Origin of the sequence: Nonomuraea fuscirosea (genome assembly GCF_003001935.1) — a bacterium.
Taxonomy (GTDB): domain Bacteria; phylum Actinomycetota; class Actinomycetes; order Streptosporangiales; family Streptosporangiaceae; genus Nonomuraea; species Nonomuraea fuscirosea.
The window spans coordinates 56,262-110,841 of sequence record NZ_PVNG01000023.1; the positions used below are offsets into that span (position 1 = coordinate 56,262).

The 54,580-nt window shown below is 70.8% G+C and carries 56 protein-coding genes, 3 tRNA genes and 1 riboswitch; of the genes, 25 read left to right on the plus strand and 34 right to left on the minus strand.

Features of this window, described 5'->3' with window-relative positions; genetic code table 11:
• Positions 1-13: 13 nt before the first annotated feature.
• From B0I32_RS42150 to leuC, 4 genes are all read right to left on the minus strand, one after another.
• Positions 14-313 (minus strand): HU family DNA-binding protein, encoded by a 300-nt coding sequence (locus B0I32_RS42150; protein ID WP_106249273.1) that lies wholly within the window; start codon positions 311-313, stop codon positions 14-16.
• Between the two features lie 99 nt (positions 314-412).
• A complete protein-coding gene (locus B0I32_RS56870) occupies positions 413-652 on the minus strand; it encodes an SCO5555 family protein (protein ID WP_146178510.1) in 240 nt (79 codons plus the stop codon).
• The gene (leuD, locus tag B0I32_RS42155) at positions 631-1,218 is read right to left on the minus strand and encodes a 3-isopropylmalate dehydratase small subunit (protein ID WP_106249275.1); all 588 of its coding nucleotides are present in this window, start codon (positions 1,216-1,218) and stop codon (positions 631-633) included. The genes B0I32_RS56870 and leuD overlap by 22 nt, the downstream gene beginning before the upstream one ends.
• Before the next feature lie 12 nt (positions 1,219-1,230).
• The gene (leuC, locus tag B0I32_RS42160) at positions 1,231-2,616 is read right to left on the minus strand and encodes a 3-isopropylmalate dehydratase large subunit (RefSeq protein WP_106249489.1); all 1,386 of its coding nucleotides are present in this window, start codon (positions 2,614-2,616) and stop codon (positions 1,231-1,233) included.
• 62 nt (positions 2,617-2,678) lie between these two features.
• Here leuC and B0I32_RS42165 point away from each other — a divergent pair, with 62 nt between their 5' ends.
• Entirely contained in the window at positions 2,679-3,395 is a 717-nt protein-coding gene (locus B0I32_RS42165) for an IclR family transcriptional regulator (protein ID WP_106249277.1), read from the plus strand.
• Positions 3,396-3,453: 58 nt separating this feature from the next.
• Positions 3,454-5,169, plus strand: coding sequence for a hypothetical protein (locus tag B0I32_RS42170; RefSeq protein ID WP_106249278.1), 1,716 nt, complete (start codon positions 3,454-3,456; stop codon positions 5,167-5,169).
• 155 nt (positions 5,170-5,324) lie between these two features.
• Here the strand turns inward: B0I32_RS42170 and B0I32_RS42175 are convergent.
• The 5 genes from B0I32_RS42175 to B0I32_RS42195 form a co-directional block, all read right to left on the minus strand.
• Positions 5,325-5,397: transfer RNA gene (locus B0I32_RS42175), tRNA-Glu, on the minus strand.
• An 18-nt stretch (positions 5,398-5,415) separates the two neighbouring features.
• Positions 5,416-5,491: transfer RNA gene (locus tag B0I32_RS42180), tRNA-Glu, on the minus strand.
• 78 nt (positions 5,492-5,569) lie between these two features.
• Positions 5,570-6,151: a hypothetical protein gene (locus B0I32_RS42185; RefSeq protein ID WP_106249280.1), complete on the minus strand. Its 582-nt coding sequence runs from the start codon at positions 6,149-6,151 to the stop codon at positions 5,570-5,572.
• 124 nt (positions 6,152-6,275) lie between these two features.
• A complete protein-coding gene (locus B0I32_RS42190; protein ID WP_106249281.1) occupies positions 6,276-6,890 on the minus strand; it encodes a response regulator in 615 nt (204 codons plus the stop codon).
• Between the two features lie 109 nt (positions 6,891-6,999).
• The gene (locus B0I32_RS42195; protein WP_106249283.1) at positions 7,000-8,202 is read right to left on the minus strand and encodes a sensor histidine kinase; all 1,203 of its coding nucleotides are present in this window, start codon (positions 8,200-8,202) and stop codon (positions 7,000-7,002) included.
• Between the two features lie 109 nt (positions 8,203-8,311).
• Between B0I32_RS42195 and B0I32_RS42200 the strand changes: the two genes are divergently transcribed.
• A complete protein-coding gene (locus B0I32_RS42200) occupies positions 8,312-9,268 on the plus strand; it encodes an alpha/beta fold hydrolase (RefSeq protein ID WP_245956369.1) in 957 nt (318 codons plus the stop codon).
• A gap of 40 nt (positions 9,269-9,308) precedes the next feature.
• Here B0I32_RS42200 and B0I32_RS42205 read toward each other — a convergent pair.
• Positions 9,309-9,380, minus strand: a tRNA-Gln gene (locus B0I32_RS42205).
• Between the two features lie 166 nt (positions 9,381-9,546).
• Here B0I32_RS42205 and B0I32_RS42210 point away from each other — a divergent pair.
• A complete protein-coding gene (locus B0I32_RS42210; protein ID WP_106249285.1) occupies positions 9,547-11,517 on the plus strand; it encodes a M3 family metallopeptidase in 1,971 nt (656 codons plus the stop codon).
• An 88-nt stretch (positions 11,518-11,605) separates the two neighbouring features.
• Here the strand turns inward: B0I32_RS42210 and B0I32_RS42215 are convergent, their stop codons facing one another.
• On the minus strand, positions 11,606-12,154 hold the full coding sequence (locus tag B0I32_RS42215) for a PadR family transcriptional regulator (RefSeq protein WP_106249287.1): 549 nt from the start codon (positions 12,152-12,154) through the stop codon (positions 11,606-11,608).
• 52 nt (positions 12,155-12,206) lie between these two features.
• Here B0I32_RS42215 and B0I32_RS42220 point away from each other — a divergent pair, with 52 nt between their 5' ends.
• Positions 12,207-13,460 carry an MATE family efflux transporter gene (locus B0I32_RS42220; RefSeq protein WP_106249288.1) on the plus strand — a complete coding sequence of 418 codons (1,254 nt, stop codon included), beginning with the start codon at positions 12,207-12,209 and terminating at the stop codon, positions 13,458-13,460.
• Here the strand turns inward: B0I32_RS42220 and gltX are convergent.
• Together gltX and B0I32_RS42230 are read right to left on the minus strand one after the other, a co-directional pair.
• On the minus strand, positions 13,354-14,727 hold the full coding sequence (gltX, locus tag B0I32_RS42225) for a glutamate--tRNA ligase (protein WP_106249290.1): 1,374 nt from the start codon (positions 14,725-14,727) through the stop codon (positions 13,354-13,356). The two genes, B0I32_RS42220 and gltX, sit on opposite strands and share 107 nt — an antisense overlap.
• Complete coding sequence (locus tag B0I32_RS42230; protein ID WP_106249291.1) at positions 14,720-15,496, minus strand: fumarylacetoacetate hydrolase family protein; 777 nt, start codon at positions 15,494-15,496, stop codon at positions 14,720-14,722. Before B0I32_RS42230 ends, gltX begins: the two co-directional genes overlap by 8 nt.
• 182 nt (positions 15,497-15,678) lie before the next feature.
• Between B0I32_RS42230 and B0I32_RS42235 the strand changes: the two genes are divergently transcribed.
• From B0I32_RS42235 to B0I32_RS42265, 7 genes are all read left to right on the plus strand, one after another.
• Complete coding sequence (locus B0I32_RS42235; protein WP_106249493.1) at positions 15,679-16,215, plus strand: Asp23/Gls24 family envelope stress response protein; 537 nt, start codon at positions 15,679-15,681, stop codon at positions 16,213-16,215.
• 245 nt (positions 16,216-16,460) lie between these two features.
• The gene (locus B0I32_RS42240) at positions 16,461-16,721 is read left to right on the plus strand and encodes an Asp23/Gls24 family envelope stress response protein (protein ID WP_106249293.1); all 261 of its coding nucleotides are present in this window, start codon (positions 16,461-16,463) and stop codon (positions 16,719-16,721) included.
• On the plus strand, positions 16,718-16,906 hold the full coding sequence (locus tag B0I32_RS42245; protein WP_106249295.1) for a hypothetical protein: 189 nt from the start codon (positions 16,718-16,720) through the stop codon (positions 16,904-16,906). Before B0I32_RS42240 ends, B0I32_RS42245 begins: the two co-directional genes overlap by 4 nt.
• Positions 16,903-17,415, plus strand: coding sequence for an Asp23/Gls24 family envelope stress response protein (locus tag B0I32_RS61175; protein WP_106249297.1), 513 nt, complete (start codon positions 16,903-16,905; stop codon positions 17,413-17,415). The genes B0I32_RS42245 and B0I32_RS61175 overlap by 4 nt, the downstream gene beginning before the upstream one ends.
• A complete protein-coding gene (locus B0I32_RS42255; protein WP_106249299.1) occupies positions 17,412-18,263 on the plus strand; it encodes a DUF6286 domain-containing protein in 852 nt (283 codons plus the stop codon). Before B0I32_RS61175 ends, B0I32_RS42255 begins: the two co-directional genes overlap by 4 nt.
• A gap of 22 nt (positions 18,264-18,285) precedes the next feature.
• Positions 18,286-18,873 (plus strand): hypothetical protein, encoded by a 588-nt coding sequence (locus B0I32_RS42260; RefSeq protein WP_106249301.1) that lies wholly within the window; start codon positions 18,286-18,288, stop codon positions 18,871-18,873.
• Between the two features lie 16 nt (positions 18,874-18,889).
• Positions 18,890-19,267 carry an antibiotic biosynthesis monooxygenase family protein gene (locus tag B0I32_RS42265; RefSeq protein WP_106249302.1) on the plus strand — a complete coding sequence of 126 codons (378 nt, stop codon included), beginning with the start codon at positions 18,890-18,892 and terminating at the stop codon, positions 19,265-19,267.
• 60 nt (positions 19,268-19,327) lie between these two features.
• Here the strand turns inward: B0I32_RS42265 and B0I32_RS42270 are convergent, their stop codons facing one another.
• Positions 19,328-19,924 carry an HD domain-containing protein gene (locus B0I32_RS42270; protein WP_106249304.1) on the minus strand — a complete coding sequence of 199 codons (597 nt, stop codon included), beginning with the start codon at positions 19,922-19,924 and terminating at the stop codon, positions 19,328-19,330.
• 111 nt (positions 19,925-20,035) lie between these two features.
• Here B0I32_RS42270 and B0I32_RS42275 point away from each other — a divergent pair, with 111 nt between their 5' ends.
• Positions 20,036-21,670, plus strand: coding sequence for a heparinase II/III domain-containing protein (locus tag B0I32_RS42275; RefSeq protein WP_245956371.1), 1,635 nt, complete (start codon positions 20,036-20,038; stop codon positions 21,668-21,670).
• A gap of 14 nt (positions 21,671-21,684) precedes the next feature.
• Here the strand turns inward: B0I32_RS42275 and cimA are convergent, their stop codons facing one another.
• Both cimA and B0I32_RS42285 read right to left on the minus strand, forming a co-directional pair.
• Positions 21,685-23,262, minus strand: coding sequence for a citramalate synthase (gene cimA, locus B0I32_RS42280; protein ID WP_106249305.1), 1,578 nt, complete (start codon positions 23,260-23,262; stop codon positions 21,685-21,687).
• Between the two features lie 258 nt (positions 23,263-23,520).
• Positions 23,521-24,165 (minus strand): DsbA family protein, encoded by a 645-nt coding sequence (locus tag B0I32_RS42285; protein ID WP_106249307.1) that lies wholly within the window; start codon positions 24,163-24,165, stop codon positions 23,521-23,523.
• 216 nt (positions 24,166-24,381) lie between these two features.
• On the opposite strand from B0I32_RS42285, the gene B0I32_RS42290 reads away from it, so the two are divergent.
• Positions 24,382-24,921, plus strand: a complete 540-nt coding sequence (locus tag B0I32_RS42290) for a Uma2 family endonuclease (RefSeq protein WP_106249309.1) — start codon at positions 24,382-24,384, stop codon at positions 24,919-24,921.
• A 51-nt stretch (positions 24,922-24,972) separates the two neighbouring features.
• On the opposite strand, the gene B0I32_RS42295 is transcribed toward B0I32_RS42290, so the two are convergent.
• Together B0I32_RS42295 and B0I32_RS42300 are read right to left on the minus strand one after the other, a co-directional pair.
• Positions 24,973-26,070 carry a branched-chain amino acid aminotransferase gene (locus tag B0I32_RS42295; protein WP_106249311.1) on the minus strand — a complete coding sequence of 366 codons (1,098 nt, stop codon included), beginning with the start codon at positions 26,068-26,070 and terminating at the stop codon, positions 24,973-24,975.
• A 286-nt stretch (positions 26,071-26,356) separates the two neighbouring features.
• Positions 26,357-27,403 (minus strand): 3-isopropylmalate dehydrogenase, encoded by a 1,047-nt coding sequence (locus tag B0I32_RS42300; protein ID WP_106249313.1) that lies wholly within the window; start codon positions 27,401-27,403, stop codon positions 26,357-26,359.
• A 99-nt stretch (positions 27,404-27,502) separates the two neighbouring features.
• Positions 27,503-27,650: riboswitch (cyclic di-AMP (ydaO/yuaA leader) on the plus strand.
• 180 nt (positions 27,651-27,830) lie between these two features.
• On the opposite strand from B0I32_RS42300, the gene B0I32_RS42305 reads away from it, so the two are divergent.
• Complete coding sequence (locus tag B0I32_RS42305; protein ID WP_106249315.1) at positions 27,831-28,238, plus strand: C40 family peptidase; 408 nt, start codon at positions 27,831-27,833, stop codon at positions 28,236-28,238.
• Positions 28,239-28,312: 74 nt separating this feature from the next.
• On the opposite strand, the gene B0I32_RS42310 is transcribed toward B0I32_RS42305, so the two are convergent.
• The gene (locus tag B0I32_RS42310) at positions 28,313-29,284 is read right to left on the minus strand and encodes an ArsR/SmtB family transcription factor (protein ID WP_106249317.1); all 972 of its coding nucleotides are present in this window, start codon (positions 29,282-29,284) and stop codon (positions 28,313-28,315) included.
• Positions 29,285-29,431: 147 nt separating this feature from the next.
• On the opposite strand from B0I32_RS42310, the gene B0I32_RS42315 reads away from it, so the two are divergent.
• Positions 29,432-29,962, plus strand: a complete 531-nt coding sequence (locus B0I32_RS42315; RefSeq protein ID WP_106249318.1) for a dihydrofolate reductase family protein — start codon at positions 29,432-29,434, stop codon at positions 29,960-29,962.
• A gap of 67 nt (positions 29,963-30,029) precedes the next feature.
• The gene (locus B0I32_RS42320) at positions 30,030-30,845 is read left to right on the plus strand and encodes a class I SAM-dependent methyltransferase (RefSeq protein WP_106249320.1); all 816 of its coding nucleotides are present in this window, start codon (positions 30,030-30,032) and stop codon (positions 30,843-30,845) included.
• A 489-nt stretch (positions 30,846-31,334) separates the two neighbouring features.
• On the opposite strand, the gene serA is transcribed toward B0I32_RS42320, so the two are convergent.
• Positions 31,335-32,924 carry a phosphoglycerate dehydrogenase gene (gene serA, locus B0I32_RS42325; protein WP_106249322.1) on the minus strand — a complete coding sequence of 530 codons (1,590 nt, stop codon included), beginning with the start codon at positions 32,922-32,924 and terminating at the stop codon, positions 31,335-31,337.
• A gap of 335 nt (positions 32,925-33,259) precedes the next feature.
• Here serA and B0I32_RS42330 point away from each other — a divergent pair, with 335 nt between their 5' ends.
• Together B0I32_RS42330 and B0I32_RS42335 are read left to right on the plus strand one after the other, a co-directional pair.
• The gene (locus B0I32_RS42330) at positions 33,260-34,021 is read left to right on the plus strand and encodes a hypothetical protein (protein WP_245956372.1); all 762 of its coding nucleotides are present in this window, start codon (positions 33,260-33,262) and stop codon (positions 34,019-34,021) included.
• A gap of 91 nt (positions 34,022-34,112) precedes the next feature.
• Positions 34,113-35,474 (plus strand): MFS transporter, encoded by a 1,362-nt coding sequence (locus B0I32_RS42335; protein ID WP_106249325.1) that lies wholly within the window; start codon positions 34,113-34,115, stop codon positions 35,472-35,474.
• Here B0I32_RS42335 and B0I32_RS42340 read toward each other — a convergent pair.
• Genes B0I32_RS42340 through B0I32_RS42350 form a run of 3 tightly spaced genes read right to left on the minus strand, consistent with a single transcriptional unit; the run spans position 35,434 to position 39,145 of the window.
• Positions 35,434-37,965 (minus strand): FtsX-like permease family protein, encoded by a 2,532-nt coding sequence (locus tag B0I32_RS42340; protein ID WP_106249327.1) that lies wholly within the window; start codon positions 37,963-37,965, stop codon positions 35,434-35,436. The two genes, B0I32_RS42335 and B0I32_RS42340, sit on opposite strands and share 41 nt — an antisense overlap.
• Positions 37,962-38,642: an ABC transporter ATP-binding protein gene (locus tag B0I32_RS42345; RefSeq protein WP_106249329.1), complete on the minus strand. Its 681-nt coding sequence runs from the start codon at positions 38,640-38,642 to the stop codon at positions 37,962-37,964. Before B0I32_RS42345 ends, B0I32_RS42340 begins: the two co-directional genes overlap by 4 nt.
• Positions 38,639-39,145, minus strand: a complete 507-nt coding sequence (locus B0I32_RS42350) for a PadR family transcriptional regulator (RefSeq protein WP_106249331.1) — start codon at positions 39,143-39,145, stop codon at positions 38,639-38,641. Before B0I32_RS42350 ends, B0I32_RS42345 begins: the two co-directional genes overlap by 4 nt.
• Positions 39,146-39,233: 88 nt before the next feature.
• Between B0I32_RS42350 and B0I32_RS42355 the strand changes: the two genes are divergently transcribed.
• Both B0I32_RS42355 and dacB read left to right on the plus strand, forming a co-directional pair.
• Positions 39,234-39,782, plus strand: a complete 549-nt coding sequence (locus B0I32_RS42355; protein ID WP_106249333.1) for an FHA domain-containing protein — start codon at positions 39,234-39,236, stop codon at positions 39,780-39,782.
• A 98-nt stretch (positions 39,783-39,880) separates the two neighbouring features.
• Positions 39,881-41,425 carry a D-alanyl-D-alanine carboxypeptidase/D-alanyl-D-alanine endopeptidase gene (gene dacB, locus B0I32_RS42360; RefSeq protein ID WP_106249335.1) on the plus strand — a complete coding sequence of 515 codons (1,545 nt, stop codon included), beginning with the start codon at positions 39,881-39,883 and terminating at the stop codon, positions 41,423-41,425.
• A 59-nt stretch (positions 41,426-41,484) separates the two neighbouring features.
• On the opposite strand, the gene B0I32_RS42365 is transcribed toward dacB, so the two are convergent.
• Positions 41,485-42,258 carry a class I SAM-dependent methyltransferase gene (locus tag B0I32_RS42365; RefSeq protein WP_106249337.1) on the minus strand — a complete coding sequence of 258 codons (774 nt, stop codon included), beginning with the start codon at positions 42,256-42,258 and terminating at the stop codon, positions 41,485-41,487.
• Between the two features lie 242 nt (positions 42,259-42,500).
• On the opposite strand from B0I32_RS42365, the gene B0I32_RS42370 reads away from it, so the two are divergent.
• Positions 42,501-43,313 carry a CAP domain-containing protein gene (locus B0I32_RS42370; RefSeq protein WP_106249339.1) on the plus strand — a complete coding sequence of 271 codons (813 nt, stop codon included), beginning with the start codon at positions 42,501-42,503 and terminating at the stop codon, positions 43,311-43,313.
• Positions 43,314-43,557: 244 nt separating this feature from the next.
• On the opposite strand, the gene B0I32_RS42375 is transcribed toward B0I32_RS42370, so the two are convergent.
• The 4 genes from B0I32_RS42375 to B0I32_RS42390 are packed head-to-tail and all read right to left on the minus strand — an operon-like array spanning position 43,558 to position 46,878.
• A complete protein-coding gene (locus B0I32_RS42375) occupies positions 43,558-44,337 on the minus strand; it encodes an ABC transporter permease (RefSeq protein WP_106249341.1) in 780 nt (259 codons plus the stop codon).
• Positions 44,334-45,083 (minus strand): ABC transporter permease, encoded by a 750-nt coding sequence (locus tag B0I32_RS42380; RefSeq protein ID WP_106249343.1) that lies wholly within the window; start codon positions 45,081-45,083, stop codon positions 44,334-44,336. Before B0I32_RS42380 ends, B0I32_RS42375 begins: the two co-directional genes overlap by 4 nt.
• Complete coding sequence (locus B0I32_RS42385) at positions 45,080-45,832, minus strand: ABC transporter ATP-binding protein (protein WP_106249344.1); 753 nt, start codon at positions 45,830-45,832, stop codon at positions 45,080-45,082. Before B0I32_RS42385 ends, B0I32_RS42380 begins: the two co-directional genes overlap by 4 nt.
• Positions 45,829-46,878 carry an ABC transporter substrate-binding protein gene (locus B0I32_RS42390; protein WP_106249346.1) on the minus strand — a complete coding sequence of 350 codons (1,050 nt, stop codon included), beginning with the start codon at positions 46,876-46,878 and terminating at the stop codon, positions 45,829-45,831. The genes B0I32_RS42385 and B0I32_RS42390 overlap by 4 nt, the downstream gene beginning before the upstream one ends.
• 217 nt (positions 46,879-47,095) lie before the next feature.
• On the opposite strand from B0I32_RS42390, the gene B0I32_RS42395 reads away from it, so the two are divergent.
• The gene (locus tag B0I32_RS42395) at positions 47,096-48,283 is read left to right on the plus strand and encodes an amidohydrolase family protein (RefSeq protein WP_106249347.1); all 1,188 of its coding nucleotides are present in this window, start codon (positions 47,096-47,098) and stop codon (positions 48,281-48,283) included.
• Here the strand turns inward: B0I32_RS42395 and B0I32_RS42400 are convergent.
• Positions 48,248-49,390 carry a PucR family transcriptional regulator gene (locus B0I32_RS42400; RefSeq protein ID WP_106249349.1) on the minus strand — a complete coding sequence of 381 codons (1,143 nt, stop codon included), beginning with the start codon at positions 49,388-49,390 and terminating at the stop codon, positions 48,248-48,250. The two genes, B0I32_RS42395 and B0I32_RS42400, sit on opposite strands and share 36 nt — an antisense overlap.
• A gap of 88 nt (positions 49,391-49,478) precedes the next feature.
• Here B0I32_RS42400 and B0I32_RS42405 point away from each other — a divergent pair, with 88 nt between their 5' ends.
• Positions 49,479-50,405 carry an adenosine deaminase gene (locus B0I32_RS42405; protein WP_106249350.1) on the plus strand — a complete coding sequence of 309 codons (927 nt, stop codon included), beginning with the start codon at positions 49,479-49,481 and terminating at the stop codon, positions 50,403-50,405.
• Positions 50,406-50,487: 82 nt separating this feature from the next.
• Here the strand turns inward: B0I32_RS42405 and B0I32_RS42410 are convergent, their stop codons facing one another.
• The 5 genes from B0I32_RS42410 to B0I32_RS42430 form a co-directional block, all read right to left on the minus strand.
• Complete coding sequence (locus B0I32_RS42410) at positions 50,488-50,748, minus strand: hypothetical protein (RefSeq protein ID WP_146178511.1); 261 nt, start codon at positions 50,746-50,748, stop codon at positions 50,488-50,490.
• 325 nt (positions 50,749-51,073) lie between these two features.
• On the minus strand, positions 51,074-51,841 hold the full coding sequence (gene map, locus B0I32_RS42415) for a type I methionyl aminopeptidase (protein ID WP_106249353.1): 768 nt from the start codon (positions 51,839-51,841) through the stop codon (positions 51,074-51,076).
• A gap of 136 nt (positions 51,842-51,977) precedes the next feature.
• Complete coding sequence (locus B0I32_RS42420) at positions 51,978-52,700, minus strand: siderophore-interacting protein (RefSeq protein WP_106249355.1); 723 nt, start codon at positions 52,698-52,700, stop codon at positions 51,978-51,980.
• Complete coding sequence (locus B0I32_RS42425; protein ID WP_106249357.1) at positions 52,697-53,227, minus strand: PadR family transcriptional regulator; 531 nt, start codon at positions 53,225-53,227, stop codon at positions 52,697-52,699. The genes B0I32_RS42420 and B0I32_RS42425 overlap by 4 nt, the downstream gene beginning before the upstream one ends.
• Positions 53,228-53,289: 62 nt before the next feature.
• Complete coding sequence (locus B0I32_RS42430) at positions 53,290-53,652, minus strand: ester cyclase (protein ID WP_106249359.1); 363 nt, start codon at positions 53,650-53,652, stop codon at positions 53,290-53,292.
• Positions 53,653-53,821: 169 nt separating this feature from the next.
• Between B0I32_RS42430 and B0I32_RS42435 the strand changes: the two genes are divergently transcribed.
• Positions 53,822-54,517, plus strand: coding sequence for a TetR/AcrR family transcriptional regulator (locus tag B0I32_RS42435; protein ID WP_219912293.1), 696 nt, complete (start codon positions 53,822-53,824; stop codon positions 54,515-54,517).
• Positions 54,518-54,580: the final 63 nt, after the last annotated feature.

The following is a 54,580-nucleotide window of genomic DNA, read 5'->3' on the forward strand; positions in this document are numbered from 1 at the left end:
AGTCCGCTCGCGTTTACTTCTTCTTGCCGATTTTCTTGCCGCCCGTGTTCACCAGCTCTTTGAAATCCGAGCCGGGACGGAACTTGGGCGCCCAGCTCTCGGCGACGTTGATTTCCGCGCCGGTCGACGGGTTCCGCGCCGTGCGGGCGGGCTTGTTCACCATCTCGAACGCGCCGAAGCCCGTGATCGAGACCTTGTCGCCACTGGCCACAGCTTTCTGGATGGCGTCGATGACCGCGTTGACGGCCTCGGTGGCCGTCTTCCTGTCGCCCACCCGATCCGCGATGGCCTCGACGAGTTCTCGCTTGTTCATGAAAGTCCTGCTCCCCCAGTTACGGCTCGGGGTTCCAGCTCACGAGTTCGACGTAGAAACCCCTTACGGGCTCGAAAGTAGGCGGGATCGCGGGGGAACTCAATCACCCGGCGTGTTTTCTTCGTCGCGTGGCGTGTCGAACGCGTCGTCAAGGGAGGCCAGAAACGCTTCGAGGCGTACCGCGGCCCTTTCCGGATCTCGCTTCGCGACGTCGCATATCGCGAGATAACGGCGCGCGATCCGCTCTTTTTCGGCGGCGGGCAGCATGCGGACGCGGCGGTGCGCCTCGCGCAACCGCCGCGCCAGTTCGTCGTCTTCTAGACGGTCGTCGGCAGCCATGGCTGCCGACCATTCTCGTACGCCGCCACGTCGTCGGCGTGACGCAGGGTCAGCCCGATGTCGTCGAGCCCCTCCGTCAGCCGCCAGCGGGTGTAGTCGTCGATCTCGAACGCGACCACCTCGCCGGCCCACCGCACCTGGCGTTCGCCCAGGTCGACGGTCACTTCCAGCTTCGGGTCCGCCTCGACGGCCGCCTGCAGCGCCTCGACCCGCTCGGCCGGCAGGACGACCGGCAGCAGGCCCATCTTGGTGGAGTTGTTGCGGAAGATGTCGCCGAAGCGGGCGGCGATCACGACGCGGAACCCGTACTGCTGCAGCGCCCACACCGCGTGCTCGCGGGAGGAGCCGGTGCCGAAGTCGGGGCCGGAGACCAGGATCGAGGCCCCCTCGTAGGAGGGGTCGTTGAGGACGAACGTCGGGTCCTCGCGCCAGGCGGCGAACAGGCCCTTCTCGAAACCGGTGCGGCTGACCTGCTTGAGCCAGACGGCCGGGATGATCTGGTCGGTGTCGACGTTGCTGCGGCGCAGCGGCACCGCCGTACCGGTGTGGGTGGTGAAGGCTTCCATCGGTCTGTCTCCTTACAGGTCGGCGGGGGCGGTGAGGCGGCCGGTGACGGCGGTCGCGGCGGCGACCTGCGGCGACACCAGGTGGGTGCGGCCTCCCTTGCCCTGCCGGCCCTCGAAGTTGCGGTTGGAGGTGGAGGCGCTGCGCTCGCCCGGCTTGAGCGTGTCGGGGTTCATGCCCAGGCACATCGAGCAGCCGGCCTCGCGCCATTCGGCGCCCGCGGCCTTGAACACCTCGTGCAGGCCCTCCTCCTCGGCCTGCCGCTTGACCATCATCGAGCCGGGCACGATGAGCGTGCGGGTGGTGACCTGGCGGCCGCGCAGGATCTCGGCGGCCGAGCGCAGGTCCTCGATCCGGCCGTTGGTGCAGGAGCCGACGAACACCGTGTCGACCTCGATCTCGCGCAGCGGCGTGCCGGCGCGCAGGCCCATGTATTCGAGCGCCCGCTCGGCGGCCGAGCGCGCCACCGGGTCGGCGAACGACTCGGGGTCGGGCACGCTCTCGCCCAGCGGCAGGCCCTGGCCCGGGTTGGTGCCCCACGTCACGTACGGGGTCAGCGTCGAGGCGTCGATGTGGACGACCTTGTCGAACACGGCGTCGTCGTCGGTGCGCAGCGACGTCCAGTACTCGACGGCCTGGTCCCACGCCTCGCCCTCCGGCGCGTGCGGGCGGCCTTTCAGGTACGCGAACGTGGTCTCGTCCGGGGCGATCATGCCCGCCCGCGCGCCCGCCTCGATCGACATGTTGCAGACGGTCATGCGGCCCTCCATGGAGAGCTTGCGCACGGCCTCGCCGCGGTATTCGACGATGTAGCCCTGGCCGCCGCCGGTGCCGATCTCGGCGATGATGGCCAGGATCAGGTCCTTCGCCGTGACGCCGGCGGGCAGCTCGCCCGAGACCTCGATGGCCATCGTCTTGGGCCGGTAGGCGGGCAGCGTCTGCGTGGCCAGCACGTGCTCGACCTCGGAGGTGCCGATGCCGAACGCGATGCCGCCGAACGCGCCGTGGGTGGAGGTGTGCGAGTCGCCGCACACGATGGTCATGCCCGGCTGGGTCAGGCCGAACTGCGGCCCGATGATGTGCACCACGCCCTGACCGGCGTCGCCCATCGGATGGAGCCGGATGCCGAACTCGGCGGCGTTCTTGCGCAGGGTCTCGACCTGCGTCTTGGACACCGGGTCGGAGATCGGGCCGAGCAGGGTCGGGACGTTGTGGTCCTCGGTGGCGATGGTGAGATCGGGCCGTCGCACCTTCCGGCCGGCGAGACGGAGTCCGTCGAACGCCTGCGGACTGGTCACCTCGTGGATGAGGTGCAGGTCGATGTAGAGCAGGTCCGGTTCGCCCTCCGCGCGACGGACTACGTGCTGCTCCCAGACCTTCTCGGCCAGTGTGCGGCCCATGATCTCCTCCTTGAGAATCATCCGACTTGCCTTCTCATATGTCGAGACGGCAGTATCGGTGTATGGACAACTCTAGCGGAGTCGGAGTACTCGACAAGGCGGTTCTTGTACTCAATGCCCTCGAAGCGGGACCCGCTTCGCTGGCTCAGCTGGTCCAGGCGACCGGCCTGGCCCGCCCCACCGCCCACCGGCTGGCCGTCGCACTTGAGCACCACAGAATTGTGAGTCGCGACACACAGGGAAGATTCGTCCTCGGGCCCCGGCTGTCGGAGTTGTCCACGGCGGCCGGCGAGGACCGGCTGCTCGCGGTGGCCGCGCCCGTGTTGATGCAGGTGCGCGACCTCACCGGGGAGAGCGCGCAGCTCTACCGCCGCCAGGGTGACGAACGCGTGTGCGTGGCCGCGGCCGAACGGGCCAGCGGCCTGCGTGACACCGTTCCCGTCGGCTCCGCGCTGCCCATGACGGCCGGCTCCGCGGCGCAGATCCTGCTGGCCTGGGAGGAGCCCGACCGGCTGCACCGCGGGTTGCGCGGCGCCAAGTTCACCGCCGCCACGCTGGCCTCCGTCCGGCGCCGGGGCTGGGCCCACAGCGTGGGAGAACGCGAGCAGGGGGTGGCCAGCGTCTCGGCCCCGATAAGGGGCAGCGGCGGCAAGGTGATCGCGGCCGTGTCCGTCTCCGGGCCCATCGAACGGCTGACGAGAGCGCCCGGACGACTGCACGCGGTGCCCGTCATGGCGGCGGCCGAACGGATCACCGAGGCGATGCGCCGCACGTCATGATCAGCAAAAGGATGTATTTCGGGAGCCGACTGCCTCGCGGGCACACTAGCCTGAGTGCGTGACAGATCGCATCGAGGTAGCCGCCACTGAGCTGCGACCCCTGCTCGAAGAGTTCATCATGTGGGCGCGTGCGAACGCGCCCGGGAGCGACCCCGAGCTCGTGGGACCCGCCGCACTGTGGCACCGTCTCGCCTTCTCGCAGGACCTCGGCACGTGGAAGCGCGCCGACCTGCGTAACCTGCTGCTCGACCGCATGCCCAAGGTCGTGGAGGATCCCGACGCCGCCGCCGACGGCATGCTTCCGGCCGTGGACGCCTACCTGACGTTCCTGTCCCAGACCGGCCGGCTGGCCAAGGGCTCCGACAGCCTCGCCGATCTGCAGGCCGAACTCGACGACGTCGAGGACGAGTTCGTCGACCTCATGGAGGAGATGCTGGACGACTCCGAGGGCGACGACGAGGCCGAGGCGGCCGAGTCCGGCGACCTCGGCGACTTCGAGCCGTTCGCCGACGAACTGGCCGACCTCGACACGATCAGGCTGCGGCCCGACTCCGAGCTCGCCGCGGCGGCCCGCGAGGTGCCGCTCGTCGCCAAGGCCCGTGATCTGGCCGTATGGGTCGGCTCGGGCCGGCGGGTGGGCGAGGACACCCTGCTCACCGACGCCGAGGTGGAGGAGGCGCTGCGGGCCACGGGCCTGCCCAGGCCGGAGACCGACGGCCCCATCGCCGAGGCCGTGCCGCAGCTGTGGAACATCTGGAACCTCGCGGTCGACCTGGAGTTCCTGGAGCCGGGCGAGGCCGGCACGGTGGCGGTGCAGGACGACACCTCCGAGTGGCCGTTCGACGACGACGAGGACGTGCTCGACGCCTGGATGCTCGGGCTCCACTCGGTCGACTACGGCGACCCCGAGCTGGAGGACGACGACCTCACGATGGCCCTGGCGGGCCTGACCAGGGGGCTGCTGGTGCGGCTGCTGCTCGCGGGCGGCTCGCGTGATCTCGGTGAGCTGTCGCGCGATCTGGCCGAGGCCGCCGCCGAGCTCGACGAGCTGGGCGCGGACGCCTGGGAGGCGGCCGGCGACCCGGTGGCCTCCGCCGTCGAATGGCTGACCGGCTACGGCATGGTCGAGCTCGACGACGGCACGCTGCGCCTCACGCCGCTCGGCACCGAGGGCGTCATCCACCTGGTGGACGACGCCGACATCGAGGTCGACGCCCGGCCGGCGATCGAGTCCATGAGCGCCCACGAGCTGCTCGCGCTGAGCGCCGAGCTGCCCGAGGAGGAGGCCGACGCCGAGTTCGCCGCCTGGATGCGGCTGCGCGAGCCCGCCAAGGCGGCCGAGGAGCTGCTGGACGCGGCGGCCGAGGACGAGAGTGACGCGCTGATCAGGGTGCAGGCCGCGAGCGTGGTCGGCACGCTGGGCGAGGCCGCCGTGCCGGCCTGGCAGGCCGCGCTCAAGCAGTCGTCGCTGCGTCCCTACGCGGCGACGCAGCTGAGCCAGCTCGGGGTCGAGGGCGCGCCCGAGCCGACGACGGACGACACCCACTGGCTCATCCTCGACATGTGGACGATCTCGGCGGGGCTGGGGCGCTCGGAGTTCGTGAGCAGCCTGCGCGACATCGGGCCCGACATGGTCAACAGCCTGCTGGAGGTGATCTGGAAGATCCCGCACGCCCACGTGGAGGAGCTGCTGGATCTGATCTCGCAGGTGCATCCGGACAAGCAGGTGGCCAAGGCCGCCAGGCGGGCGCTGTTCAAGGCCCGCTCCGCCTGATCCGGCTCGACCGACGACCCCCCCGCCGCCGGCCGCGGCGGGGGGATCTCGCGTTCCTGGGTCGTACTCGCTTCGGGGACACGCGGACTGAGATCGGGTGGGGAAAACAAAATCGCTCCGGGCGATGTGCACCGGAGCGATTGTTGCTGCAGACGTAGTCCCGACCGGATTCGAACCGGCGCTACCGCCTTGAGAGGGCGGCGTCCTGGGCCACTAGACGACGGGACCTTAGCGAGCTTGTGACAGTGGTAGTCCCGACCGGATTCGAACCGGCGCTACCGCCTTGAGAGGGCGGCGTCCTGGGCCACTAGACGACGGGACCCTGTCCACAAGCTGGTGTGCCGGGCCTCCCCGGCGACGCAGGTAACTCTACCGCACCCGGAAGACCACACCAAACCGCTTATCCGCCTACCAGATCGGCTCTGTGGCGCCGGACCCAGTCGCCCATCGGGCCTCGTTCCCACCGCGGATCGAACTCACCCAGCGGGATCGCCACCTCCGGCCTGCCCGTGGCGGGGTCCACGGGGACGGCGGCGAGGCGGGCGCGCATCCAGCGGGGAACGCGGGGCGGGACCGTGCGCTCGCCCCATCCGATCAGCCCGGTCGAGCGCAGCGGCCGCACCCGCGCCCTGGCGGAGCCGGGACGCCCGATCACGCGGGGATCGGCCGGCTGCGTGTCCACGACGCCGACCCTGGTGATGTCCGGCCAGCGGAGGCGGACACGGAAGCCGTGGGAGTCGGTCAGCTCGACGCCGTCGGCGGAGAAGCGGACGACGGTGCCCGTGGTGAGGCGGCGGTGCTTGCCGGCCAGGACGGCGACCAGCACGCCGGTGGCGAGCGCGCCGATGACGACGCCGAGCGCGGTGTCGTTCGTCAGGATGGCGCCGAGGAGGAGGCAGACGGCGAAGAAGAGCACGAGCGGGGCGATGAACGGAAGCAGGAAGCGCGGGAAGCCGCCCGCGGGAAGACGAAATTCAGCCATAAGTGGGGCGCGACTCTACCGGATCCGCCCGAACCGCCCGCCCCCGGGCAAACGGACCCGGATCGACGAGCCCGATCGACGAGCGAGGATCGGCGACCTCGATCGGCCGGCGGGGAGGCGAGGGCTAGCGGGCGAGCAGGCCGCGGCGGTAGGCCTCGCCGACGGCGGCGGCGCGGTCGCGGACGTCGAGTTTGGCGTAGATGTGCAGCAGGTGCGTCTTCACGCTGGCCTCGCTGATGAGCAGGCCGGCCGCCGCCTCCTTGTTCGTCGCTCCCCCGGCCACCAGCCGCAGCACCTCCAGCTCGCGCTTGCTCAGCTGTCCCCTCGCGGGCCTGCGCAGGTGGTCGGCCAGGCGGCCGGTCACGGCGGGGGCGAGCACGGTCTCGCCCCGGTGGACGGCGTGCACGGCCCGGACCAGTTCCTCCTTCGGGGCGTCCTTGAGCAGGTAGCCGCCGGCCCCCGCTTCGAGCGCGGGCACGACGTCGCCGTCGAACGTGGTGAGGACCAGGATGCGCGGCCCGGTGCCGCTGAGCCGGCGGATGGCGCTCAGCCCGTCGAGGCCGGGCATGCGCAGGTCCATGAGCACGACGTCGGGGACGAGCTCGGCGGCCAGCCGCACGGCCTGGTCGCCGTCGGCCGCCTCGCCGACCACCTCCAGGCCGGGCTCGCCGTCGAAGGCGGCGCGCAGTCCCTCGCGCACGATCGGATGATCGTCGGCTATCAGCAGCCGCAGGGGCATCGGTCCTCCTCGTCCCGTGGGCGTCGGCTCGGCGGGCATCCGTCCGCACCAGGATCTCATCAGCGGCCGGAATCTCGCCCCTGGCCGGAGTGTCGCGCCTGTCGGGATCTCACCGCTCACCGTGGCCGGGGAGGGCGGGGACGGCCGTCGCGACGGTCGTGCCCCGGCCCGGTTCCGACTCGATCTCCAGGGTGCCGCCCACGCCGCGGACGCGCCGGCGCATTCCGTCCAACCCGAAGCCGTCAGTACGCTCCTGCGGGGCGAAACCGGTTCCGTCGTCGCGGATGTCCAGCAGGACGAGTTCGTCCGTGTACGAGAGGGTCAGCGCCGTCCTGGTGGCTCCGGCGTGCTTCGCCACGTTGGCCAGGGACTCCTGGGTGACCCGGAAGAGGACCTTCTCCACGTCGGCGGAGAGCGGCACGGGCTGCCCGGTGACCTCGTACCGGAGCTCCACCCCGGCGGTGTCGGCCCACGATCTGGCCAGGTGGCCGATCGCGTCCGGCAGCCTGGCCTCCTCCAGCGGCTCGGGCCGCAGGGCGCTCACGGATCTGCGGGTCTCGGTCAGGCCGCGGCGGGCGAGCTCGGAGGCGCGGTCGAGGTGACGGCCGCGTACGTCGTCCCGGCCGGCGCGGGAGGCCGCGTCGAGCTGGCCGATCAGGGCGACGAGGTCCTGGGCCAGCGTGTCGTGGATCTCGCCGGCGACCCGGTGCCGCTCGTCGAGCACGCCGGCCCGCCTGGCCTGGTCGAGCAGCCTGGCGTTGAGGTCGGCGTTCTCGTCCATGGCGGCGCGCAGGCGGGTGACCAGGCGGCGGCGTTTGTCGTGCTCGGCGGAGACGTACCAGCCGGCCAGGACCAGCGGCAGCGCGACGCCGGCGATCACCGTGAGCAGTGTCGCCCGCGCGCCCGGCGCCGACTGGGTGGTGACGTTGACCAGGGCGGTCAGCGTGACGCCCGCCATGATCAGCCGGGCCGGGAGCATGGCGATGGCCAGCGGGTAGCCGATCGAGGCGAAGACGACGAAGGCCGTACTCCGGAACGACAGGGCGGCGGCGAGCGCGAGCAGCACCAGGTAGTGGGTCACGACGAGCGCGCGGCGCCGGTCGCGGCGCGGGTAGAGCCAGGGGACGGCGGCCAGCCAGACGGCGGCGAGCAGGACGAGCACCGGCCAGGGCACCGACTGCCAGGGCGGGAACGGCCACTCCGGCGGCGCGGCGGGGACGCCCAGGAGGGCGGCCGCGGTCGCGGAGATCGCGAGCAGTGCGTAGGCGAGCGCCGGGTAGACCCAGCGTTCGCGGCCGTCGAGCCAGCTCATGGGGTCAAGCCTGGCACGGGGTCCACCGATCGGTTGATGGCCGTCGTCGGCCGCATGTCCGCCCCGGCGGGCGATGTGCGCCCCCTGCCTCCGGCGCGAGCATCGAGGCATGAACGAACCGACCCGCAGAGCGGCCCTCCGGCTCGCCGCCGCCACCGGCGCGGCCGCCACCGCGTCCACCACCATGTCCGTCCTGAGCTCGTCCGCCTCCGCCCAGGGAAAGAGCAGAGAAGTGACCACGTACGTCTTCGTGACCGGTTCCAACGGCATGGCCTCGGGCGACGCCGAACTCGTGCTGCGCGGCCACCGCACCGTGGGCGTGAGCCTGCCGGGGCACGGCCCCGAGGAGCAGTTCCACGCCGCTTATCAGGCGCCGCAGGACCTCAAGGCGCTCGCCGCGCTCCCCTCCCCCATGGCCGGGGTGACGCTGGACGACTACGTGGAGGCCACCGTGAACGTGGTGCGCCGGGCCGCCCGGTACGGCCCGGTCATCCTGGTGGGCGGCAGCCTGGGCGGCTCGACGATCACGAAGGCGGCCGACGAGGTGCCCGGCCTGATCGACCGGCTGGTCTACGTGGGCGCGTACTGCTGCACGAAGCTGCGGTCGCCGGCCGAGTACCTGGAGACGCCGGAGGGGAGCACGAGCCTCGGCGCGGCCATCCTGCCGGCCGTCGTCGGCGATCCCGCCGTGCTCAAGGCGATCAGGCTCAACTGGCGCACGAACGACGCGAAGTTCCTGGCCGCGGCGAAGGCGGCGTTCATGGCGGAGGGGACAGACGGGGAGTTTCTCGCCATGCTCAACTCGTCGCTGCCGGACGAGAGCCTCCAGGTGTCCAGCGCCGACGCCAGGGGCCGCAAGGACGCCTGGGGACGGGTGCCACGGGTCTACGTCAGGCAGACGCTGGACCGGGTGATCCCGCCGGCGCTGCAGGACCGCATGATCAGGGAGGCGGACGAGGCGACGCCGGGCAACCGGTTCGAGGTCTTCTCGGTGAAGGGGCCGCACGCGCCGACGCGGAAGTCGTACCGGCGGATCACCGAAATTCTCGCCGGGCTGGCCCGGTAAACAAAAACGGACATCTCGCTGAGAGATGTCCGTGTAAATGCTGGGGTACCAGGACTCGAACCTAGACTAACTGAACCAGAATCAGTCGTGCTGCCAATTACACCATACCCCACCGCTGCGATCTCCTCGCGGAGCGCGCTTGGCGACGTCCGAAAGAATAGCCCAGCTCTGGGGCTAAGACCAAAACGATTCGCCGACCCGCCGTCCGCCGCTCCCCTCACGTGCCCGGCCGTGCCAAGCTGAAGGGGACAAAACACGCACGTGGAGGAGCCCAAGCGTTGGCTGAGAATCCGTTGTTCGCCCCCAGCGACCTGCCGTACGAGCTGCCGCCCTTCGCCGAGATCCGCGAGGAGCACTACCTGCCGGCCTTCGAGCGCGGCATGGCCGAGCAGCTGGCCGAGGTCGACGCGATCGCGAGCGGCACCGAGCCGCCGACGTTCGCGAACACGATCGCCGCGCTCGAGCGGTCGGGCCGGATCCTCGACCGCACGGCCACGGCCTTCTTCACCGTCTCGGCGTCCAACACGACCGACGGCCTCATGGAGATCGAGAAGCGGGTCTCGCCCCAGCTGACCCGCCACAGCGACGCGATCCGGCTCAACCGGGCCCTGTGGGCCCGGATCAAGCAGGTCACCACGGAGGACGCCGAGGAGGCCTGGCTGCTGGAGAAGTACCGCGACGACTTCATCAGGGCCGGGGCCGACCTGTCGGAGCCGGAGCAGGACCGGCTGCGCGCGATCAACGAGGAGCTGTCGAAGCTCTCGACGACGTTCGCGCAGAGCCTGCTCAAGGCGTCCACCGAGTCGGCGCTGCGGGTGACGGACCCGAAGGAGCTCGACGGGTTCGACGAGGCCGAGATCGAGGCGCTGCGCCAGGACGACGGCACGTACGTGCTGCCGCTGCTCAACTACACCCTCCAGCCGGGCCTGGCCCGGCTGACCGACCGCGACGTGCGCCGCCGCCTCTACGAGCTGAGCGTCAACCGGGCGCCGGGCAACTTCGAGCTGGCGGTCACGATGGCGACGCTGCGGGCGGAGCGAGCGGCGCTGCTCGGCTTCCCCAGCCACGCCGCCTACTCGGTCGCCGACCAGACGGCCAAGACCGTCGAGGCGGTCGAGAACATGCTCGGCCAGCTCGTCGGCCCCGCCGTGCGCAACGCCAAGAAGGAGGCGGAGGCGCTGGCAGAGCAGGCCGGGTTCGCGATCGAGCCGTGGGACTGGTCCTACTACTCCGAGAAGGTGCGCCAGGCCCGCTACGACTTCGACGGCGCGGCGATGCGGCCGTACTTCGAGCTCGACCGCGTCTACCGCGACGGCGTGTTCTTCGCGGCCACGAAGCTGTACGGGATCACCTTCGCCGAGCGGCCCGACCTGGGCGGCTACCACCCCGACGTGAGCGTGTTCGAGGTGGCGGACGAGGACGGGACTCCGCTGGGGCTGTTCGTGCTCGACCCGTACGCCAGGCCGGGCAAGCGCGGCGGCGCGTGGATGAACAACCTGGTCGACCAGTCGATCCTGTTCGGGCAGAAGCCGGTGGTGATCAACAACCTCAACGTGACCAAGCCGGCCTCCGGGCCGACGCTGCTGACGTACGACGAGGTGAACACGGCCTTCCACGAGTTCGGCCACGCGCTGCACGGGCTGTTCTCGAAGGTGCGCTACCCGCGCGTGTCCGGCACCAGCGTGCCGCGCGACTTCGTCGAGTACCCGTCGCAGGTCAACGAGATGTGGGTGACCTGGCCCGAGATCCTGGCCAACTACGCCAAGCACCACGAGACGGGCGAGCCGATGCCGGCCGAGCTGGTGCAGAAGCTGAAGGCGGCCGAGATGTTCAACCAGGGCTTCCAGACCGTCGAATACCTGGCCGCCACGCTGCTCGACTGGGCCTGGCACAAGCTGGCCACCGGCGAGACCGTGGCCGACCCCGAGGCGTTCGAGGCGACCGCCCTGGAGGCGGCCGGGATCGCCTTCCCGCTGGTGCGGCCGCGGTACCGGACCAACTACTTCGCCCACATCTTCACGGGCGGCTACAGCGCCGGCTACTACTCCTACATCTGGAGCGAGGTGCTGGACGCGGAGAGCGTGGAGTGGTTCAAGGAGAACGGCGGGCTCACCCGGGCGAACGGCGACCACTTCCGCCGCGAGCTGCTGTCCAGGGGCGGGAGCATCGACCCGCTGACGGCCTTCCGCAACTTCCGCGGGCGCGAGGCCACGATCCAGCCGCTGCTGGCCCGCCGCGGCCTCACCTGAGCCGCCGCCCGTACGGGACTCACGTGACCGCTGACACCCGAGCGGCCCGCCGCGCACGACGCGTGGCGGGCCGCTCGCGTTCCGGCGGTCAGTGGGGCGCGGCGTCCAGTTCTTCGAGGCGTTCGCGAAGCCATGCGCGCTCGGCCAGGCTGACGGCGCGGGCGATCTTGAGCATGCCGCGCCGGTACGGGTCCGGCTCGTCCTTCGCCCTGACCGGCCTGCCGCCCTCGTAGAAGAAGCTCGCCGGGGCCTCCAGGAAGGCCAGCCGGCGGCGCAGCACCGCGGCCTGGTCGGCGGGATCGGGCAGCGCCGACAGAAACGTGAGCAGGGCGAAGAACCGGCTCTGGTCGCTGATGTCGAGGTCGGCGGGCTCACGCAGCCGCCGCAGCAACTCCTCGCGCCCGGCCGGCGTGATCGTCAGCACCTGCCTGCGCGCGGCCGCCGCGCCCGCCTCCTCGTGCCGCTCGACCAGCCCCTTGCCCTCCAGCCGGGAGATGGCCGGATAGAGCGCGCCGTCGCTGACCGGGCGCAGGTGGCCGGTCAGCGCCGTGAGCCGCGACTTGAGCTCGTAGCCGTGCATCGGCCGCTCGTGCAGAAACCCCAGGATGGTGAGGCTCAGGTCACCGCCGCTTGCCATGGGGTGCATCGTAACGCTATACCTCTAAACGATATACATCGAAACGAGGTAAATGATGATCCGGCTCGCCCTGCCCATCTACGTGGAGCTGCTCACCGCCGTGGTCGCCGTCGGCCTGATCGACCTGCTCTGGGTGTCCGGGCTGGGCGAGGGGGCCATCGCGGCGGTCACCGTGGGCACCACGGCCGAATACCTGGCCTACGGGCTGTTCCTGGCCGTTCCGACGGGGATCACCGTGCTGGTGGGCCGCCGCGACGGGCGCGCTCCCCTGGGGCCGGTGATCAGGACCGGATGGCTGCTGTGGGCGGTCTGCTCCGTGGCCGTCGCCGTGCCGGGCGTGCTGCTGCGCGAGCCGCTGGCGGCGCTGTTCACCGACGATCCGGCGCTGACGGCGGACTTCTTCCTGATCTCGCTGGGCGGGCTGCCGGTGTACTACGCCCAGACGGTGGTGGACGGCGTGCTCAAGGGCCTGGGCGACACCCGGCGGCCGATGCGGCACGCGATCATCTGCAACGTGCTGGTGGTCGCGCTGGACCCGCTGTTCATCTTCGGGTTCGGCATGGGCATCCAGGGCGCGGCGCTGGCCACGGTGATCGCGCGGGCCGTCACGCTGGCGATCGCGCTCCTCCATCTGGTACGCCTGCGCGTCCCCGCCGGGCACGGCCTGACGACCGGCGAGGTGCTCCGCACCGGGTTCCCCATGTCCGGAGATTTCCTGGCCCGTGCCGTCGTGGGCATGGCGCTGGTGGAGATCGTGGCCGGGTTCGGCACGGCGGAGGTGGCCGGTTACGGCATCGGGCAGAAGATCATGCTGGCCGGCGTCATGGTCTTCTACGCGTTGCGGCAGGCGGCGATGATCCGTACCGCGCGGTCGGAGGCCGTCAGGTCACCGCTCCTGCTCGGCCTCGGGTCGGGCGCGGCGGTCGCGCTCGTGCTGAACCTGCTGGCCGCGCCGGTCGCCGGGATGTTCACCGGCGATCCGGCCGCGGCCGTCTCGTTCCTGCGCTGGATGACGCTCTACCTGGTGCCCTTCGGCGGGCTGATCGCCGTGGGCGGGGTGCTGCAGGCGAGCGGCAGGGGCGGCCGCCTGCTCGCCGCCACGCTGGCGGGCTTCGCGGTGCAGCTGCCGCTCGCGTACGCGCTGAGCTCTTGGCTCGGCGTCACCGGAGTGTGGCTGTCGATGGCCGCCGGGGCGTCGATCAGCCTCGCAGCCGCGCCAGCGCGGCGCGCAGGCGCTCCCGCGCCCGCTCACGACCGAGCACCTCGATCGACTCGAACAGCGGCAGACCCACCGTCCGGCCGGTGACGGCCACCCGCACCGGGGCCTGGGCCTTGCCCAGCTTGAGCCCGTGGGCCGCGCCGACCTGCTCCAGCGCCTCCTTGAGCGACTCGGCGTCCCAGCTCACGCCCTCCAGGCGCTCCAGGTAGCCGGTGAGGATCTCCTCGGGCGAGTTCTTCATCGCCTTGTCCCAGGACGCCTGGTCGAAGACGGGCTCGTCGAGGAACAGGAAGTCGACGTTCTGCCGGATCTCCGACAGCACGGCGATGCGGGTCTGGGCCAAAGCCGCGACCTTACTGAACAGCTCGCGGTCCCACGCGTCGTCGAGGTAGGGGGCGCAGCGCTCCTCGAACGTCTCCAGCGGCAGCGCCCTGATGTATTCGCCGTTGAACGCGCGCAGCTTCTTCTCGTCGAAGAAGGCGTTGGAGGCGTTGACGTCCTCCAGCCGGAACAGCGGCACCATCTCCGACCACGGCATGATCTCGCGGTCCTCGCCGGGCCCCCAGCCGAGCAGCATGAGGTAGTTGACCATGGCCTCGGGCAGGTAACCCTCGGCGCGGTAGTCCTCAAGCGCCACCTTGTCGCGGCGCTTGGACAGCTTCTTGCGCTGCTCGTTGACGATCACCGGCAGGTGGGCCCAGACCGGCGGGGTCGCGCCCAGCGCCGGCCAGAGCAGCTCCTGGCGGACCGCGTTGGGCAGGTGCTCCTCGCCCCTGGCCACGTGGGTGATGCCCTGGGTGATGTCGTCGACGGCGTTGGCCAGCACGTAGAGGGGCGAGCCGTCGGAACGCGCGATGACGAAGTCCTCCTGCGCGTTGTTGGGGAACTCCACCCGGCCGCGCACCAGGTCGTCGACCACGGTGACGCCCTCGTCGGGGGTGCGGAAGCGCACCGCGCCCTCGCTCAGCCCGCGCTCGCGGCAGAAGCCGTCGTAACCCTTGTCCTTCGAGCCGGTGCGCTCCTGGACCTGCTCGCGGGTGCAGTCGCAGTAGTAGGCCTTGCCGTCGGCCAGCAGCTTGGCCACGGCCTCGCGGTGCTGCGGCTCGTAGGCCGACTGGAAGTAGGGGCCCTCGAAGACCGGATTGCCACCGTTGATGCCGATCCAGTCGAGCGCCGAGATGATGCCCTCGGTCCACTCGGGCCGGTTGCGGGTGGCATCGGTGTCCTCGATGCGCAGGATGAACCGCCCCTTGGACTGCTCGGCCACGGCCCAGTTGAACAGCGCGGCGCGGGCGCTGCCCACGTGGAACATGCCGGTTGGTGACGGGGCGAACCGCACCCGTACGTCAGTCACGGGAGACCACCTTGTTCGTGAGTGTGCCGATGCCTTCGATGCCGACGCTGACCTCGTCGCCGATCTGCAGGGGACCGACGCCCGCGGGGGTGCCGGTCAGGATGATGTCGCCGGGGATCAGCGTCATGACGGCGCTGACGTAGGCCACCAGCGCCGGAATGTCGTGGATGAGCTGGTTGGTGCGGCCGCTCTGCCGGATCTCGCCGTTGACCGTGGTCGTCAGCGCCAGGTCGCTCGCGTCGAGATCGGTCTGGATCCACGGCCCGAGCGGGCAGAACGTGTCGAACCCCTTGGCCCGGGTGAACTGCACGTCCTTCTTCTGCAGGTCGCGCGCGGTGACATCGTTGGCGCAGGTGTAGCCGAAGATGACGTCCTTGACCCGCTCGACCGGCACCTCGCGGCAGAGCCGGCCGATCACCACGGCCAGCTCGCCCTCGAAGTCGACGCGGTCGGACAGCGTCGTGGGGTAGGCGATGTTCTCGCCGTGGCCGATCACCGTGGTGGACGGCTTCATGAAGATGAGCGGCTCGTCGGGCACCTCGTTGCCCAGCTCGGCCGCGTGCTCGGCGTAGTTTCTGCCGATGGCGACCACCTTGCTCGGCAGCATCGGGGCCAGCAGCTTCACCTGGGACAGCGGGAATCGCTCGCCCGTGAACTGCACCTGGCTGAACGGATGGCCGGAGATCGCGGAGACGAACTCCTCGCCCGGACCGCCCTCGACCACGCCGAACGAGACGCCTTCGCCTGTGGAGAACCTCGCTATACGCACCCGACAAGGCTATCGCCGACGCCGGAGGGGTCCGCCCACCTTTTACCCGCCCCGCCTGCGGGCGAGTCAGGCGCTGTCCATTATTCGACCTCAAGTCCGTTTTGATGAGCTTCGGTCGTGTAGCAGGGGTTATGTGGACTTATAAGGAGATATCTAGGGGGTGACCGATCGTGTCGGACACGATGTCGAACCGGCCCGGCGGAACCGGTGCGACCGGAACCGTGCCACGGGCCAGGACAGAGGAGAGCTCCGGCTCGCCACGCTCGCTCGTCACGGACAAGGGCACGACCACCATCGAGGACGGCGTCGTCGCCAAGATCTCCGGTCTGGCCGCCCGGGAGGTGTCCGGTGTCTACGCCATGGGCGGAGGCGCCGCGCGGGCCCTCGGCAGCATGCGCAACATCGTCGGCGGCGACCCCAGCGTGACCCAGGGCGTGTCGGTCGAGGTGGGCGAGCGGCAGGCGGCCGTGGACCTGGACCTGGTGGCCGAGTACGGGACCGCGATCCCGGAGCTGGCGGCGGCCGTGCGCAGGAACGTCATCGGGGCGGTCGAGCGCATGTGCGGGCTGGAGGTGACCGAGGTCAACATCCGGGTGGACGACGTCCACCTGCCCGACCAGGACCGTGATCGGGACCGCGATCAGGAGCGTGATGCCGAGCGGGCTCGGGGGCAGGACGGGCACAGGGGGGACGCGGAGCAGGAGTCCCGCGTCCGATGACCGACACCCCGGCCGGCCCCGGCACCCCACCCACCCCGGCTGCCCCGCTCGTCCGAGGCGGCCCGGTCGCACAAGGCGGCCCAGCCGCGCATGGTGACCCGGTCGCGCAAGGCGGCCCGGTCGCGCAAGGGGACCCGGTCCCGCCGGGTGGGGCGCCTGCCGGACCGGCCCGTGGGCCCGTCGCGGATGGTCCGGGCGGAGCCGGCGGGGCGGGTGACGGCGGAGGGGCGTCGTCCGAGGTTCGGATGATCGCGGAGCGGGTGCGGAAATGCGCCGGGGTGGCGGGGCTGTCCGGGGGGCCGTTCGGGACGGTGGCCACGTACCTGCCGAACGAGCGGTTCGTCGGCGTGTCGGTGGACGGGCGGGCGGTGGAGATCGCCATCGTCGCCACGCTGGCCAGGCCGCTGCCCGAGACCGCCGACGAGGTCCGGCGGGCCGTGGCCGACCTGGCCGGGGACCGTCCGGTGAACGTTCGCGTCGAGGACATCATCGTGGAGGGACCATGAACAACATCCAGTGGATGCCGGTGATCGGCATGGCCGTGGGCATCGTGCTCGGGCTGGCCGGAGCGTTCGGGGGGCTGGGCGCGTTCCTGCTCGTCCTCGTGCTCGGCGCGGTCGGCTTCGTGATCGGCCGGATCGCCGAAACCGGCGAGGTGAACCTGTCCGGCCTGTCCTTGAGACGCAAATGACCGACATAGTCCCCGGCCCCGGCCCGGACACGACACCCGGCCCCGACCCGAAGTCAGGTACTGGTCCGAGTACCGCACCGAGCGTCGGTCCGGGCGCGGCATCGGACATCGGTCCGAGCGCGGGTTCAGGCGTCGGCCCCGATCCGGTGGCGGGTGGGGTGGTGGTGCCGTCGCAGCGGCCTGCTCCGCTGCCGTCACCGGAGCGACGTGGACGTACGGAGATCTCGGACCGGGTGATCACCAAGATCGCGTGCTCTGCCGCCATGGAGGTGCCCGAGGTGCGCGACGTGCGGCTGCGCGGGCTCCCGTGGACGCGCGCGTCGAGCGGTGCGGTGCACGGAGACCAGGTCACGCTGCGGCTGAACGTGAGCGTCGGCTATCCGTCACCGCTGCGTGCGGTGGCGACGCGGCTCAGGGAGCACGTGACCCGGCGCGTCGCCGCCCAGACCGGGCTGGACGTCACCCGCCTGGACATCACGATGACCGACCTGGGCGGCGACCTGCCATGACCTCACGAATCCCAGACCCCGACCCACGCCGCGACCCGCCCACCCAGCCGTACCCAGAGCAGCACCCCAACTCGCCCACCGAGCCTTACCCCGAGCAGCACCCCGATCCTTACCCCGAGCAGCACCGCGACCCGCGCGCGGCCGAGCACGACCTGTGGACGGACGGGCAGGGCGCCGGGGCGGACGAGCAGAGTGACGGCGGCCAGCCCGAGATGTGCGTCATCCCGGACTCGGCCGGCGTCGAACCTTCGGGGGCGTACCGGGCGCCGTTCGACGTGCCGCGGTCGAAGGCCGCTGATCGTGCGGCGGTGCGGGCGTTTCGGCCGCAGCGCCGGTTCCCCGCGGTCGTGGTCGCCCTTCTGCTCACCCTGCTCGGCCTGCTCGTCGCCGTCGAGACGCTGTCGGGGCTGTTCGGGCGGCCGCTGCGGTGGATCCCGTACGAGGGCGTGCTGAACTGGGCGGCCTCGACCCTGTGGTCGGACCCGCTGATGCTGCTCGCCTCAGCCGTGGTGACGCTGCTCGGGCTGGCGTTGCTGATCACGGCGCTGGTGCCGGGACGGCCGAGCATGGTGCCCGTACGCAGCGGCGACCCTGACGTGATCATCGGCCTGCGCCCCAAGAGCGTCACCCGGGCCCTGGCGCACGCGGCCGAGCAGGTGCCCGGTGTGCACTCGGCGCGGGCCGTCCGGCACGGCCACACCTTCGAGGTGCGGCCGACCACGTACGGGCGGGACACCGACGAGTTCGGCCAGGAGGTGCGCGGCGCGGTGCTGACCAGGCTGGCCGCGCTGGACCTGGTGGAGCCGTACCGGGTGACGGTGCACGTGAAGGAGCGCCGGCGCGGATGATCAGACGACGACAGGGGGCGCGGTGAACAGGAAGACGGGACGGGGGAACCGGCTGGGGCTGGCGCTGGTGGGGCTGGTGCTGGCCGTTCTGGGCGGTTCGGCGCTGGCCAGGGGGCTGGGCGCGTTCTCGCGGGACTGGGCGGCGGCCGACACGCCGGTGGTGGACGGCAACGTGGTGGGCTTCTTCGCCCGCAACAGCCCGTGGATCTGGTGGCTGGTGGCCCTGGCGGCCCTGGTCGTGGCGGTGCTCGGGCTGCGCTGGCTGGTCGTGCAGGGGCGCAGGGAGGCGCGCGGGAGGCTGCGCGTCGAGGGCGGCCCGTCCGGGGTCACCGAGGTGTCGCCGGGCGGGATGGAGCGGGCGGTGGCGGCCGACGTGGCGACGAGCCCCGCCGTCCTCAGCGCCGACGCGAACGTACGGTGCCCGCGCGGCCATCCCGAGGTACGCCTGCGCCTGGTGGCCGACGAGTCGGCGCCCATGGGCGAGCTGGCCGAACATCTGACCACGGTGGCGCTGCCGCACATGCGGGACGCGCTGGACCGGGATCAGGTGCCGGCGCTGGCCCGCGTTAGCCTGGAGCCCTCACCTTCGCCGCACCGGATCGTGCGCTGACGAGAGGGGTCCTCTGTTGTCCGTAGTGAAGATCAACGTGCTGACCGTGCCCGCCGAGATGCGCGCGGAGCTGGAGAAGCGTTTCTCCGATCGCGCGGGGATGGTGGAGTCGGCGGACGGGTTCGAGTGGTTCGAGCTGCTGCGGCCGGTCGAGGGCACCGAGCGCTACCTCGTCTACACGCGCTGGCGCAGCGAGGAGGACTTCCAGAAGTGGCAGCAGGGCGAGGCGTTCCGGCGCGGTCACGCGCAGGCGGCGGCCCAGGCCGGCGAGAACCAGGGCCAGGAGCCGGGTCAGGGCCACGGGCACGGGCATGGTCACGGCCAGGGGCCGGCGGCGTCGGGCTCGGAGGTGTGGACCTTCGAGGTCGCCGAGAGCACCGGCCCCAAGGCGTAGTCGTTCAAGGCTTCGAGCGGGTCGCGCGGGACCCGCTCAGCAGGTGAGCGCGGGACCCGTTCAGGCGTCGAGCGGGTTGCGCATGATGCGGTCCACGATGCCGTCGCGGACGAACCCGGCCGCGAAGCTGGCCGGCTTGCGCGCGCCCTGATCGGCCACGCACACGCTGAACTCCTTGGCGATCTCCAGCCTCGGGTGGCGTTCGAGCACCTCCCGCCGCACCTCGGCCGGGATCTCGTCGGTACGGCGGCCCGAGATGTCCATGCCGGTGGACAGTTCGAGCAGGTGCCCCTCCGGGTCCTCGGCCACCGGCACCTCGGCCCACATGTGCTTGACGATCACCTCGTACGCGCGTGACCTGCGCTCGGGCGACCAGCCGGCCCCGGCGCAGAAGGCCCAGGCCACGTGCCCGCCGGCCTCCTCGTACGGCACGACGTTACTGTCGAACTCCGGCACCAGCCCGATGTCGTGCAGCATGGACGAGACGTAGAGCAGCTCGGCGTCGAAGGCGATGCCGTTGCCCTGCGCGTACGCCGCCGCCCACAGATAGGCGCGGATCGAGTGGTTGAGCAGCGATGGCGTGTGGTAGCCGGTGGCCACTTCGAGCGCGCCACGGCAGGCGGGCGTGTCGGGGATCACCAGGTCGTCGAATCTCACAGGTACCAGCATGCATCGGGCGGCTAACGAATCGGGCACTCGGCTTGACCTCTTGATCGAATTTCCGAAAGCATGTCCCGCCCTCATCGTTTCTGTCCGGAAGGAACTGGCGTGCGCCGGCTCGCGATCCCTCTCGCCCTCATGCTCTCGGTCGGAGCTCTGGGTAGCCCGGCTCAGGCCACCGACAAGGTGACCCGCACCGCCGAGTGCCAGGGCGACTGGCTGCCCGGCACGCCGACGGCGAACGACGTCATGAAGGGCGAGATCTCGCTGGTGGGGCTGCCCGCGTACAAGCTGGGCAAGGACATCAAGTGGGCCGCGAGCCCGTTCAAGAACCGGTCGTGGGAGTTCGTGTTCCAGTCGCTGCGCTGGATGGGCACGCTCGTCGTCGAGTACGAGAACACCGGCGAGCGCCAGTACCTCGACCGCGCCACCGACATCGCCAAGGACTGGGTGGCGAGCAACAGGTACGGGGCCAAGGGCACCCCGTCGTACGTCTGGAAGGACCACCCGGTCTCCCTGCGCACCCAGCCGCTGCTCTGCCTGAGCAGGCACGTGAACGCGGGCTGGCTGAAGGAGAGCCTGGCCGCGCACGCGAAGCTCCTGTCGAACCCGAGGCTCTACAAGAAGGGTCACAACCACGGCATCGACCAGGACATCGCGCTCATGGGCATCGGCTGCAGGTACGCCAGAAAGGACTGGGCGAACCTGGCCTCGCGCCGCCTCACCGGCACGGTCAAGCTGGACGTGGACGCGCAGGGCGCGCTGATGGAGCAGGCGCCGCGCTACGCCGTCTACGTCTACGGCCGGCTCCAGGTGGCCATGACGAACATGAAGGCGTGCGGCCGCAAGGTGCCCGGTGAGATCTCCAGGCGGGCGGAGGCGCTGAAGGACTTCATCGCCCACTCGACCCTGCCGAACGGCTACATGGTGCCCATCGGCGACGGCAGCGCCGAGACCGAGCCGAAGATGGAGACGGGCACGCCGAAGCAGAAGGTGAAGACCTACCGGGCCGGATACGTGTTCGGCCGCACCAAGTGGGGCGAGCCGGACTCGGCGTACTACTCGATCAGGTACGGCCCCGGCATGAAGTTCCACGGCCACGAGGACCACCTGGGCGTGACCTACTACGCGCAGGGGCGCGACATCCTGATGGACGGCGGGTTCCACTCCTACGAGAAGAGCTCCTACCGCTACTGGACGCTCTCCCCCGAGGCGCACAACGTGCCGACCGTCGTGGGGGCCAGGTTCCGGCCGCGCACGTCCAGCAAGCTGATCAAGTCGTCGTACGGGGACGACCGGCAGGCGTTCAAGCTCACCGACAAGGCGTACGGGGTGAGCCGCACCCGTTCGGTGCTGGTCAACCACGGCGAGGACCTGATGGCGGTGCTGGACACCGCCTCCGGCGGCAAGAAGGTCAGCAGCATCTGGCGCTTCGCCCCGTCGTTCAAGGTCGTCTCGAACGGCGGCGGCAAGGTCGTCCTGGCCGACGGCAAGTTCAAGGTGACGCTGCTGCAGTACTCGGCGTCGTGCGGCCGGACCGGCGGGCAGAAGGTGGAACGCGGCGGCAAGCTGGGCTGGGTGTCGCCGACGTATCTGTCCAAGCAGCCGGCCAGCGTGGTGAAGTCCCCGGCGGCGAAGTCGCTGCTGACGATCATCGTGCCGGGGACGGACTCGCCCAAGGTGTCCTGCTCGGGCGGCAAGGTCAAGGTGGACGGCGTGTCGTTCTCCACCAGGCTGCTCTGACGAGCGGCCGGGCCTCAGGCGAGGTCGCGGCCGGCGCGCAGCAGGCCGTAGGTGACGGCCTGCTCCAGGGCCTGCCAGGAGGCGTCGATGATGTTCTCGGCGACCCCGACCGTGGCCCACTCGCTCTTGTCGTCGCTGGAGGTGATGAGCACCCGGGTGACGGCGTCCGTGCCGTGGGTGCCCTCCAGGATGCGCACCTTGTAGTCGATCAGCTCCAGCTTGGCCAGCTCGGGGTAGAGCTGTTCCAGCGCCTGGCGGACGGCCTTGTCGAGGGCGTTGACGGGGCCGTTGCCCTCGCCGGTGGCGACGATGCGCTCGCCCTTGGCGTACAGCTTGACCGTGGCCTCGCTGACCAGCTCGCCGCCCTTGGTGCGCTCGACGATGACCCGCCAGGACTCGACGTCGAAGTGACGCTTGCGCTCGCCCTGCACGGTGTCGCGCAGCAGCAGCTCGAACGAGGCGTCGGCGGCCTCGAACGTGAAGCCCTCGGCCTCCAGCTCCTTGACCCGCTCGACCAGTGACTTGGTGTGCTCGGGGGTCAGCTCGTAGCCGAGCTCGCGGCCCTTGAGCTCGACCGAGGCTCGCCCGGCCATGTCGGAGACGAGCATGCGCATGTCGTTGCCGACCTGCGCCGGATCGATGTGCTGGTAGAGGTTGGGGTCGACCTTGATGGCGCTGGCGTGCAGGCCGGCCTTGTGGGCGAAGGCGGAGGTGCCGACGTAGGGGGCGTGCGAGTTGGGGGTGACGTTGGTGAGCTCGGTGATCGCGTGGGCGATGCGGGTCATGTCGGCCAGCGACTCTTCCGGTACGAGGTCGTACCCGCGCTTGAGCTGCAGGTTGGCCACGACCGTGAAGAGGTTGGCGTTGCCGGAGCGCTCGCCGTAGCCATTGGCGCAGCCCTGCACGTGGGTGGCGCCGGCCCGGACGGCGGCCAGGGTGTTGGCCACGGCGCAGCCGGTGTCGTCGTGGCAGTGGATGCCGACGCGGGCGCCGGCGCGGGCGGCGTCCTGGACGATCTCGGCCAGCTCGTCGGGGAGCATGCCGCCGTTGGTGTCGCACAGGGCGATGACGTCGGCCCCGGCTTCGGCGGCGGTGCGCAGGACCTCCAGCGCGTAGGCTGGATTGGACTTGTAGCCGTCGAAGAAGTGCTCGGCGTCGAGGAAGACCCGCTGTCCCTCCGCACGAAGGTGAGAGACCGTGTCGCGGATCATCGCGAGGTTCTCCTGGAGAGTCGTGCGGAGGGCCAGCTCCACGTGCCGGTCGTGACTCTTGGCGACAAGGGTCACGACCGGCGCGCCGGATTCGCGCAACGCGGCAACCAGAGGGTCGTCGGCTGCCTTCATACCTGCCCGGCGGGTCGCGCCGAACGCGGCGAGTTGCGCGTGCTTCAGGTCGAGCTCTGTTTGAGCGCGCCTGAAGAACTCTGTGTCCTTGGGGTTGGCGCCCGGCCAGCCCCCTTCGATGAAACCGACGCCCAGGCCGTCCAGGTGCCGCGCCACGGCGAGCTTGTCGGCGACGGTGAGGGTGAGCCCCTCCTGCTGCGCGCCGTCCCGCAGTGTCGTGTCGTATACGTGGAAGCGGTCGTCGGCCATGAGTGGTCTCTTCTCTGCGGAAGGTTCGGTGTCTTCGGGAAAACAAAAAGACCCCTCACGGACGTGAGAGGTCTGCGCGCCGGCGGTGTCCTTCGTCAGCCGGCGCGCCTGCCGATAATGAGCAGACTGTAGAACATGGTGTCGCCCAGTCTGCCACATGGATTCACCATCTGGCACACCGGTCTCACCCCATGGACACCTTCCGTGTGCACGCCTGGTCAGAGCGCGTGCACACGTTCGGGTTTCACCCCGCTCCGGTCACACCTGGACGCCGACGCCTCCGGTGATGAGCTTCTCCAGCGCGGCCGGGTCGAACGCCTCGTTGCCCAGCAGTTGCCCGTCGAGGACCACGGTCGGCGTGCCCTCCAGCGGGATCTTCGCCGTCTCCGCCACGTGCACGTCCGCGTACGACTGCGACGTCACGCACGAGTCCACCGACGCGCCCGCCTTCCTCGCGGCGGCGGCCAGGTCGGCGACGGCGAACCCGGACGCCTGGCCGTGCGGCGCGGGCTGCATGGCGTACAACGCGTCCCTGAAGGCCAGCCAGTTCGCCTCGGGCACGCAGCGGGCGGCCGCGGCGGCGCGGATGGAGTTGGAGCGCATGGGCTCGTCACGGAAGATCGTCACGGTGTGGAAGACGACCTTCACCCTCCCCTCCCTGGCCAGCCGCTGAATCGTCGTGTCCACTTTGCCGTGCATGTCCTTGCAGACCGGGCAGTCGAAGTCCTCGTACACGTCCAGCACCGGGGCCTTGCCCCCCAGGTCGGCCAGCACCATCGAGCCGTCCGCCTGCCTGCTCAGGGTCACGCCGTCGGACGACTCGCCCGGCTCGGAGAACGCCAGCACCCCGAGCACGGCGATCGCCAATCCCGCCACCGCGACCGCCAGCAACCGCTTCATCATCAGCCCACTCTCACCTCGTCGATCGCGCGAACCCTACCGGAAACGGAAACAACGCCCGCATAAGGCCCGCCCGCCGAACGCGGGCGGCGGGCGGATCGTGAAAGCCGGCGGGGGCCATACCTGTCCGGCCTCGGCGGGCGACGATCACACCCTGTTGTCACACACCCGTCCGGCCGTACGCTCGATCACCCCCGACGCAGGTGAAGGACGGAAGGCATGGCCGGGCCACTCGAAGAGCGATTTCGCAGCGTGCGCGATCTGCTTCCGGAATATCGGGTGGAGACGGCGCACGGCCGGATCGTGGTGAACGAGTCCGGAACGTGGCAGCACAACACGCTCGTCTTCCAGATGGTGTGCCGGCTGATCGGCCCGGCGGTCGAGCGGGGCTGGGAGATCTGGCCGAACATCACCGTCTATCTGGGCCAGAACGCCGACCGCTACGTGCCCGACCTCGCCGTGGTGCCCCGCCGCCCGCGCATGCGGATGGAACACGCGGTGTACGGCGACGCGACCGTGCTGCTCGTCGACATCGTCACCGCCGGCAGCGTCTACGAGGATTATCACGTCAAGCCGGGCGAATACGCGCGGGGCGGGGTGCCGCTTTATCTGCTGGTCGATCCGCTGGAGTGCACGGTGAAACTCTTCGGCCGGCCGGAGGGCGGGAAATACGGGACGGAAATCCTGGTGGCGGGCGCCGAACCGCTCATTCTTCCGGCGCCCTGGGAATTCGCCGTGGAGACGCGGGAACTGTGGTGAACCGATTCCCCGGAGCCCGCGGCCCCGGGGAATACGGCACAACTCCCGGGATCAGACGATCTTGTGGATCCAGTTGTGGGTGTCGGGGCGGGCGCCGTACTGGATGCCCACCAGCTCCTCCCGCACGCGCATGGTCACCGGGCCCGGCGTGCCGTCGGCGATGGTCCAGGAGCGGTCGGCGCCCTTGACCGTGCCGACCGGCGTGACCACGGCGGCGGTGCCGCACGCGAACACCTCCGTGAGCTCGCCCGACTCGCACGCGGCCTGCCACTCGTCCACGCTGATGAGCCGCTCCTCGGTCTCCAGCCCGAGGTCCCCGGCCAGCTCCAGGATCGAGTCCCTGGTGATGCCGGGCAGCAGGGTGCCGGTGAGCGAGGGGGTGACGAGCTTGCCGCCGAAGACGAAGAACAGGTTCATCCCGCCCATCTCCTCCACGTAGCGGTGCTCGTGGGCATCCAGCCAGACCACCTGGTCGCAGCCGTTCTCCACCGCCTGCCGCTGCGCGACGAAGGCCGCGGCGTAGTTGCCGCCGCACTTGGCGAAGCCGGTGCCGCCGGGGGCGGCCCTGGTGTACTCGGTGGACAGCCAGACGGAGACGGGCTTGATGCCGCCGGTGAAGTACGAGGCCGCCGGCGAGGCGATGACCATGTACTTGTAGGTCTTCGACGGGTAGTTGACGCCCAGCCCCGCCTGGGTGGCGATCATGAAGGGGCGCAGGTAGAGGCTGTGCCCCTCGGTGGTGGGCACCCACTCCTTGTCGGTCTGGACGAGCAGCTCCAGCGAGTCGACGAAGGTCTCCTCGGGCAGTTCCGGCATGGCCATGCGCGCGGCGGAGCGGTTGAAGCGGGTGGCGTTCGCGTAGGGGCGGAAGGTCACGATCGACCCGTTGAGCTGGCGGTAGGCCTTGAGCCCCTCGAACAGCTCCTGCGCGTAGTGGAAGACCGCGGTGGCCGGGTCGAGCTGGAGCGGCCCGTACGGCAGCAGCCGGGCGTCGTGCCAGCCCTGACCCTCGGTGTAGTCGATCGAGACCATGTGATCGGTGAAGGTCTGCCCGAAACCGGGGTCCGCCAGTACCTGCTCCCGCTCGGCCGCGGTGCGAGCGTGGTCGGATAGCTGCACGTCGAAGCTGAGCTTCTGAGCGATGGTCATGACGGCGGTCCTTCTCTCTGCGGTCTACCGAAAATCTACCGAAATCTAGCGGATGTACGGGATCTGCTTGCTGACTGCGGACCCGCCGCGGTGAGCGGTCATGCCCGTAAGGGCAGTCCGTACTTCCTATTGTCTCGCCATATGGGATAGCAAGGGGCCAAAGGGATGATTAGTCCTTTTGACGCTGAGCGCTGCACGCGTGGCCGCCGGAACCCGAACCCGCACACGAAAAAGCGCCCGGCAGTCCTCCTCGGACCGCCGGGCGCTTGATCGGGGCTAGGCGGTCCTAGCCGGATACTCGCGCGGTGATGTCGTCGCCGATCTCGTGCGTGGTGCGACCGGCCCAGCCGGCCAGGCGCTCGACGATGTCGTCGGCGACCGCCTGCTCGACCTTGGCCGCCTCGGCGCGCAGGCCGAGGTGGTCGAGGAGCATGGCGACGGACAGGATGGTCGCGGTGGGGTCGGCCTTGCCCTGGCCGGCGATGTCGGGCGCGCTGCCGTGCACCGGCTCGAACATGCTGGGCGCGGTCCGCTCGGGGTTGATGTTGCCGCTGGCGGCCAGGCCGATGCCGCCGGCGATGGCCGCGCCGAGGTCGGTGATGATGTCGCCGAACAGGTTGTCGGTGACGATCACGTCGAAGCGCTCGGGCTGGGTGACGAAGAACATCGAGGCCGCGTCGATGTGGCTGTAGTCGGTGGTGACCTCGGGGTATTCCTCGGCCACCCGGTTGACCGTGCGCTGCCACAGGTCGCCGGCGTAGGACAGCACGTTCGTCTTGTGGACGAGCGTGAGCTTCTTGCGCGGCCGCGACTTGGCCTGCTCGAACGCGTAACGCACCACGCGCTCGACGCCGTGGGCGGTGTTGAGCGACTCCTGGGTGGCGATCTCGTGCGGCGTGCCCCGCCGCATGACCCCGCCGGTGCCGGCGTAGAGGCCCTCGGTGCCCTCGCGGACGACGATCATGTCGATGTCCTCGGTGGGCGTGTCGGCCAGCGGCGTCTCCACGCCGGGGAACAGCTTGACCGGGCGCAGGTTGACGTAGTGGTCGAAGGTGAACCGCAGGCGCAGCAGCAGGTCGCGCTCGAGGATGCCGGGCGGCACGCTGGGGTCGCCGATGGCGCCGAGCAGGATCGCGTCGAAGCCGCGCAGCTCCTCCAGCACCGAGTCGGGCAGCGTCTCGCCCGTGCGGTGGTAGCGTGCGGCCCCCAGGTCGTAGTGGGTGGGCTCGATCTTGGTGCCCACCGCCTCCAGGACCTTGAGTCCTTCGGCGACGACCTCGGTGCCGATGCCATCCCCGGGGATGACGGCCAAGCGGATGTTACGCGACTCCATGGGCGGTACCTTACCGGCTCGTCTCGTCTGACGAACACACCATCTCAACTTCCGGACGTCCGATTTTTGGGGGTTTACTACCTTTTGACCCATTCGCTAGAGTCCATCGGGCCTAATCCACGCAGCCGCTGCGTGGAGCCGGGGACCCATCTCTCCCCCAGGGGCGAATCGGCGCCCAGCGCGCCGTAGGGCTGTCTTCCAGGCCCGAGCCCGTCAGCTAACCCGGCCGGCCTCATGGAAGGACAGTGCTCTGTCTCGCATCGCCATCGTCCTGGCGGCGGCCGCCGCCGGACTCATCCTGGCCACCCCAGCAGCCCAGGCAGCAACCGACGACGACGACACCACCACCCTGACCGGCGCTGAGATCAAACGCATCCAGGAGAAGCAGACCCCCAAGCCTGCCTGGAAGGTCGCCCTCAGATACGCCATGGACAAACGCGGTACCCCGTATGTCTGGGGCGGAGCCAGCAGACAGGGGTACGACTGCTCGGGGCTCATGCTCCGGGCCTACGAGGCGGCCGGGGTCGAACTCCCGCGCACCGCCGCCGAACAGTACGGGGCGTTCTCCAGGAAGATCTCCTGGGACCACCTCAAGCCCGGCGACCTGGTCTTCTTCAGCGGCCTCGGCCACGTGGGCATGATCTCCAAACCCGGCTACATGGTGCACTCCCCCCACACGGGCGACGTGGTCAAGGAGGAGAAGCTCTCCGACTGGCGCAGGCAGGCGTTCGTCGGTGCGGTCCGGCCGGACCGCGCGGGCGTACGCGAGTGGAAGCACGTGCTCGAACAGCGCGAGGAGTCCGGCCCCGCCCCCCTCACCGCCTCCGTGTTGTGAGCCGGAGCTAGACGGCGGGTGGGCGGCGGCCGCGCGGGGCCGCCGCCCACCCGCACACCGCCCGGCCCGCGGGATCAGCCGTCCAGCAGGCCCTGGGCACGCGGGGTGCGGACGTAGAGCACGGACCTGCCGACGCGGTGCTTGGCGACCAGGCCGGCCGACAGCAGCAGGGTGAGCTGCTCGGAGACGCTGGCGGAGGCCAGGCCGGTGCGGCGGGACAGGTCGGTGGTGGAGGCGGGGGCGTCGAGCTCGCCCAGCAGCAGCGCGCGGGAGCGGCCGACGACCGCGGCCAGCGCGCCGGGGGCGGGCGCGGCGCCGCGCTCCCACAGCGTGGCGACGGCGCGGACCGGGTAGGTGATGGCCACCTGGCCCGGGGAGTCGGTGCGGTAGAGGAAATCGGGCCAGACGAAGATGGACGGGGCCAGCAGCAGGCCCTCGCCGTTCAGCGTCCTGGACCACTCCGCCGGGCGGCGCTCCAGGTAGAGGGTGCGGCCTTCCCAGCGGATGGCCGGGTGCAGGTCCGCGAACACCCCGGCGGGGCCGAGTTCGGCCAGGCGCCGGGCCCGATGGAGCAGGTCGCCTTCGAGCAGGGTGCGCATACGCGGCCAGTGCGGCGCCATGGCCAGCCGCCAGTAGGCCTCGATGGCGGCCGACAGCCGGTCGAGGCCGGCGGCCGGATCCCGGTACAGCTCCATGGCACGGCCGGTCAACGAGCCGGGTGTCTCGTCCGCCATGCGGTCGAGGTCCGCGCGGATGATCTCGTGGGGGGTCGCACGCAGCATCGCCAGTTCGCCGGCCAGGTCCGGGAGCGGGCTGGTGGGGACGGGGCACAGGAAGTCGGGGATGTACGGGCCGCCGGTGACGAGGTCGAGCAACGGGGCCAGCTCGCCGCCGAGCCGGGCGCCCACCTGCTTGAACCACGGCAGATGCAGGACGCGCCCGGCGGGGGTGCGCAGGGCGTGGACGCCGGTGGAGACCTCCCTGAGCGGGGAGTACGCGAACCTGATCGAGGTCAGGTCATGGACGGAGAACGCCACGGTGAGCATGCCCGACCCCCCATGGATTCGGCTGCCGCCGAATCTATCGCGGAGACCCGTGCCCCGGCCACACCATGGGACACACGACGGGCTCGCCCCACCGCCCCAGCGATCGACCCAAGTGATCGACCCAAGTGATCGACCAGGAGAACTCACATGCGCAAGGTCGTGCTCTACCACCTCATGTCCCTCGACGGCATCGCGTACGAGGAGGGCGACTGGCTCGCCGACGACGGCCCCCAGCTGATCGCCTACCTCAACCGGGTCATCGCCACCCAGGACGACGTCCTGCTGGGACGCGGAACCTACGACTACTGGGCCGGCCACTGGCCCACCTCGGACTTCCAGCCGTTCGCCGGCTTCATCAACGGCACCCGCAAGCACGTGCTCACCTCCGGCACGCCCGCTCTGTCATGGGCCGGCTCCACCTTCGTCGCCACTCCGGCGCCCGAGTACGTCACCGCGCTCAAGCAGGAGGCGGGCGGCGACATCGGCATCCACGGCAGCATCGACCTGACCCGGTCGCTGATGCGGGCCGGGCTCGTCGACGAGCTGCGGCTGGTCGTCGCACCGGCGGTGGTGGGCCGGGGCAGGCGGGTGTTCGACGGCGAGGAGGTCCGGTCGTGGCAGCTGACCGAGGTCGAACGCGGCAAGAACGGCACCTTGTTCCTCGACTACAGCCGCTGAAGGTCCCGGGCCACAGCCGCCGGGATCGCCTCGCCCGCCGCCCGGCGGGCGGACGTAGCGTGAAGGCATGTCGCCGGAGAAGGTGCACCTGACGGAGGAGAAGGCCACTCTCCTCGCCACCCTGTACGGCAGGGCGCTGGACGCCCGGTCCCCGCACCCGATCCTCGGTGACGATCTGGCCGCCGAGACGGCCGGCCGGATCGACCACGACTTCGGCGGGGTGGGCATGAACGCGGGCAGCGCCGCCGCGGTCGCGCTCAGGGCGCGGTTCCTGGACGGGTGGGCCGCCGGGTTCCTCGACGCCCATCCCAAGGTCACCGTGCTGCATCTGGGCTGCGGGCTCGACACCCGCGTGCACCGGCTCGACCCGCCGGACTCCGTCCGCTGGTACGACGTGGACCATCCTGAGGTGGTCGAGCTGCGCCGGCGGCTGTTCCCCGAGCGCAGGGCCTACGCCACGGTCGGGACGTCGGTCACCGACCTGGCCTGGCTGGAGCGGATCCCCGCCGACGCCCCCGCGCTGGTCGTGGCCGAGGGCCTGCTCTACTACCTGGACCCGGACGGTGGCCGGGCGCTGCTGCGGGCGATCGTGGACCGGTTCCCCAGCGGTCTGTTCGTCTTCGACGCGCTGAGCCGGTTCGGGCTGCGGCTGCAGCGGTTCAACAAGCCCGTGCGCAAGGCCGGGGCCACGATGCACTGGGGCATCGACGGCCCCGCCGAGCTGCTGGCGATCCATCCGGGCCTGCGCTGCCTGTCGGCCGTGAGCGCGTTCGACATCGACGGGTTCGACCTGCTGTCGCCCGCGCACCGCGCCGTGGCCAGGATCGCCTCGCTGGTGCCGGGGATGCGGAGGACCGCGACGTTCTACCGGCTGGAGTTCTGAGGACTCCGCGTCCTGCCGGCCGGACGTGCGCGGGGCGCCCGCGTGCTACCGGCTGGAGTTCTGCGGGGCGCCGCCGTTGTCACGCCGGTCCAGCGCCATCTGCACGGCCTCGACCGCCTCGTCCTCGTGGTCGTCGGCACGGTTCCAGGCATACATCTCGTACATCTCACTCATCTCATTTCGCGGACGTCGTTCGACTGGGAAGCCGGACTCCGGTCGGGAATCCGACCGGGCCTGATCTCGTGGTCCGGGTCACGGACCGGACGAAGGGACTTATCGGCCGACGCACACGCCGCACACCGCGGCGAGTCGTCGACCTGCCCTAACAGGCCCCGCCGCGGCAGGTAATAAGTACGAGAACCTGGCGCATTACCGGTAAGAGTACCTGAGCATACTGCTCGGATGTCCTACTATCTCGCATCGTGAGACAAGAAAGGCCGTCCCGTGAAACGGAACGGCCTTCCCCACTGATCGGACGAGGCGGGTGTGTCAGTCCTCCAGGTCCACCGAGCGACCGCTCTCGGCGCCGATCTCGGCGCCGATCTGCTCGACGACCTCGGCCGGGATGGCCGAGTCGACGGTCAGCGCGATGAGCGCCTTGCCGCCCTTGACGTCACGGGCCACCTGCATCGAGGCGATGTTGATGCCGTGCTCGCCGAGAAGGCGGCCCACCACGCCGACGATGCCGGGGCGGTCGGCGTAGGTGAGGAAGCAGAGGTGAGCCGTCGGCTCGATCTCCATCTCGTAGCCGTTGACCTCGACGATCTTGGTGATCTGCCGGGGGCCGGACAGCGTGCCCGAGACCGAGACCGCGCGGCCGTCGGCCAGCACGCCGCGCACCGTCACCACGTTGCGCCAGTCGGGACTCTCGGTGCTGGTCACCAGCTCGACGGCGATGCCGCGGTCTTTGGCCAGCAGCGGCGCGTTGACGTAGGTGACCTGCTCCTCGACCACGTCGGCGAAGACGCCCTTGAGCGCGGCCAGCTCGATCACCCGGACGTCCTGGGCGGCGATCTCGCCGCGCACCTCGACGTCGAGCTTGGTGGCGACCTCGCCCGCCAGCGCGGTGAAGACCCGGCCGAGCTTCTCGGCCAGCGGCAGGCCCGGCTTGACGTCCTCGGCCACGGCGCCGCCCTGGACGTTGACGGCGTCCGGCACGAACTCGCCCGCGAGCGCCAGCTTCACGCTGCGCGCGACCTGGGTGCCGGCCTTCTCCTGGGCCTCGTGGGTGGAGGCGCCCAGGTGCGGCGTGACGACGACCTGGTCCAGCTCGAACAGCGGGCTGTCGGTGCACGGCTCCTTGGCGAACACGTCCAGGCCGGCTCCCGCGACCCGGCCCTCCTTGATCGCCGAGTAGAGCGCGGCCTCGTCCACGATGCCGCCGCGGGCGACGTTGACGATGCGCACGCTCGGCTTGACCTTGTGCAGCGCCTCGTCGCCGATGATGCCCAGGGTCTCCTTGGTCTTCGGCAGGTGCACCGTGATGAAGTCGGCCTGCTTGAAGACCTCGTCGAGGCTCACCAGCTTCACGCCGAGCTGCGCGGCGCGGGCCGGCGGCAGGTAGGGGTCGTAGGCGATGATCTCGACGCCGAACGGCTGCAGCCGCTGCGCCACGAGCTGACCGATCTTGCCGAAGCCGAGGATGCCGACGACCTTCTCGTCCAGCTCGACACCGGTGTACTTGGACCGCTTCCACTCGCCGTTCTTCAGCGCGGAGTGCGCCTGGGCCGTGTTGCGGGCGCTGGCCAGGACGAGGGCGACGGTCTGCTCGGCGGCGCTGGTGATGTTGGAGGTCGGCGCGTTGACGACCATGACACCGGCCTTGGTCGCCGCCTCGACGTCGACGTTGTCGAGACCGACGCCGGCGCGGGCGACGACGCGCAGCTTGGGGGCCGCGGCGATGGCCTCGGCGTCGACCTGCGTGGCGGAGCGGACGATCAGCGCGTCCACGTCGGCGAGGGCGGGCAGGAACTGGGACCGGTCGGCGCCGTCGGTGTGGCGGACCTCGAAATCCGCACCGAGTACGGCGAGGCCAGCCTCGGACAGCTCCTCTGCGACCAGAACGACGGGCTTGTTCACAGGTGTGGATCCTTTTGGTCACGGCGGCTTGGGAGGGTTCACGTCCATGGATCCCCCCGGCGGTCCCACAGAGTCTAACCGCCGCTTGTGAACGCGTTCACGAGGGACCCACCATGTGAGACGGGGACCGGCGTACCCACCGCTCGGCAAACTCATCCACTCTGAATGCATCTTTGTCTTGATCGGGAGATTTATTGGCCATTAGCCTGATAAGCCGTGGCCGACTACCTATGGTTCGTCATATGAGCATCGGGAATCCTGCGCTTGCCGACGTGCTCGCCCAGCATGGCGCTCCGCATCGCCTGCTGGGCGCTCTTGCCGACGGTGGAGTCCTGGTGGCAGTGCGACCAGATCGTTCCGTCGTCCTGGGGACGACGCAGGCGGGTGACCGAGTGCTGCTCGGATACACCAGCGCCGCTACCTATGCCAGGCACCGCGGCAGCCATTCCCTCTCGGCGTGCGACGCCGACACCATCCTGGACATCCAGCGCGTCACCGGAGTGCGCGAGATCGTCATCGACGCGGCCGGACCAGCCGCCGCGGCCGTGCCCATCGACGACCTCCAGCGCTTCATCACCACGACGCGCACGGGACCGACGCCCGTCCTGTCGGGGGCCGTGCCGGCCGCCTACGCGACGGGCGCCATGGCCACCGTGTCGCGCGGTGCCGCGCTGGCCCAGGTGGCCCCGCCGACGCCGCACGCCCCCACGCTGCCCTGGGTGCCCGCGCCCCGGCCGCACCTGTCGGGGCCGATGCAGCAGGTGGACCCGGGATATCGGCGGTGCACGCATCCGATCCTGCCCGCGCTGCGGAAGGCGATCGGGTACCTGCTCATGGACTTCCCGCTGGTGCACCACGTCTGGATCTCGGAGGCCCGCACGGCGTCCGGGGCGCCGGGGATCATGCTGCACGTGAAGGTGCACATGTCGGCGGCCGAGGACGTCGTACGCGACCTGCACCGCCTGGTACGCGCCCGGCTGCCGCAGTTCGCCGCGTCCGGTGCGCCGATCCTCATGGCCAGGGTGGCCGACTCGCGCAGCGAGCAGCGGATGATCGAGATCGGCGCGCACGTGGTCTGCGCCAACGTGTCCGACTGAACGGGCTCGGGCCGAGCGGGTCGGACCGAACGGGCGGGTTCGCGAAAAGTGGGCCCTCCCGGACCGGCCCCCGCTCGGCTTCAATGAGGGAATGATCACACCGGCGGCCGGCACGGCCACCGTTCCGAAGGGCGTGCGCCTCGGTTACGGGGTGGGCTCCTTCTGCACCGCCACGGTCAACGCCGTGCCGGGCCTGCTGCTGCTGTTCTACATGACGAACTTCCTGGCCGTGCCCGCGTGGCTGGCCGGCGTGGTCGTCACCGCGCCCAAGGTCTGGGACCTGATCATCAATCCGCTGGTCGGGCGCTGGTCGGACCGGACCACCTCGCGCTGGGGGCCGCGCCGGCCCTGGCTGCTGGCCGGGGCGTGCACGCTGCCGGTCGCGTTCTTCCTGGTCTTCGCCGGGCCGCCGCTGACCGGGGTGCCGGCCGCGCTCTACGTCGGGCTCTGCTTCATGGCCACGGCGACCGCGTACGCGCTGTTCGAGGTGCCGTACAAGGCGATGCCGGGCGAGATGACGCACGACTACCACGAGCGCACGTCGCTGCTGCAGTGGCGGATGGTGTTCATCGGCGCGGCCACCGCGATCAGCGGCGTGCTGGCCCCGGCCATCGCCCACAGCGAGGGCGTGGACGGCACGCTGGGCAGCTACCGGCTGATGGCGCTGACGATCGCGATCGTGCTGTTCGCGGCCATGCTCGGCTCCTTCTTCGGCACCGCCCGCGCCCCCATGACCGGCGCCCCCGAAGGGGATCGGGGCACGTGGCGGGAGCAGTTCGCGGCGATCAAGGGCAACTCGGCGTTCGTGTGGCTGACCGTGCTGGCCTGCGTCCAGATGCTGGCGGTCAGCATGATGCTGGCGGCGGCGCCGTACTTCGCGACGTACACGCTGGGCTCCTCGGGGGCCACGCAGACGCTCTTCGCCGTGCTGGTCGGGCCGATCCTGCTGACCATGCCGCTGTGGGTGCGCGTGGCCAGGCGCCTCGACAAGCGCGGCGCGATGGTGGTGGCGGCGCTGCTGTTCGGGGCCGGGACGACGGCCGCCATGGCGACGCCGCTGTTCGGCCCGATCTGGGCGCACGTCACGATCCTGGTGGTGGGCGTCGGGTACGCGGGCGTGCAGCTCATGCAGTTCTCCATGCTCGCCGACGTGATCGCGGTGGACGCGGCCAGGACGGGCAAGCGGCGGGCCGGCGTGCTGACCGGGCTGTGGACGGCGATCGAGAGCGGGTTCAGCTCGTTCGGCGCGCTGATCTTCGGGGTGATCCTGTCGATCAGCGGCTTCGTCGAGTCCCAGCCGAGCAAACCGGTCGAGCAGCCGGACAGCGCGGTGACCGCGGTCCTCATCGGACAGACCACGGTCCCCGCGCTGATCATCTTCGCGTCGGTGCTGATAACGCTGAAGTACCGCCTCACGCCACCCGGCGAGCCGGAGCCGGCCGCGTCCGAGTGAACGCCCCGGCGAGCAGCGCCGCCAGCAGGGGCAGCCCCAGCACGAGCACGGCCAGGAAGGGCCACGGCATCGCCAGGCCGCCGGACACGCGCGCCGTCCGCAGGCCCTGCGTCATGGCCGTGGCGGTCACCAGGCCCGCCACCAGGCCCGTGACGGCGCCCAGCCCCGCGATGTAACCGGCCTGCGCCGCCACCACCAGCCTGCGGGTCAGGGGACGGCCGCCCACGGCCGACAGGATGTCGAGATCGCGGCGCATGTCGGCCGCGGCCAAGCCCGTGGCCGCGAAGGTGCCGCCGAGCACCAGGATCACGGCCGCGGCCAGCAGCGCTCCGAGCATGAGGGCGTACTGCTCGTCGCTGTCGTCGTCGATGACGACGACCGCCGCGCCGATCGCCAGCGCCTGCAGGTCCGGCTCCAGCTGGTCCGGCACGGGTTGGGGCAGCGTGGCGTACAGCCTCCGCTCGGCGGTCTCGAACCCGGCCTTCTTCAGGGCCGACGCGGGGATCACGGCGCCGCCCTGGCCGGCCTGGGCGGCACCGGCCCGCACCGCCGGGATGCGGATCGGGACCCCGTCGGCGTCCTCCCCTCCTTGGACGGTCACGTCCAGGGCGCCGTCGCTGATCAGCCGGGGGTCGAACACCACGGCCCGGCCGGCCGCCAGCGCGGCCTCGGCCGACGGGTCCCGCCGCCCCTGGAGGAGGGCGAGCAGCCGGGCGTCGCCGGTGATCGGGAGGTCGAACGGCGATCCGTAGTAGGGGGAGGAGGTCCCATCCGCCGGTGACCGCAGGAAGGTCGCCAGCTCCCGCCCCTGGTCGTCCACCGCCGCGAGCCCGGGGACGAAGGTCGCCGCGGGCAACCGCTCACGCATGGCGGCGCGCACCTCCGACCAGACGTGATCGTCGGCGCTCTGACCGTAGACGACCAGGGTGCCCTCGGGCGCCGCGGGCCTGGACTCCTCGCGGCGCTCGGCGTACGTCGTGTGGTACGCGATGCCGACCGTGACCGCGCCCATCGTGGCCGCCATGACGGCCGCCACCGCCGAGGCCGTGCGGGCGCGATGGCGGGCGCCGTCCCGGATCGACAGCCGCGCCGGCAGCGGCAGGCGGGCGGCGAGCCGTCCGGTACGGGCCACGAGCCACGGCGTCAGCGCGATCAGCCCGAAGAGCGTCACCGTGGCCGAGGCCACCACGCCGAGGTCGTTCCTCGACGCGACGGTGAACATCATGGCCACTCCCAGCAGCACCAGCACGAGCCCGAGCACCGGAACGCCCACACGCTCACGCGCCTTCGCCGCGCGCCCGGCGAGCACCTGGGCCGGGCTCTGCCGCGCCGCCCCGGCAGCCGGGGCCATCGCCGCCACCAGAGCGCTGACCAGGCCGAGCGCCGCGACGCCGAGCACCTGCCACCACGGGATGTCCGGTGGCCCGCTGGTCCAGTCCAGGTATCTGGCCGCGACCGCCTCGGCGATCGCGCCCGCGCCGACGCCCAGTGCGGCGCCGATCAGGGCCGCGGCGCCGCCCAGGAGCAGGCCGTCGGCCAGCACGATCGTGCGCAGGTGACGCGGCGAGCCACCCTGCGCGGCGATGGTGGCCAGCTCCCTGCCGCGCCGGCGCAGCCCGACGGCGAACGCGGGCCCGGCCAGCAGCACCGTCTGCGTGACGACGAGCAGCACGGCGATGGCCGTCCACAACCGCTGGTCAGGGCGGCTGGAACCCGCGTCGAAGGCGTCCGTGCGGGGGCTCTCGACGACGGCTCGGGAGGCCACGCGCACTCCCGCCCGGTTCAGCCGTTTCACGTCCTGCCAGGTGACGGGGGCCGGGGTGTCGGCCAGCCAGCCGGGGCCGCGCCAGGTTCCCTCGGGCGGTCGTACGGAGTCGTACAGGGCGACGACCTCGCTGATCCCCGGGCGGTTCGGGTGCTCGACGACGCCCACGACGCGCTTCGGCTCGCCGCTCCGGCTCACCTGGAGCGTGCTCCCGACGGTGACGCCCGCGTCGAGCAGCGCGGGCGTGACGGCGATCTCCTGCGGCGTCGCGGGGTGGCGGCCGCGCACGAGCGGCCTGACGCCGGTGCCGAGCGGATCGCGCAGGTCGATCTCCAGCAGGTCCACCCGGCCGAAGCCGGCCGGCAGGCGGGCCTCGGTCGTGTACTGGTGGAAGGGCAGCAGCCGGCCGCCGGTCAGCGCGGTGACCTCGGCGGTGGTCCAGCCAGGTGGTCGTGCTCCCGTCTGCGGCTGGTCGCCGAACCTGCCGGCCGGCTCCTGGGTGATGGGTGTCCTGCGCAGGTGCGCGTACACGACCGCGTCGGCGACCGGGCCCAGCCGGGAGGGCAGCTCGTCGCGCGCGGACAGGTTCGTCGTCTGCGACAGCGTGAGCAGCCCGGTGATGAGCAGAACCGGCAGCCCGATCATCACCATGATCAGCGCGCTGCGGCCCTTGGCGCGGGCGGCGTCCCTGCGGGAGATGCGCAGTGCGGCGCGGAACGCGCTCACCTGGCGCTCTCCAGCCGTACCGCGTTCGCCTCGGCGATGCGGCCGTCGCGCAGGTAGATCACCCGGTCCGCCCAGGCGGCGTAGCGGGGCTCGTGGGTGACGAGCAGCACCGCCGCGCCCGCGTCGGCGCGCGTGCGCAGCAACTGCAGGATCTCATCGCCCGTGGCCGTGTCCAGCGCGCCGGTCGGCTCGTCGGCCAGCAGCAGCCGGCGCTCGCCCGTCAGCGCCCTGGCGATGGCCACGCGCTGGCGCTGCCCGCCGGACAGCTCCTCGGGGAAGCGGCCGGCGACCTCCTCGGCGCCCACCTCGGCCAGCGCCTCCAACGCCTCGGCGCGGGCACGGCCCGATCTGACGCCGTCGAGCTCCCTGGGCAGCATCACGTTCTCGGCGGCCGTCAGCGACGGGATCAGGTTGAGGTCCTGGAAGACGTAACCGACGCTGGTACGCCGGATCGCGGCCAGGTCCTTCACCTTCGCCAGGTCCCTGCCCTCGATCGTCACGCCGCCCGAGGTCGGCCGGTCGAGGCCGCCCGCCAGGTTGAGCAGCGTGGACTTGCCCGAGCCCGACGGGCCCATGACCGCGACCAGCTCACCGGCCGCGACCTCCAGGCTCACCCCGCGCAGGGCGTGCACCCTGCCGTGCTCGCGGGTCACCTCCCGCAACTCCACCACAGTCATCGGTTCTTCTCCTTGGACACGGCCTCGCAGTGGTCCAGCCAGCGCTGTTCCGCCTCGGCCTTGAAGATCAACGAGTCGAGCACGAGCCGCTGCGCGAGCCCATCGGCCGCGCGTTTGTCCTTCGTGAGCTGCTGCAACGCGCGCATGGTGGCCACGCGCTGGGTCTGGACCACCTCGGCGACTTCGACGCCGGCGGACACCGCCATCGCGATCTTGATGGCCAGCTCGTCCCTCGGCCGGTCGGTCTGGGCGACGGGGGTGCCGAACCAGTGCTCCAGCTCCTCCCGGCCGGCCTCGGTGATCGTGTAGACCGCGCGGCCCTGGTCGTCCTCGCCGCCGGGCGCGACCAGCCCGTCACGCTCCAGGCGGGCGAGCGTCGTGTAGACCTGGCCGATGTTGAGCGGCCAGGCCGCCCCCGTGGACGCCTCGAACTCCACCCGCAGCTGATAGCCGTAGCGGGCTCCGCCGTGCAGCAGCGCCAGCAGTCCGTGTCTGATCGACATGGATACTGAGTATGCATACGGAGTATGTCCATCGCAAGTGATCCGCGTATTCTGGACACGAAGCGAGGTTCAGGCCGATACTCGCTACATGAGCTCCACGCATCCGCCTTTTCGCGCCTCAGATGGAGAGCGTGACCGTGCGATCGACGAGCTCAGAGACCGCGCCGTGGAGGGCCGCATCTCCCACGACACCTTCGTGGGCCGGGTCGACCAGGCGTTGCGCGCGCAGAACCAGCGCGAGCTCGACGAACTGGTGGCCGACCTGCCGCGGCGGCCCACGTTCCGGCAGCGGCTGACCGACGCCGTCTCCTCGGTGTCGGAGTTCACCACCCGGGTGCAGTCCGCGTGGCGGCGTCCGCGCCTGCCGCGCCTGGCCCTGCCCGACGACGACCGGCTGCGTTACGTGGTGGGCCGGGGGTCGGCCTGCGATCTCGTCCTGTCGGACCTGACGGTCTCCCGCGTCCACGCCGAGCTGCGGCGGGAGGGCGACGGGGCGTGGCTGCTGGTCGATCTCGGCTCGCTCAACGGCACCCGGCTCAACGGGTGGCGGCTGATGGGGCCGGCGCGGGTGAAGTCGGGTGATGAGATCTCGTTCGGCGACTGCGGGTTCATGGTGACCTCGCACCAGCCGTCCTGATCTTGCCAGTTGGCGCCACAAATACGGATATTTGCGGATTACAGGGTGACTGTGGTGATCCATGCTTCCAGGCGATCCCCCAGTCACTTGGAGACCCCATGCGGCGCACCTCAGCATCCCTCGTCGCGGGCGCGCTCGTCGCGGCCCTCGCGTGGGCGTCAGGACCTTCCTCCCCCGCCGTGGCGCTCGACCCCTCCGTGGGCGCGGCGGACCTGACCCAGGACATCAACCAGATCCTCAGCGACTCGCGGCTCACCATCGCCAGAGCCGGCGTCGTGGTCAAGAGCGCTCAGACCGGCGAGGAGCTGTACGCCACCGACGCCGGCAAGCAGCTGATCCCGGCCTCCAACACCAAGCTGTTCACCTCGGCGGCGGCGGTCGAGACCCTCGGCCTCGACTACCGCTTCCCCACCACCGTGCTGAACACCGGCCGCAAGGCGGGCTCGGTGCTGGCCGGCGACCTGGTGCTGCGGGGCACCGGCGATCCGACCATGCTGGCCGAGGACTATGACGCGCTGGCCGCCGACGTCGCCAAGGCCGGCATCAAGGTCGTCACCGGCAAGCTGGTGGCCGACGACACCTGGTTCGACGACCGGCGGCTCGGCAACGACTGGGCCTGGGACGACGAGACCGCGTACTACGCGGCGCCGATCTCGGCGCTGACCGCCTCGCCCGACCGCGACTACGACGCCGGCTCGGTGATCGTGGGGGTGGCGGCCGAGAACGGCAAGGTCAAGGTGACCACCACGCCCGCGACCGACTACCTGAAGATCGTGAACAAGGCCACGGCCGGCGCCGAGACCGACGTGCTCATCGAGCGCCAGCACGGCACGCGCACGGTGGTCATCACCGGCACGGTCGCCGATCCGTACCAGGAGTGGGTGGCCGTGGACGACCCCACCGCGTACGCGGCCTCGCTGTTCCGCAAGGCGCTGGGCAAGCACGGCGTCAAGGTGCTCGGCTCGACCGAGACCGCCGCGGCTCCGTCGAACGCGAAAAAGCTGGCCGAGCATCAGTCGATGACGCTGGGCGAGCTGCTCGTGCCGTTCCTGAAGCTGAGCAACAACATCCACGCCGAGATCCTCACCAAGGCCATGGGCCGCAAGGTGTCCGGCCAGGGCACCTGGTCGGCCGGGCTCAAGGTCAGCACCGACTTCGCCAAGGCGAACGGCGTGCAGGTGATCAACATGCGGGACGGCTCGGGGCTGTCGCGCCGCGACGGCTTCTCGCCGGGCTCGATCGTGGAGCTCCTGTCGGCCGTACGCGCCAAGCCGTGGTTCTCCACCTGGTACGAGGCCCTGCCCATCGCCGGCAACGCCGACCGGTTCACCGGCGGCACCCTGCGCAGCCGGATGGGCGGCACGCCGGCGGCGGACAACGTGCACGCCAAGACCGGCTCGCTGACCGGTGTCACCTCGCTGTCCGGCTACGTCACCAGCGCCGACGGCGAGCCGCTGATCTTCTCGATCATGCTCAACCAGTACCTGTCCGGCTCCCCGAAGGACATCGAGGACAAGATCGCCGTCCGGCTCGCCCAGTTCTCCAGGACGGCGGCCGCGGGCGAGACCGCGCAGCTGCGCGCCACGGACGCGGGCCCGGCGGGCGACCTGGAGTGCTCGTGGCTCAAGCCGGTCCAGTGCTGAGGTGAGACAGCGATGAGCGACTGGGCGCTTCAGCCGGGCTGAAGCGCCCAGTCCCATGATCAGCCGGCTTCGAGCACGAAGAACAGGAAGCTGAGGAACCGCGTGCGGGAGGGGTCGATCTCGCGGAACTCCTCGGGGAACAGCTCACGGGCCTCCGGCACGAACGGCGGCTCGCTGATGACGCTGATGCGGAAGCCGGCCGCGGTGAAGGCCTCGGTCATCGCGTGCAGCGGCCGGTCCCAGAAGCTCATCCGCGCGTTCTGCCCGCCCATGGTCCACTCTTCGACCCGGTTGCGGACCTCGAAGTACTTCGGCCGCTTCTCCCCCGCCATGGCGGCGAAGAGAGTGAACACGAAGGGATGGTCGACCGAGACGAGCAGCCGGCCGCCCGGCTTCAGCACGCGTCGCAGCTCGGCCAGCGCCGGTCCCCAGTCCTTCAGATAGTGCAGCACCAGGGACGCGGTGACGTCGTCGAACGTGTCGTCGGGGAAGGGCAGCGGGGCGGCCAGGTCGGCGACCCGCAGGTCCGCGTCCGGGCCCAGCCGCTTCCTGGCCAGCTCCAGCATCCCGGCGCTCGCGTCGATCCCGGTCACGACGGCGCCCCGATCGCGCAGCTCGGCGAACAGCGGACCCGAGCCGCAGCCCGCGTCGAGGATCCGCCGGCCGGCCACGTCACCGGCCAGCTCCAGCATCGCCGGGCGCTCGTAGTACGCGTTGACGAGGCTGTTCGCGTTCTCGGTCGAGTACCCCTCGGCGATGGTGTCGTAGTCGTTGAGCGCGCCGGGGTTCGCGGTCTCGATCTGATCTTCGGGCGTCGTAGGCATGCGGGCCATTCTGGACCAACAGCCCGATCATCGAGCGCTCACGGCCCGAGCCGATCCTGCGCGGCCGGCCCACGTGAGTTCACGGCCCCGACGCGCGGAGGGCCGCTCTGGTTTACCGACTTCCACCAGGGGCGTATTACGATTCAGCTACCTGGAACTCCAGGTATGGCGCGGAATTTCCGTACAAAGCCGACTTGAGGGGACCAGAATGCGGTTCGACGCAGTGTCGAGCCCCCGACCGGAGGACTGAAATGCGCAGACAACTCCAGGCGATCGCCTGCCTCGGAAGTCTGGCGGCATTGAGCATCCCCTCGCCGGCCGCGGCCTCCAGCGACCGGAACACCCAGCAGATCGCCCGGCAGGACACGCAGCAGGCGTGCCGGGTGCTCGCGCTCAAGCCGTTCGTCTCCAAGGGCAGGGTGCGCGGCACCGTCGCCCGGACGGGCTGCGCCGACCAGGCCCGGTTGCGGGTGCGCATCAAGGTTTCGGCGGCGGGTCCCGACCGGGTCGTCAAGAGCGGCTCCAAGGTCATCGGCAACGGCCGGATCACCGCCAACGTCCGGTGCGGCAGCACGCCGCGCCGCTACTACGTGGTCGCGCTCGACTCCCAGGGCCGGACAAACACCTCCCGCGCGCTGGCGCTGGCGTGCGGGCGCGCGGCCTCCAACTCCCGCTCCAGCGGCTTCGCCTCCGCCGCCGAGACGGCCGTCGTCACGCTCACCAACCAGGCCAGGGCCAGGAACGGCTGCCGTCCCCTCACCCATGACGCCAAGCTGCACCGCGCCGCCGAGCGGCACTCGGCGGACATGGCGCGCAACAACTACTTCTCGCACGAGTCGCGCGACGGCCGCACGTTCGACCGGCGGATCAAGGCCGAGGGCTTCGCCTTCCGCCTGGCCGGCGAGAACATCGCCAAGGGCCAGCCGAGCGCCGCCGCCGTGGTCAGGGCCTGGCTCGACAGCCCGGGACACCGGGCCAACATCATGAACTGCTCCTTCACCCACATCGGCGTCGGACACGCCGGCCAGGGCCCCACCTGGACGCAGGACTTCGCCGCCCGTTAGGGCATCTCCCCCTGGACCAAGGGAGCGTCGGGCTCACACCGGCCACACCCGAGCCGGTTCCCCACCGCACGCCCACACGCTCCCCTTCCGGGCGGACCCGGCCGCGCCTCCCCCCCCGCACACAGGACCGCGGCCGGGTCCGCACACCCAGCCACCCGCACACCCGGCCACCCGCACGCCCGTCCATGCGCGGGCCCGTCCCTGCGCGGGCCGCCGCACGCCGCCCGCGCCGTCCGTGCGCCGGCTACTCGGGCGGCCGGTCCGAGAAGCGGGCCAGGACGAGCGCCTCGACGACGCCGACGACCGCGTACGCCAGGATGGACACCCCCGTGACCACCACGATGTCCGCCCACACCTCGTCGTAACGGAACCCGCCGATCGCGCGCAGGATCTCGGCCCCGATGCCCTGCCCGGTGGCCAGCCACTCGGCGATGAGCGCGCCGATGATCGAGGCGGGCACGGAGATCCGGGCCGAGGCGAACACCGAGGGCATCGCGGTCGGCACCGCCACCTTGCGCAGCACGGTCAGCCGGGTGCCGCCGTACGCCATGATCAGGTCGGTGGCCTGCGGTGAGGCCGATCTCAGCCCGAAGGCGATGTTCACCAGTGCGGGGAAGAAGACCACGATGCCGCCGATGACGGCGACGCCGACGAGATCGCGGCCGAAGATCAGCGTGATCAGCGGCGTCATGACGACGAGCGGCACCGAGCGCAGCAGCATCGCGACCGGCATGAACGTCTGCTCGACGGTCCTGAACAGCACGAACGTGACGGCGACGACGGTCGCGGCGATCATCCCCGAGGCGAAGCCGACGGCGGCGTCCCTGACCGTGATGCCCAGCGCGCCGAACACGGCCTCGCGGTGGGCCGCGGACGACGTCAGGTACTCCCAGACCTGCGGGGGGCGCTTGCCCACCAGCGGGCTGATCCCGAACGCCTCCAGAGCCAGCCACCAGGCCGCCACGACGATGACGACAGAGGGCGCGAGCGGCCCCACGATCCGCAGCACGATCCGGCCGATCACCGCGACTCCCCTCTCGACCAGGGGGTGACCACGCGGGCGGCGAGCGCCACGAGCGCGTAGCCGAGCCCCGCGATCAGGCCGGCGACGAGCGCCAGCCCCCAGGTGCGCGGCACCTGGAACTGCTGCTGGGAGATCATCAGCGACACGCCGAGCCCCTGGTCGTTGCTGCCCAGGTACTCGCCGATGATGGCGCCGAGCAGGGCGGACGGCGCGGAGATCTTCAGCCCGGCGAACGTGCCGGGCAGGGCGGAGATGATCTGTACGTAACGCAGCCGCGCCAGGCGTCCGCCGCCGTACACGGTGACGAGGTCGAGGCTCGCCCGGTCGGCGGAGCGCAGGCCGAGCAGGGCGCCGATGAGGGTGGTGAAGAAGACGGAGATGGCCGCGAGGAACACCACGGTCGCCTCGCCGCCGAAGACCACCAGCACGATCGGCCCGATGGCCAGCAGCGGAACGCAGTAGCTGATCACCGCGAGCTGCGTGGCGACGGCCTCCAGCCTGGGCACGAGCAGCACCAGCAGCGCCACCCCGACGGCCAGGCCGTTGCCCCACAGGAAGCCCTGGACGGCCGCGGTCAGGGTGGCGGAGGCGTTCGGGCCGTAGAAGGACCAGCCGTCGCGGCCCATGGACGCGAGCACCGCGGCGGGGGTGGGCACCGCGCCGCCCTCGGCGAACACCGTCGCCGCCAGCAGCCACCAGAGCGCGACGAGGGCGGCGACCCCGATCAGTCCCTGGACCCGTCTCATGCGCCGTGCCCGAACAGCAGGTCGCTGAGGTGGTCGTGGATGGCGTGGAACTCGGGCGTACGCATCATCTCCGGCGTACGCGGGCGCGGCAGGTCGATCTCCACCATCTCGATCACCCGCCCCGGCCGCGCGCTCATGACGGCCACCACGTCCGACAGGAAGATCGCCTCGCCGATGCCGTGGGTGACCATGAGGGTGGTGGCCGGCTTCTCGGTCCAGATGCGCAGCAGCTCCAGGTTGAGCCGCTGGCGGGTCATGTCGTCCAGGGCGCCGAACGGCTCGTCCAGCAGCAGCACGCTGGGCCTGACCACGAGGGCGCGGGCGATCGAGACCCGCTGGCGCATGCCGCCGGACAGCTCGGCCGGCCGGGCCTTCTCGAAGCCGTCGAGGCCGACCAGCTTGATCAGGTCCTCGATCACCCCGGGCTCCGGCCTGATCCCGGCCACCTCCAGCGGCAGCCGGATGTTGGCCGCGACGCTGCGCCAGGCGAGCAGCGCCGAGTCCTGGAAGGCGATGCCGAGGTGGTGGCTTCTGCGCAGCTCCTGGGGCGTCTCGCCGTTCACCGAGACCTCGCCCGCGGTGGGCTCCTCCAGGCCGGCCAGGATGCGCAGCACGGTGGACTTGCCGCAGCCGGACGGGCCGAGCAGCGACAGGAACGAGCCCTTCGGCGTGCGCAGGTCCACACCCTCGACGGCGGTCACGCCCTTGCCGAACGTCTTGCTCAGCCCCGCGACGCTGATGCCGCTCATGCCGGCTTCAGGCTCGGGTCGGCCTGGTAGATCTCGTTCAGGATCGACAGGTCGAACAGCTGCTCGGCCTTGATGTTCAGGCCCGCCTTGGCCAGCGACTCGATGTTCTGCCCGATCAGCTCGGGCGTCATCGTGAACAGGCCGTTGGCCTTGGCGTCGGGGGTGACGACGAGCTCGTTCTGCATCTTCGCCTCCTCCGTCTGCTCCTTGACGTCGAGGTTCTGGTCCTTGCCGTAGACGGTGGCGGCCAGCTCGGCGGACTTGGCCGGGTCGGCGACGGCGTCCTTCCAGCCCTTGATCTCGGCGGTGAGGAACGCCTTGAGCTTGTCGCGCTCGTTGTCGATGGTCTCCTGCGTGACCGTGAACGTCTCGGCGACCAGCGGCAGCCCGGCGTCGGCGAGCAGCAGGTACGCCGGGTCGTGCCCCTGCATGCGCAGGTTGACCGGGCCGCTGGTGACGAAGCCCACGTACCCGTCGAGCTGCCCTGAGGTGAGCATCGACGGGTCGGACTGGAACGGCACCCTGGTCACGCTGGAGGCGTCGAGGCCGTTGGCCTTGAGCAGCGCGTTCCAGACCAGCTCGTTGGAGTCCTGCACGCCGATCTTCTTGCCGGCCAGGTCCTTGGCCTCCTTGATCGGGTTCTTGTTCAGGGAGACGATGGCGAACGGGTTCTTCTGGAACGTCGCGCCGACGATCTTCAGCTGGGCGCCCTGGAGCACGGCGGGGGCGGTGATGGTGGGGGCCGACAGGCCCGCCCAGCAGCGGCCGGTGGCCAGGCCCGACTCGACCGAGGTGCCGGAGCCGCCGCCGGACAGCAGCTCGACCTGGGTGAACCCGGCGTTCTTGAAGTGACCGTTGGTGTCGGCGAAGTACTCGCCGGCGAACTCGACGTTCTTCTTCCAGGAGAGCTGCAGTTTGACCGCCCCGAAGCCGCCGCCGCTCGCGGAGCCCGTCGTGCCGCCGTCGTCGCCGCAGGCGGCCAGACCGAGCGCCAGACCGGCCAGACCGGTTGTCCGCAGGAACGCGCGACGGTCGAGGATAGCCATAATTCTCCTTGAACGGCCTAGACGTGCAGGTCAGGAAGCTATCTCTCGATTATTACCATCGTGTGACGGTCATTTCGGACAACGGGGCGATCCGAGGGCGGGAGACGGAGAAGCCGGGAAAAGCGCTGGCGAGCCCTGTAGGTCCCTACGAGAGGGCGGCGTCAGGACCGTAGATCCCTCCAGCGGCCCAGGGGCTCGGGTAGCGTCGGGCCTTGAGATGAGACTCGACGGAATCCCCCTTTGGGACGGTACCGAATACCGGGGCCCGGTCGATCTGGCCTGGGAGCCCGACCGGATCACGGACCTCAACCCGGCGGCGCAGCGCCACGGCGACCTGTGCGTGCTGCCCGGCCTGGTCGACACGCACGTCCACCTGGTCGGGTACGCCGGCGCCGGCGAGCCGCCCGACTTCGCGACCTGGCCGCTCACCACCACCCGCGACGAGCAGGTGCTGCACGGCGCCGCCCACGCCCAGCGGGCCATGCGGCACGGCGTGACGACGCTGCGCGACCTGGCCGGCGACGAGGCCCAGATCGCGCTGCGCCGGGCCTTCGACGCCGGGATCCTCGCGGGGCCGCGCATCCAGGTGCACGGCGTGGTGGGGATGACCGCCGGGCACAACGACCTGTTCGTGCCGCCCGCCGTACCGCTGCCGCTGCGCAAGCCGACCGCCGACGGGCCCGACGAGTGCCGCAAGCTCGTCCGCACCTGGGCCAGGGCCGGCATGGACGGCATCAAGCTCACCACCAGCGGCGGCGTCCTGTCGATCGGCGACAGGAACGTCTGGCGCAACTACACCCGCGACGAGATCAGGGCCGTCGTGGACGAGGCCCACGCCCTCGGCATGCGGGTCGCCTCCCACGCCCACTCCGAGGACGGCATCCGGGTGGCCGCCGAGGAGGGCGTCGACTCCATCGAGCACGGCACGCTCATGAGCCGCGACCTGGCCGAGACGCTGGCCGCCCGGCGCACTCCCGTGGCTCCCACGCTGCTCATCAACGAGGCCATCGCCGAGGGCCGGGTGCCGGTCACCCGCGAGGCGATGGACAAGGCCGCCGAGCTGGTCGCCACCCGCGACGTGCTGCTGGCCCAGGCCGCGGCGCTGGGCGTGCGGTTCGTGCTCGGCACCGACGCCAACGGCCACCACGTGCGGTTCGGCGACCAGCTCGCCGAGGTCGTCCACATGACGCGCGTCCTCGGCCTGGACGCCGAGTCGGCGCTGCGCGCGGCCACCTCCGACGCCGCCGACGCGATCGGCATGCCGGTGGGCCGCCTGGCGCCCGGCCTGGGCGCCGATCTGATTGTGCTGCGCGGCCGCCCCTGGGAGCGGATCGAGGACCTGGCCACGGAGAACATCGTGGCCGTGGTCTCACGTGGCCGGCTCGTCGCGGGCCGGCTGCCCTGAGCGCAGCGCCAGATACAGGTCCGTACGGTCGCGCATCGACGTCATCCGCCGCCCGGTCAGCTCCTCGATCCGCTGCATCCGGTAGCGCAGGGTGTTGACGTGCACGTACAGCTCGTCGGCGGTGCGCTGCCAGGATCCGCACGTCTCCAGGAAGATGTCCAGCGTGCGCAGCAGCTCGGAGCCGTGCCGGGCGTCGTAGTCCTCGACCGGCCCGAGCAGGTGGTCGCGGAAGGAACGGCGGGTGGCGGCGGGCAGCGAGGCCAGCAGCAGGTCGAAGCTGTCGATGTCGGCCAGGGACATGATCGACACGGGGCCCGGCCCGGTCCTGGCCGACTCCATGCCACGCCTGGCCGTCTCCAGCGCCTCGCCGAGCTGTGACACGCTGGCCGCCATCTCGCTGATCCCGGCGGCGATGCTCGTCCCCTGCCGCCCGGCGACCAGGCCGCGCAGCTCGTCGGCCAGGCTCTTGCGCGAGGCGCGGCCGTTGACCAGCACGACCGCCTCGTGCGGGGTGCCGCCCACGACCAGGTGCCGGCCCTTCCTGGCCAGGCCCTCGTGCAGCAGTTCGGGCAGGTCGAGGTCGGGGCCGCCGGTCAGGGTGACCGCCATGGCGGCGGTGGGCAGCCCGGGGTCGGCCCCGAGCAGCCTCAGGTGCGCCGACACCTCGCCCGGCGGGATCCGGCCGAGCACGTCGAGCAGCGTCTGCGCCCTGACCCGTTCGGCCCGGCGCTGCTCGGCGGCGAACCCTTCCGCGGTCACCACCTCGGTGATCGCGCCGAACGCCTGGTCGGGCGCGGCCAGGAGGAGCGGCAGCCGCCGGCGTTCGCACGCCTCGACCAGCTCGCCCGGCAGCTCACCGAGCACGATCAGGCCGACGACCAGGCCCGCCGCGTCGCTGGCCCACAGCGCGTCGGCGAAGCGCTCGCAGTCGGACGGCTCGGCGTACCAGACGCCGCTGGTGAGCACGAGATCGCCGGAGCGCAGGTAGCGGCGGGGGTCGGGCAGGTCCGTCGGGTACGCCCTGCGGATCTCCCGGTCGAGCGGGCCGGCCTCGGTCACCAGCGTCAGCCGCAGGTCCTCGCGTGCGAGCAGATCCTCCAGCCTCATGAAATCTGATGTTATGCCAGCTCAAGGGGTGAGAGTTCAGAGGTTCGCACGATACCTCGCACTACGTGGGTCCGGTTTACTCGTTGCCATGCGTCCCAAAGCGGAACTCCACCTGCACATCGAGGGCACCCTTGAGCCCGAGCTCGTCGTCGAGCTGGCCCGGCGGAACCGGATCGACCTGCCGACCTACGACGTGGAGGCCATCCGCTCCCGCTACTCCTTCACCGACCTGCGCTCGTTCCTGGACGTGTACTACGAGCACCTCGCCGTCCTGCGCACCGAGCAGGACTTCTACGACCTGGCCGCCGCCTACCTGCGGCGGGCCGCCGGGCAGGGGGTGCGGCACGCGGAGATCTTCTTCGATCCGCAGGCGCATCTGAGCAGGGGTGTGACGCTGGAGACGGTGTTCGGCGGGCTGTCGGCGGCGATCAAGGACTCGGGGGCGTCGGCCGCGCTCATCCTGTGCTGCCTGCGCGACCGGGGCGCGGAGGAGGCCGAGCAGGTGCTGCGGGCGGCGCTGCCGTTCCGGGACCACTTCATCGGGGTGGGGCTGGACTCGGCGGAGGTGGGGTATCCGCCGTCGCTCTTCCGGCGGGTCTTCGACCTCGCGGCGGCGGAGGGGCTGCACCGGGTGGCGCACGCGGGCGAGGAGGGCGGTCCCGACTACGTGTGGGAGGCGCTGGACGTCCTGGGCGTGGAGCGGGTGGACCACGGCATCAGGGCGATGGAGGATCCGCAGCTCGTGGCCCGGCTGCGGGAGGAGCGCATCCCGCTGACCGTGTGCCCGCTGTCGAACGTACGGCTGCGGGCGGTGCCGTCCCTGCGTGACCACATCCTGCCCGCGATGCTGGACGAGGGCCTGGTCGTGACCGTCAACTCCGACGACCCGGCCTACTTCGGCGGCTACGTGGAGGACAACTACGCGGCGTTGCGGCGGGAGCTGGGGATGAGCGACGAGCAGCTCGACCGGATCGCCCGCAACTCCTTCGCCGCCTCGTTCGCGTACGAGGGCTGAGCCTTGGGCTTGACGACGCGCGAAGGGGCCCACCCGGCGGGTGGGCCCCTGGATAACGCTGCTCAGCTGCAGAGGAATGACGTTAGCTGATCGCGCACTTCGTGTCTTCGCTCTTGATGCCGAGGATCTGGCTCAGGATGTCGCCGGTCTGAAGGACGAGGACACCGCTCGTGCTGTTGTCGACTTCACCCTGGGCGAAGATGTTCTCGTCGCCGCAGAAGAAGAAGGTGCGCTGCGCGTCTTCGTTGGCCCGGGGCCACTCGGCCGTGGCAGCTACCGCGGAGCCGCCGAACATGACCATCCCGCCGACGAGACCGGCCAGGACGAGTCCTGATTTATACATGTGATTCTCCCTGATACCTCTCGACTACTCTCCGTAGCTATCGGGAGAAGATCTGCCCTGCCCCCAAGTTCGACAAACACCGATAATTTCCGGCTTGACCAGGGAAAACCCGCCACATTACCGAACAGGTGAAGAAGAACACCCGGCTTGGCGCACGCCCGCGGGGGACTGAAGGACGGCCGCCCCTTCCATGGGGCTTCCATGACCGGGTCGGGCGCCCTCTCACGACTTTGGAAGGGGAGTATCGTGGGCAGACTAGTCGTGACTCCGCGTAGCGGACGATCCTCGCCCGATGACCACAGAACGGCACCCGCCCGACCGCCGCCTACGGCAGGGTCAGGACGACGGGGCCGTTCTCGGTGATGGCCACGGTGTGCTCGACGTGCACGCTTCTGCTTCCGTCGGCCGAGCAGACCGACCAGCCGTCGTCCGCCATGTAGTACTCGTCGCCGCCGCCGGCCATCAGGCTGGGCTCGATCGCGATCACCAGCCCGGGGCGCAGCCGCAGCCCTCTGCCGGGTCTGGCCTCGTTGGGCACCCACGGCGACTCGTGCATGGACCGGCCGATGCCGTGGCCGCCGAAGTCGTTCTGCATGCCGTAGCCGGCGCCGCGCCCGACCGTGGACATGGCGTGCCCGATGTCGCCCATCCGGCCACCGGGCACGGCCGCCTCGATGCCCGCGGCGAGCGTCTCCTCGGCGACCCTGATCAGCTTGAGGTCCTCGGCGCGGGCGTGGCCGACCGTGAGGCTGACGGTGCCGTCGGCGTGCCAGCCGTCCACGATGGCTCCGCAGTCCACGCTGAGCAGGTCTCCGTCACGCAGCCGGTACGACGTCGGCAGCCCGTGCAGCATCGTGCCGTTCACACTGGTGCAGATGACGCCCGGGTACGGCGTGGCGCCGAACGAGGGGTGATATCCGAGGAACGACGCCCCGGCCTTGGCCTCCTCCAGCACGGTCCTGGCCACCTCGTCCAGCTGCCTGAGCGTGACCCCGATGTCCGCCCGGTCGCGCACCGCGCTGTGCACGGCGGCCACCACCCGGCCCGCCTCGCGCATCGCGGCGATCTCGCCGGCCGACTTCAGTTCGATCATGGCTCCTCCTGAGCGATAACTATACCGGTATTTTTATCACGCTCAGCGGAGTCGTCGTACGGATCAGCCAGGCCCTTCCTCCTAAGGGACCTCGTACGGTCTATCCAGGCTTTTCCTCCCAGGGGACCTCGTACGGTCAGTCCAGGCCCTTCCTCCCGGGCGTCCAGAACGGCTTCGTCCGCACGTCCCTGCGATGCCATCCACGCTCGCCGACCAGGTGGGCGCGCACGGCCTGGATCGTGCGGGCCTCCCCCGCCAGATAGGCCACGCCGGGGGTGTCGGGCAGGTCCAGCTTCCTGACCGCGTCCACCAGCGCCTGCGACCCCGCCGCGGACGCGCCGCCGCGACACACCTCGACCAGATCGCCCGGCAGGCCGAGGTGGTCGCCCGGCCCCTCCGCCTCCACCGCCCCGTACGCCCGCGCCCCGGCGGGCAGCGCCCGCAACATCGGCCCGAACGCCACGGACGCCGTCTCCTCCCCCGCGAACAGGTGGTACGGGGCCTCCTCCCGCACCACGAAGCTCCCTTCCGGGCGGGTGAAGGCGATCTCCTGGCCGGGAGCGGCGTTCCTGATCCAGGTGACGCCCGGCGAGTCGCCGCCGTGGTCGTAGCCGACGAGGTCGAGGGCCTCCCACGAGGGATCGTGCCGCCAGACCGAGTACGTCCGCAGCACGCCACCCAGCGGGCCGCGGCCCTCGATCAGCAGCCGGATGTGCTGGCCGGGGGTCCACCGCAGGTACGCCAGGGCCGGCCCGCCGATCCTGACCCACCGCATGCGCGCGGTGAGCTGCTCGACCTCGACCACCTCCCCCTTGACGAAGAACCGGTCGAGCAGCTTGCGGGGCACGCTCGGGCTCATGATCGGTTCCTCCTGGGGTCGAGGTCTTCGATCTGGCGGCGGGCGTCCACGAAGATCTCCTGGATCCGCTCGACCACCCGCGGATCCCCGTGGGCGTGGGCGAGCGCCTTCACCGCCGCCTTGACCAGGCGCAGCGCGGGGCCGACGATCTCCGCCGCCTCCGGCTCGCGGAACATCCCCCACTCGCCCCGGCCCGCGGCCCGGCCCCACAGACGCTCGATCTCCTCGGCCCGCTCGGCGGCCACCCGCCCGCCCTCGTCGGTGACGTGGTAGACCTTGCGGCCGTCCTCGGACTCGGCGCGTACCAGGCCCTCGTCCTCCAGCAGTTGCAGGGTCGGATAGATGGAGCCGGCGCTCGGCTCGTAGGTGCCGTTGAAACGGTCGGCGAGCCGGCCCATGAGCTGGTAGCCGTGGCCGGGCCCCTCGGCGACCAGGGCGAGGATGGCCAGCCGCAGCTCACCCGGCCCGAAGAACCGCCCCGTGGGGCCTAAGCCACCGGCGCCCTGATTACGACGTGCGTTCATCATGAGTCGGATGCTATATCGAACGATATATCGGAGTAAAGACGTACTATCTCGATGCCGGTCCCTCAGCGGCGCGGATCCGGACCCTCGGTGACCCCCCAGGCCTCCGCGAGCCGACCGTCGTCGATGCGGAAGATCTCGATCAGCACGGCACGGACGTCGCCGCCCTGAACGTCCATCCCCTCGACGGACGAGCGGACCGCCACCTTGTCACCGTCGATCAAAAGGTCCTCGGCCACGACCCGCATCTTCGGGAACTGGGCGACGACCTGCACCCAGGCCGCCCGCCCCGCCTCGAACCCGATGGCGCCGAGCGGATGGTTGCGGAAGTCGGGCGTGAACAGCTCGGCGGCCTGGTCGAACTGCCGCGTGTTGAAGCATTCCTGCATCCGCCGCACCAGAGCGCCGGCTTCCTCACGGCTGGTCATCGAAGAGACCTCCTCGTCATCGGCAGACCAGCCTCCGAGCGAGGCCGGCCAGACAACCGGGGCGTCGCCCCGCTTATGGCAAGGAGCATACGGGGCGCCGCCCCGGTTAAGCTAGTCCGGTGATACGTCCAACCACGGACACCCCCCGGCCGACCCACCGGCGGACCCCGTGAACAACCGTGAGTCGCACCCCGACGCGGGCAACGACCGGGAGCAGCGTGCGGACGCGCGCAACAACCGCGAGTTGCGAGCCGACGCGGGCCACAACCAGGAGTCGCGGGCCGAGACGCGCAACGACCGGGAAATGCGGGCTGACGCGCGTCGCAATCGTGAGCAGGTGCTGCGGACCGCGCAGCGGCTGTTCGCCGCGCAAGGGCTCGGCATCTCGCTCGACGAGATCGCCCGCCGCGCGGGGGTCGGCCCCGGCACCGTTCACCGGCACTTCCCCAGCAAGCAGGCGCTCTACCTGGCCGTCGCGATCGATCAGATCAGGCAGTTGGTCGCCGAAGGAGAGGCGCTCGCCGGCACCGGCGATCCGGGCGCGCTGTTCACGTTGCTGTCCCGGATGATGGCCTCGGGTGCGGAGAACGCGGCGGTGAAGAGCGCGCTCACGGCCGCCGAGTTCGACCTGCGCGACGCCGCACCCGACGCCGCCGCCGACCTCACGCACCAGGTCGCGCGCCTGCTCGATCGTGCTCACAGCGCCGGCGTCGTACGTGCCGACGTGACCGTCGACGAGGTGATGGCGATCGTCGCCGGGGCCTTCGCCGCGATCCGGCACGCCGGCGCGGACACCAGCCGCGAACGCTCCGACCACCTCACCCGAATCATCCTCGACGGACTACGACCCCCGTCCCGGCGGTAAGAACCCCGAGCCCGGCTCCACCGCCCATCCGCGCACACCACCCAGCCGCCCAACCAGGCAGAC

Coding starts and splice junctions, on each gene's coding strand:
- B0I32_RS42150 (WP_106249273.1), bottom strand. CDS start 313: ATGAACAAGCGAGAACTCGTCGAGGCCATCGCGGATCGGGTGGGCGAC.
- B0I32_RS56870 (WP_146178510.1), bottom strand. CDS start 652: ATGGCTGCCGACGACCGTCTAGAAGACGACGAACTGGCGCGGCGGTTG.
- leuD (WP_106249275.1), bottom strand. CDS start 1,218: ATGGAAGCCTTCACCACCCACACCGGTACGGCGGTGCCGCTGCGCCGC.
- leuC (WP_106249489.1), bottom strand. CDS start 2,616: ATGGGCCGCACACTGGCCGAGAAGGTCTGGGAGCAGCACGTAGTCCGT.
- B0I32_RS42165 (WP_106249277.1), top strand. CDS start 2,679: ATGGACAACTCTAGCGGAGTCGGAGTACTCGACAAGGCGGTTCTTGTA.
- B0I32_RS42185 (WP_106249280.1), bottom strand. CDS start 6,151: ATGGCTGAATTTCGTCTTCCCGCGGGCGGCTTCCCGCGCTTCCTGCTT.
- B0I32_RS42190 (WP_106249281.1), bottom strand. CDS start 6,890: ATGCCCCTGCGGCTGCTGATAGCCGACGATCATCCGATCGTGCGCGAG.
- B0I32_RS42195 (WP_106249283.1), bottom strand. CDS start 8,202: ATGAGCTGGCTCGACGGCCGCGAACGCTGGGTCTACCCGGCGCTCGCC.
- B0I32_RS42200 (WP_245956369.1), top strand. CDS start 8,312: ATGAACGAACCGACCCGCAGAGCGGCCCTCCGGCTCGCCGCCGCCACC.
- B0I32_RS42215 (WP_106249287.1), bottom strand. CDS start 12,154: ATGGCAAGCGGCGGTGACCTGAGCCTCACCATCCTGGGGTTTCTGCAC.
- B0I32_RS42220 (WP_106249288.1), top strand. CDS start 12,207: ATGATGATCCGGCTCGCCCTGCCCATCTACGTGGAGCTGCTCACCGCC.
- B0I32_RS42235 (WP_106249493.1), top strand. CDS start 15,679: ATGTCGAACCGGCCCGGCGGAACCGGTGCGACCGGAACCGTGCCACGG.
- B0I32_RS42240 (WP_106249293.1), top strand. CDS start 16,461: ATGATCGCGGAGCGGGTGCGGAAATGCGCCGGGGTGGCGGGGCTGTCC.
- B0I32_RS42245 (WP_106249295.1), top strand. CDS start 16,718: ATGAACAACATCCAGTGGATGCCGGTGATCGGCATGGCCGTGGGCATC.
- B0I32_RS61175 (WP_106249297.1), top strand. CDS start 16,903: ATGACCGACATAGTCCCCGGCCCCGGCCCGGACACGACACCCGGCCCC.
- B0I32_RS42255 (WP_106249299.1), top strand. CDS start 17,412: ATGACCTCACGAATCCCAGACCCCGACCCACGCCGCGACCCGCCCACC.
- cimA (WP_106249305.1), bottom strand. CDS start 23,262: ATGGCCGACGACCGCTTCCACGTATACGACACGACACTGCGGGACGGC.
- B0I32_RS42285 (WP_106249307.1), bottom strand. CDS start 24,165: ATGATGAAGCGGTTGCTGGCGGTCGCGGTGGCGGGATTGGCGATCGCC.
- B0I32_RS42290 (WP_106249309.1), top strand. CDS start 24,382: ATGGCCGGGCCACTCGAAGAGCGATTTCGCAGCGTGCGCGATCTGCTT.
- B0I32_RS42295 (WP_106249311.1), bottom strand. CDS start 26,070: ATGACCATCGCTCAGAAGCTCAGCTTCGACGTGCAGCTATCCGACCAC.
- B0I32_RS42300 (WP_106249313.1), bottom strand. CDS start 27,403: ATGGAGTCGCGTAACATCCGCTTGGCCGTCATCCCCGGGGATGGCATC.
- B0I32_RS42305 (WP_106249315.1), top strand. CDS start 27,831: ATGGACAAACGCGGTACCCCGTATGTCTGGGGCGGAGCCAGCAGACAG.
- B0I32_RS42310 (WP_106249317.1), bottom strand. CDS start 29,284: ATGCTCACCGTGGCGTTCTCCGTCCATGACCTGACCTCGATCAGGTTC.
- B0I32_RS42315 (WP_106249318.1), top strand. CDS start 29,432: ATGCGCAAGGTCGTGCTCTACCACCTCATGTCCCTCGACGGCATCGCG.
- B0I32_RS42320 (WP_106249320.1), top strand. CDS start 30,030: ATGTCGCCGGAGAAGGTGCACCTGACGGAGGAGAAGGCCACTCTCCTC.
- B0I32_RS42335 (WP_106249325.1), top strand. CDS start 34,113: ATGATCACACCGGCGGCCGGCACGGCCACCGTTCCGAAGGGCGTGCGC.
- B0I32_RS42345 (WP_106249329.1), bottom strand. CDS start 38,642: ATGACTGTGGTGGAGTTGCGGGAGGTGACCCGCGAGCACGGCAGGGTG.
- B0I32_RS42350 (WP_106249331.1), bottom strand. CDS start 39,145: ATGTCGATCAGACACGGACTGCTGGCGCTGCTGCACGGCGGAGCCCGC.
- B0I32_RS42355 (WP_106249333.1), top strand. CDS start 39,234: ATGAGCTCCACGCATCCGCCTTTTCGCGCCTCAGATGGAGAGCGTGAC.
- dacB (WP_106249335.1), top strand. CDS start 39,881: ATGCGGCGCACCTCAGCATCCCTCGTCGCGGGCGCGCTCGTCGCGGCC.
- B0I32_RS42365 (WP_106249337.1), bottom strand. CDS start 42,258: ATGGCCCGCATGCCTACGACGCCCGAAGATCAGATCGAGACCGCGAAC.
- B0I32_RS42370 (WP_106249339.1), top strand. CDS start 42,501: ATGCGCAGACAACTCCAGGCGATCGCCTGCCTCGGAAGTCTGGCGGCA.
- B0I32_RS42380 (WP_106249343.1), bottom strand. CDS start 45,083: ATGAGACGGGTCCAGGGACTGATCGGGGTCGCCGCCCTCGTCGCGCTC.
- B0I32_RS42385 (WP_106249344.1), bottom strand. CDS start 45,832: ATGAGCGGCATCAGCGTCGCGGGGCTGAGCAAGACGTTCGGCAAGGGC.
- B0I32_RS42390 (WP_106249346.1), bottom strand. CDS start 46,878: ATGGCTATCCTCGACCGTCGCGCGTTCCTGCGGACAACCGGTCTGGCC.
- B0I32_RS42395 (WP_106249347.1), top strand. CDS start 47,096: ATGAGACTCGACGGAATCCCCCTTTGGGACGGTACCGAATACCGGGGC.
- B0I32_RS42400 (WP_106249349.1), bottom strand. CDS start 49,390: ATGAGGCTGGAGGATCTGCTCGCACGCGAGGACCTGCGGCTGACGCTG.
- B0I32_RS42405 (WP_106249350.1), top strand. CDS start 49,479: ATGCGTCCCAAAGCGGAACTCCACCTGCACATCGAGGGCACCCTTGAG.
- B0I32_RS42410 (WP_146178511.1), bottom strand. CDS start 50,748: ATGTATAAATCAGGACTCGTCCTGGCCGGTCTCGTCGGCGGGATGGTC.
- map (WP_106249353.1), bottom strand. CDS start 51,841: ATGATCGAACTGAAGTCGGCCGGCGAGATCGCCGCGATGCGCGAGGCG.
- B0I32_RS42420 (WP_106249355.1), bottom strand. CDS start 52,700: ATGAGCCCGAGCGTGCCCCGCAAGCTGCTCGACCGGTTCTTCGTCAAG.
- B0I32_RS42425 (WP_106249357.1), bottom strand. CDS start 53,227: ATGATGAACGCACGTCGTAATCAGGGCGCCGGTGGCTTAGGCCCCACG.
- B0I32_RS42430 (WP_106249359.1), bottom strand. CDS start 53,652: ATGACCAGCCGTGAGGAAGCCGGCGCTCTGGTGCGGCGGATGCAGGAA.